Here is a 57,671-nt window from a genome sequence, read left to right as displayed (position 1 = left end):
TCAATCATTATAGACTGGCGTTTCAACTGGCGGGACAGTATCATCACCACAACCAATAATACCGCTACGCCAAAGACTAAACCGACCGACAGCTTAAACAGCCCGGCTATGACAAACATTACGAAAGACACCGCCAACAGAATTCGAAGTACGATAGTGGCCACCAACGGAGCGCGATTTCCCCGACTATCACGCCACAACGTAACAAACTCCACCGAATGATTCTTCTTAATCATAATGGCCCGGAGAAAAGGAGAAATAAACAGAATAATGACCAAAGCTGCCAACAAAGGCCCCCAAATGCCCGGTAGATTTTCTCTAAAAAACGGCACAAGAAAACGGAAAGCAACTGCTATCACCGCTATACTCACAATGGAATAAACCACAGTAATACGCAACAGAGCAAGTATCAATTTTTTCCATAAACTTTCGTGATTCACAGTTTGCGAACCGGAAGCATAATGCAACAAAAACGTCTGCCATCTCTCCGGCAAATGCGTATCAACAAAATTAGAGGCAGGCTCGGCAAAGCGAATCATATAAGGAGTAAGGAAAGTAGTAATCACAGACACAGCCACTACAATAGGATAAAGGAAATGACTTGTCACATGCAGAGAAACCCCCAAAGAAGCGATAATAAAGGCAAATTCACCAATCTGTGTCAAACTGAAACCACACTGCATGGCGGTCTTTAACGGCTGCCCGGCAAGCAACACTCCTAACGTACCGAACAAAGACTGTCCGATGATAACCGCTAAAGTGATTACAATGATAGGACCGCCATATTCCACTATCATCAAGGGATCTACCATCATACCGACAGAAACAAAAAAGATTGCACCAAACAAATCTTTTACCGGCTTGACCAGACGTTCAATGCTCTCCGCCTCTACCGTCTCAGCAAGAATGGATCCCATAATAAAAGCACCGAATGCCGCAGAGAATCCCGTATGAGCGGCAAGAACCACCATGCCGAAACAGAGGCCCAGCGAAACAATCAGCAAGGTTTCCTCACTCATTAGCTTACGGCATTTTTTCAGCAGGACAGGAATTATATAGATACCGACCACAAACCATAATATCAGAAAAAACAGCAACTTCGCTATGCTGCCCAACATTTCCGTTCCTTCAAAATTATGACTGACTGCCATAGTGGACAACATTACCATCAAAACAATGGCAAGAATATCCTCCAAGATCAGCACGCTAAGCACTAAACCGGTAAACTGCTTTTTGCGTATGCCTAAATCATCAAAAGCTTTATATATAATAGTGGTGGAGGACATGGCTATCATACCACCCAAAAAAATGCAGTCCATGCGTTTCCACCCGAAAGCCGTACCGACTGCAACACCCAACAATATCATACAGAATATAATAGTACAAGCGGCAATAATAGCAGCGCCACCTACCTTCACTATCTTCTTAAAACTGAACTCCAGCCCTAAGGCAAACAGTAAGAAAATAACACCAATATCCGCCCAAGTCTGTATATTTGCCGTATCCATTACCGAAGGAGTATAAGCCATGTGCGGGCTTGCCAAAAAACCTGCAACAACATAACCTAAAACCAATGGCTGTTTCAGTTTTTTAAATAAAAGCGTCATTATTCCGGCGCAAATCAGTATCAATGCCAAATCGGCAATCAGGGGAGCTAAATGTGACATAATATTTGTCTGATTGTATTTCGACTGACAAAGATATAACAAAAAATGCTTTTGAATCTCTTTTTTACAAAAAACCAACTCCTACAAACTCAGAATATAACAGAAGATTGTACTAATCATAAAATCATTTTTAAGAAAAAACCTCTTATAATTAATTGGCGAAAAATTTCTTTATTCAAGCAGAAATCCCTTTCTTTGTGCTGTTTTATATCCTAATTTAAGAATAGAATACCAACATTAATAAAAAGAGTTATGAAGATTTCACACATTGAACACTTGGGCATCGCTGTAAAAAGCATAGAAGAAGCCCTTCCGTACTACGAAAATGTATTAGGTTTGAAATGCTACAACATTGAAACCGTAGAGGATCAAAAAGTAAGAACTGCTTTCCTTAAAGTAGGCGACGTGAAAATTGAATTGTTGGAACCCACTTCGCCCGAAAGTACTATTGCAAAGTTCATTGAGAAGAACAATGGAAATGGCGGTATGCATCACTTAGCATTTGCCGTAGAGGACGGAGTAGCTAACGGACTTGCCGAAATCGAAGAAAAAGGTATTCGCCTTATCGACAAAGCACCCCGTAAAGGTGCTGAAGGATTGAACATCGCATTCTTACACCCGAAATCCACACTCGGTGTATTGACAGAGCTTTGTGAAAAAGGAGAGTAAGATTTATACTGCATAAATCAGAAACCCATGAAATAATAATTCCGAAATCATAAATCATAAATAAAGAACATGAGTAATCAACTTGAGAAAATTAAAGAGCTTATCGACCGCCGTACAGCTGCGCGCCTTGGTGGTGGTGAAAAAGCGATTGCAAAGCAACATGAGAAAGGCAAATATACAGCTCGCGAGCGTATAGCTATGTTACTCGATGAAGGAAGTTTCGAAGAAATGGATATGTTCGTTGAACACAGATGCACAAACTTCGGTATGGAGAAGAAGCACTATCCCGGTGACGGTGTAGTAACGGGCTGCGGTACTATCGAAGGGCGTTTGGTTTATATCTTTGCACAAGATTTCACAGTTTCTGCCGGTTCTTTGTCAGAAACCATGTCTCTGAAGATTTGCAAGATCATGGATCAGGCAATGAAAATGGGAGCTCCCTGTATCGGTATCAATGACTCAGGTGGTGCACGTATTCAAGAAGGTATCAACGCTTTGGCAGGTTATGCGGAAATTTTCCAACGTAATATTCTCGCTTCCGGCGTTATCCCTCAGATTTCCGGAATCTTTGGTCCTTGTGCCGGTGGCGCCGTATATTCTCCTGCCCTGACTGACTTTACGCTGATGATGGAAGGAACTTCTTATATGTTCCTTACCGGACCTAAAGTTGTGAAGACAGTGACTGGTGAAGATGTTAGTCAGGAAAATCTGGGCGGCGCAAGTGTGCACTCCACCAAATCCGGTGTAACTCATTTCACAGCCCAAACAGAAGAAGAAGGGTTAGCTTTAATCCGCAAGCTCTTGAGTTATATTCCTCAGAACAATTTGGAAGAAGCTCCTTACACAGATTGCACAGATCCTATTGACCGTTTGGAGGACTCCTTGAATGAGATAATTCCTGACAATCCGAATAAACCGTACGATATGTATGAAGTTATCGGTGCTATCGTTGATAACGGCGAATTCCTTGAAATCCAGAAAGATTATTCCAAAAATATCATCATCGGTTTTGCCCGTTTCAACGGACAATCAGTGGGTATCGTAGCCAACCAGCCTAAATATCTGGCAGGCGTACTCGACAGCAACGCTTCCCGCAAGGGTGCACGTTTTGTTCGCTTCTGCGATGCTTTCAATATTCCTATCGTATCTTTGGTAGACGTACCGGGCTTCCTTCCCGGAACAGGTCAGGAATATAACGGCGTTATCCTGCATGGCGCTAAATTGCTGTATGCTTACGGTGAAGCTACTGTGCCTAAGGTTACCATCACTCTGCGTAAGTCTTACGGAGGTTCACACATCGTAATGAGTTGTAAGCAACTTCGCGGCGACATGAACTACGCATGGCCTACTGCCGAAATCGCCGTAATGGGTGGCGCAGGAGCTGTCGAAGTTCTGTATGCTCGTGAAGCCAAAGAGCAAGAGAATCCCGCTCAATTCTTGGCTGAAAAAGAAGCTGAATATACCAAATTATTTGCTAATCCTTACAATGCAGCCAAGTATGGCTATATTGATGATGTTATCGAACCGCGTAATACACGCTTCCGCATTATCCGCGCCCTGCAACAACTGCAAACCAAGAAATTGTCCAATCCGGCGAAAAAGCATGGTAATATTCCTCTTTAAAAATTGAGAATTGAAAGTTGAGAATTAAAAAACTAAAACTCAAATTTATGAATAAAACAAAAATCGGAATATTCCTTTCATTGATGCTGGTGCTGGGGTTCTGTTCTTCCTGCGGAGAAAGGGAGACAAACTCTAAACTGTTGCTGAATGAAGTGCTTATCAACAACGAAAGCAACTTTCAAGATGACTACGGTGTACATAGCGCATGGATTGAAATATTCAATAAGTCATATGGCAGCGCCGACCTTGCAGGTTGCTATCTGAAATTCAGCAGCCAGCCGGGAGATACCGCTACCTATTTCATCCCCAAAGGCGATGTGCTGACTTTAGTAAAACCCCGTCAGCATGCACTGTTTTGGGCGGATGGCGAGCCTAATCGCGGTACTTTCCATACCAACTTCAAGTTAGACAATCTAAATGCCAATTGGATCGGTTTATACGACTCCGGTAAAAAACTGCTTGACCAGATTGTCGTGCCTGCCGGCATATTAAAGGCAAACCAATCTTATGCACGCATCAGTGATGCCGGCCAGGAATGGGAAGTAAAAGGCGGAAGTGAAGACCAATACGTTACTCCGAGCACCAACAACAAGACCATTAACAGCAATGCCAAAATGGAAAAGTTTGAAGAACATGACAGCGCAGGTATCGGTATGGCAATTTCTGCCATGAGCGTAGTGTTCAGCGGATTGATTCTTCTTTATATTTCTTTCAAAATTGTAGGTAAGATATCTGTCAACCTCAGCAAGCGCAATGCTATGCGGGTCAAAGGCATCACCGACAAAAAAGAAGCAAAAGAAAAGCAACTGGGGCAGGCTCCGGGAGAAGTGTTCGCCGCCATTTCCATGGCTATGCACGAATTCCAAAGTGATGTACACGATGTGGAAGACACCGTACTTACCATTACACGTGTGAAACGCAGTTATTCGCCATGGAGTTCAAAGATTTACACGCTGCGTGAAACTCCTCAGAGAAAGTAAAGTCACCTTTAATAAAAATAAAACGATGAAAGAATATAAATATAAGATCAACGGTAACGTATACAAAGTTACCATTGGAGATATTGAAGATAATATCGCCCACGTAGAAGTGAACGGTACTCCTTATAATGTTGAAATGGAGAAAGCCCCGAAAGTTGTTGTCAAGCCAGTGGCGCGTCCTGTTACCACAGCTCCGGCAGCTCCGACCGCTCCGGTTGTAAAACCTGCCGCCGCTTCAAGCGGTAAATCTGGAGTGAAATCTCCGCTCCCCGGTGTTATTCTTGACATCAAAGTCAATGTTGGCGATACAGTGAAGAAAGGACAGGTTGTCATTATCTTGGAAGCCATGAAAATGGAAAACAACATCAATGCCGACAAAGACGGTAAGATTACCGCTATTAATGTAAGTAAAGGAGAATCCGTACTCGAAGGTACTGACCTTGTAATTATTGAATAATATGGGAGAATTTATCACATTTTTAGGAAATAACCTTGCCGACTTCTGGACTTATACAGGTTTTGCCAATGCAACGGTAGGACATGTGGTAATGATTTTGGTAGGTTTATTCTTCATATACTTGGCTGTAGCCAAGGAATTTGAGCCGATGTTACTGATTCCTATCGGTTTCGGTATGCTGATCGGTAATATTCCTTTCAACATGGAGGCCGGATTGAAAGTCGGTATCTATGAAGAGGGGTCTGTACTTAACATCCTATATCAGGGAGTGACCTCCGGATGGTACCCACCGCTCATTTTTTTGGGCATCGGTGCCATGACAGACTTCTCCGCCTTGATTTCCAACCCCAAACTGATGTTGGTCGGTGCAGCTGCACAGTTCGGTATCTTTGGTGCCTATATGCTCGCACTTGCCATCGGCTTTGATCCTATGCAAGCAGGTGCCATCGGTATTATCGGTGGTGCTGACGGTCCGACGGCTATCTTCTTGTCATCTAAACTAGCTCCGAACTTAATGGGTGCTATTGCTGTATCAGCATATTCTTATATGGCATTAGTACCGGTGATCCAACCGCCCATTATGCGTCTGCTGACAACCAAACACGAACGTCTTATCCGTATGAAACCTCCACGTGTTGTTTCTCATACGGAAAAAGTAATGTTCCCGATAGTAGGTCTGCTACTTACTTGTTTCCTCGTTCCGTCCGGTTTGCCTCTGCTGGGTATGCTGTTCTTTGGTAACCTATTGAAAGAAAGTGGTGTAACACGCCGTTTGGCCAATACAGCCAGTGGGCCGCTAATCGATACCATTACAATCCTGCTCGGTTTGACAGTGGGTGCTTCTACTCAAGCCTCCGAGTTCCTGACACTCGATTCAATTCTAATCTTTGGTCTCGGAGCATTGTCATTTATTATTGCCACTGCATCTGGCGTAATCTTTGTGAAGATATTCAATATTTTCCTGAAGAAAGGCAACAAGATCAATCCACTGATTGGTAATGCAGGCGTATCTGCAGTGCCCGACTCCGCACGTATTTCTCAGGTAATAGGTCTGGAATACGATCCGACCAACTATCTGCTGATGCATGCTATGGGTCCGAACGTAGCAGGTGTTATCGGTTCTGCAGTAGCAGCCGGTATTCTGTTGGGATTCTTGATGTAGCCTGAAAACGTTTGCATAACATACATACTGAATAATAGCGGAGGAGCATAAGCTTTCTCCGCTATTTGTTTTAAATTAGCGCTGAAAACAATGAAAAGCTAATATCATGAAAAAAGTATTCTCCATTTTGGGGGCGCTCCTACTATCCCTCAGTATGTATGCAGCTATGAATGTAAACAAAATCGAACCACCGTTTTGGTATACCGGAATGCAAAATCCGGAGCTTCAGCTGATGGTGTATGGTGAAGACATTGGCAATGCAGCGGTATCCGTCGACTATCCCGGTGTGTCACTAAACAGTACTGTCAAGTTGGAAAGTAACAATTATCTGCTGGTCTATCTAAAACTGGATAAAGAAGTGAAGCCGGGCAAGATGACACTTACCTTTACACAAGGCAAGAAAAAGCTTGTTAAATCGTATGAGTTAAAAGCACGTACCAAGAAAGGATGCGAACATAAAGGCTTCGACGCGTCTGATGCCCTTTACCTGTTAATGCCCGACCGTTTTGCCAATGGCAATCCTGATAATGACCAGATAGCGGGTATGGCGGAATATAAAGTAGATCGCAACGATCCGAATGCCCGCCATGGCGGTGATCTCGCCGGTATTGAACAACACTTGGACTATTTCTCGGATTTGGGTGTGACAGCCTTATGGTTTACTCCGGTATTGGAAAACAACATGACGGGAGGTTCTTATCATGGCTATGCCACTACCGATTATTATAAAGTAGACCCCCGTTTCGGAACCAATGAAGAATATAAGCAACTCATAGAAAAGTCTCATGCGCGCGGCATCAAAATCGTAATGGATATGATTTTCAACCACTGTGGCGTAGAACATGTGTGGATAAAGGATATGCCTTGCAAAGACTGGTTCAACAACCCCGACCATGAGAAGAACTTCGTACAGACTTCCTTCAAGCTGACTCCTCATGTAGATCCGTACGCATCGAAGTATGATTTTAGCCAGATGAACGATGGCTGGTTCGTAACTGCCATGCCCGATCTCAATCAAAAAAATCCGCATGTTTACCGCTACCTCGTCCAGAACAGTTTCTGGTGGATCGAATATGCCAATATAGACGGGATCCGTATGGATACTTATCCGTACGCCGACTATGATGCCATGAGCAATTGGATGAAAGAACTGAATGAAGAATATCCCAACTACAACACCGTAGGTGAAACATGGGTTACCGAACCGGCATACACTGCCTGGTGGCAAAAAGACTCCAAATTGTCCGCTCCTAAAAACAGTAATCTGAAAACAGTAATGGATTTTAGTTTCTTCGACAAAATAAATATTGCTAAAACAGAAGAAACGGAAACTTGGTTTAAAGGGCTTGACCGAGTATATAATAGCTTCGTATATGATTTTCTATATCCGAATCCGGAATCAGTGCTTGCTTTTATTGAGAACCATGATACTGACCGCTTCTTAGGTGAAGGCGATAATCTCCCAATGTTGAAGCAGGCCTCTACTCTATTGCTCACAACCCGACGTATTCCACAATTATATTACGGAACGGAAATTATGATGAACGGGGTAAAGAATAAAAGCGACGGTTACGTCCGTAAGGATTTCCCCGGTGGCTGGGCCGACGACCAAGAGACAGCACTTACAGCCGAAGGCCGCAGTGCAATTCAAAACGACTGTTACAACTTTTATAAAACCATACTGAACTGGCGTAAAGGCAACGATGTGATTGCTAAAGGCAGCATGACCCAATTTATGGTACAGAATGGCGTATATGCCTACGCCCGCCAGCACGAAGGTAAAACCGTATTTGTGATGCTGAATGGCACGAATGCAGAGACCGTTGTTCCTTTAAAGTTCTATAAAGAAATACTGAAAGAAAAGCAGCAGGGTAAAGATATCCTGACCGGAAAAGCCATCATCTTCGGTAAAGAATTGAAAATGCAGCCGCGTGAATCATTGGTTATTGAGCTGTAAGATTGAGATTACACTCCTTCCCCTAAAAAAAGTAGCCCTTGCAATATTTTCCATTGCAAGGGCTATTTTTATAATCAGATAACGCTATTAGTCCAATTGAGCCAATTTGTTTTCCGAGCCAAGCACGTTGATGATTTTGTGCTTGTAAAGTTTTTCCATATTGTCACGAGCCGGGCCCAAGTATTTACGCGGGTCGAATTCAGCCGGTTTTTCAGCAAATACCTTACGAACAGCAGCAGTCATAGCCAAACGAGAGTCTGAGTCGATATTGATTTTACAAACAGCAGACTTAGCAGCTTTACGCAACTGATCTTCCGGAATACCGATAGCAGCTTCCAGCTTACCACCGAATTGGTTGATTGTGTCAACTTCTTCCTGAGGTACTGAAGAAGAACCATGAAGTACGATAGGGAATCCCGGGAGTTTCTCCATCACAGCATCCAATACAGCAAATTCCAAAGGAGGAGGAACCAGACGGCCTGTCGTAGGATCTATGTGGCATTGTTCAGGTTTAAATTTGTATGCACCATGAGAAGTACCGATAGAAATAGCCAAAGAATCGCAACCTGTACGGGTAGCAAAGTCAATAACTTCTTCGGGGTTAGTATATGTGTGGTGCTCTGCAGATACTTCATCCTCTACACCAGCCAATACGCCAAGTTCGCCTTCTACTGTAACATCGAATTGGTGAGCATACTCAACAACTTTCTTTGTCAAAGCAACATTTTCTTCATATGGAAGATGTGAACCGTCAATCATTACTGAGGAGAAACCTGAGTCAATACAGCTTTTGCAAGTTTCGAAAGTATCTCCATGGTCAAGGTGAAGAACAATTTCAGGATGTTTGCAGCCCAGTTCCTTAGCATATTCCACAGCACCCTGAGCCATATAACGCAACAAAGTAGCGTTAGCATACTGACGAGCGCCCTTAGAAACCTGAAGGATAACCGGAGACTTAGTCTCAACTGCAGCCTTGATGATAGCCTGCATCTGTTCCATGTTATTGAAGTTGAATGCAGGGATCGCATATCCACCCTTGATAGCGCGAGCAAACATTTCTCTTGTGTTTACAAGGCCTAAATCTTTGTAATTAACCATTTTGTTTAAAGTTTATTGTTAGTGAATTAAAATTCTACGCAAAAGTAAGCATTATCCTTTAAAAAGAAGAACGAGAGAAGAATAAAATATCTCTATTTATCTATCAAATCTATTCTATTTTAAAGCTATTGGCTTGAATTAACAGAATATTGTAATCTCCATATTACAATGCTTTTGCATCTGTCTGCCCGTTACTGCCTTTTGCATTCTCAACCTCATAAACAAAAAAGCCGGAAAGCAAGTTTGCTTTCCAGCCCCCTATTTACACATTATTATATATTATTTTTTCAAATAGATAATCGTAGGCAAGTGATCGCTATAACCGTTCAGCCACACACGTCCGCCATGAGTACGTAAAGGTGAGCCTTTGTATTTACCATCCTGCTGGATCAGATAATCGCGGATAAAGACTTCATTATGGTCATATCGCAGCCCTTTTTTTGTTTTCACCAATGGTCTTGACAGCACAATCTGATCGAACAAATTCCATTTGCCCCGATAAAGCAAGGTTCCCACTCCCTTATCCTCCAGCGTTTTCCACCAAGGATTATAGAACTGTTTTGCTTTCATTCCCGAGATGTACTTGCGCGCTCCCAAAGTCTGCATGCTTTCATCCATAGGGTCATCGTTCATATCCCCCATAACAAAAAGTTTCAACTTCTTATCTTCACGCAGCAAAGAGTCTGTAAGTACTTTCACCTGCTTGGCAGCATGCACGCGCACCGGTGATTTTGCACCACGAGAAGGCCAATGATTTACGATGACACACACACGTTCATCAGCCAACCGCCCGTCTACAATCAGAAATCCACGCGTCAGGTGCACCGTATCCCCTTCAAACGGGGTGGAGAGTACCAGCTTGGAATTTGTAACGGTGAACTGCTGCGGATCATACAGCAACGCACAGTCGATGCCTCGTTTGTCAGGTCCTTCATAATGAATAAACTTATAATTGGAAATGGCCGGCTGACTGACGAGATCCGTCAGCACCCTGCGGTTCTCCACTTCTGCCACACCAATAACAGCCGGACCTTCGGGAACCAGATTTCGCGACAACGAACCCAGCACCATCGACAAATTATGCAGTTTAGATTCGTATTTCTTCGCTGTCCACTGATAACTGCCATCAGGCAAAAAATCATGATCGTTCTTACCTGCATCATGAATGGTATCAAACAAATTCTCAAGATTATAAAAAGCTATACTGTACAGCTTACATTCTGTGTTCTGGGCTGCCGCCACTATAACGCAGAAACAAAAAGAAAATAAAAAAGTAACTTTCCTCATATTAGTTTATACAATTATTCCGCAAAGATATCCATCTATCAACACATTCGATAAAAAAAACGGCTTTTTGCTTGTGTTTAATGCAAAAATATATTAAATTTGTAAAATACCGTAAAAAAGATGCTCCCTAATTTATAAACTTACAAACAAAATCTACATTATGAAAAACAAGGTTTTCTACATGAGCATGCTATTAATGTGTATCATGACCTCCTGTGGCGATGACAACGCCCCTCCCACCCCGGATCCCACTCTCTCGATTGCTCCTGCTACTGCGCTGCACTTCACAGCCGCAGCTACTGAATCGCATGAAATTAATGTTACGACCAACCAAGACAGCTGGACTGCAATTTCCAATCAAAACTGGTGTAAAGTAACACAAGACAAAAACAAATTAATCGTAAAAGCAGATCCTAATACGACTGAAACATCCCCCGCACCGGCTACCATTACTATTTCTGCAGGAAGTGCAAAAAGCATAATGCTGGCAGTAACACAGGATGCAGCTACAAACGAACCTGACGCCACCTATCCGGCAACCGAAGCCGATTTGATAAAGGCCGTAGCCAAAACATGGACATTTCCTGAAACCTCCGACTACATTTCTTTGGAACTCAACGAAGAAAAATACTATTCCCTACTTACAAAAACAAAAATCGCAACGCGTTCCGAAGAAGCGAACGGCATTTATATAATAGAAGGAACCTATACGGTATCCGATGATTTGCGTATTCTGTCTTTAACCGATTTCGGAAAAATCGAAATCAAGGACATTAAGCAAACGGAAAGTGAGATTACCATTACTCCTACCGGCAAAGATCCGTTTACCGTAACTACCACCGAGCAAAAGATCGAAACTCCGCCGACCCGGACAGGGAAACGTCTTAAAACATATATCCCCGACTTTGGAGATGAAGGGGTTATGAACTACACCTTTACCTATGATGACAAGAACAGGTTGGTCAAGTTATCTGTGGATATTGACGGCAAGACACAAGAACTGTCCATTAAATACGAAAACCAGAAAATCAGTTTTGATCTCCCCGGAGAAGAGTTGGAAGCAACAGGCAATATTGCATGTACCTATACTCTCAATACGGCCGGACTTGCAACCGATCTTCAAGTCAAGATAGGCAAAGCCATCATTACGCAACGTTACACTTACAACAATGCCCGCCAGCTCATTTCCGTACGCCGATATGAAGGAGGAGAAATGACCGCTTATTGCAATGCAGTATGGGAGAACGGCAATGTCACATCTACCATTAGTGGTTCCAAGCATATCTGTACCGACAAGTCTTATCAAGACAACGAAGGCAATATTGTATATGTGCACGACCATAATCAGGACAACAAATTTGATGACAACGACAAGGCTTTGGCTCCGGGCGCCTATGACACTCATTCATCCGCTTATACTTATACCGCCGAAAAAAACAAAGGCGGATTTTTAATCCCCACCTATTCACCCGATATTTTTGATATGTTCGATTTCGGAGACTGGCTTGCCGCAATGACAGGCATCTTAGGTAAACTGCCGGAAAACCTGAACAAGGACAATAGCAATGGTTTCTTTACTTTTGCTTATACATTCGAAGGTGATTATCCGAAAACCCTGCAAGTTAATGCAAAAGAGCATGGGGAAGAGTTCAAAGCGACTATGACCTTTGAATAAAAAGACTCTCTCTTTAAATCAGGAAGTTCCGGGTAACTTCCTGATTTTTTTTTCAAAAACCTTTTTCATTTCATAGAAAAGCATTATCTTTGCGCTCTGAAAAAGACCATTACACTATTTATTACCAAAATAGTAACAGAATATAAATTAAAAAACAAATATCGAAATGAAAAAAGGTATTCATCCTGAAAATTACCGTCCGGTAGTATTTAAAGATATGTCAAACGGTGACGTGTTCTTGTCTCGTTCTACAGTAAATACCAAAGAGACTATCGAGTTCGAAGGCGAAACTTATCCGTTGGTAAAACTGGAAATCTCCAGCACTTCTCACCCGTTCTATACAGGTAAGTCTAAGTTGGTTGACACAGCCGGTCGTGTTGATAAGTTCATGAGCCGTTACGGTAATCGCAAGAAATAATCTGTTTTTTTTAAGCAGAAAAAAGGGAATCTATATCAGATTCCCTTTTTTTGTTACTTCTTTATCAGCCTTTACGGAACGGCGGCTTAACCACCACTGCTTTCAGCTTGCGTCCGCGCATGTCAATACAAATTTCCGTACCTATCTTACTATATTCAGGCTTTACATACCCCATTCCTATACCAACCTTACGCGTGGGTGACATCGTGCCCGAAGTAACCACGCCAATGGGGGCGCCCTCCATGCTCTGCAATTCATAACCATGACGGGGGATACCGCGGTCTATCATCTCAAAGCCTACCAGCTTACGTACCGTACCTTCCGTTTTCTGCTTCTCCAGCATCGGACGATTGATGAAGTTCTTACCCTCTACAAATTTGGTAATCCACCCCAATCCGGCTTCGATAGGCGAGGTCGTATCATCCAGATCATTTCCATACAAGCAGAATCCCATTTCAAGACGAAGCGTATCACGAGCTCCCAAGCCGATAGGCTTGATACCAAACTCAGCACCTGCTTCAAACACAGCATTCCATATCTTCATGGCTACTTCCGGATAAAAATAAAGTTCAAAACCACCCGCACCGGTATAGCCGGTATTGGAAATAATGACATCCGGTTCTCCTGCAAACTCACCATGCGTAAAAGTATAGTACGGAAGCTCGGAAAGATTGATAGGCGTCAACTTCTGCAACGCCTCAACAGCTTTCGGCCCTTGCACTGCGAGCTGCGCCATGCGGTCGGATGCATTTTCGAGTTCAGCTCCCTCCGTATTATGGGCCACACACCAGTTCCAGTCCTTCTCTATGTTGGAAGCATTGACAACCAACAAGTATTTCTCGGGTTCATACTGATAAACAAGCAGGTCGTCCACAATGCCTCCATCCTCGTTTGGAAAACAGGTGTATTGCACCTTACCGGGAGTAAGCGCCGCCACATTATTAGAAGTCACTTTCTGCAAAAAGTCCGATGCATGCGGACCTTTCACCCAAAACTCTCCCATATGGGAGACATCGAACACACCGACACCTTGACAAACAGTGAGATGTTCATCGATGATGCCGGAATATTCAATAGGCATATTGTATCCCGCAAATTCGTGCATCTTAGCCCCCAGCGAGATATGTGTTTCTGTAAACGGAGTGGTTTTCATGGTAGAAGTCAGTGATTTATGAGTTAAAAAATAAGATTTATTTATCGGCGGCAACAAGTTCAGCTATTTTGACAATAACCTTCATAGCCTTCTCCATGCTCTGAACAGGAACGAATTCGTAACGTCCATGGAAATTCAGGCCACCGGCAAATATATTGGGACAAGGCAGCCCCTTAAATGACAGCTGCGCACCGTCCGTACCGCCACGAATGGCTTTTACACGCGGTTTCACGCCGGCTGCTTCCATTGCTTTGAAGGCGGTGTCGATGATATGCATTACCGGTTCAATCTTCTCGCGCATGTTATAATACTGGTCGTGCAGTTCGAGTACGGCTGTACCTTCGCCATATTCCGCATTAATCTTACGGACAAGATGTTCAAATTCCTTTTTGCGGCTTTCAAAACGACTCCGGTCGTGGTCGCGAATGATGTAAGCAACAGTGGTTTTCTCCACTTCTCCCGTAATGCCGATGAGATGATAGAACCCCTCATATCCCTCGGTATGCTCTGGTGTTTCGTGACTGGGGAGCATAGACATAAACCGGTTGGCCACGCGGATAGAGTTTATCATCTTATGTTTGGCATATCCGGGATGCACATTGCACCCTTTGAAAACAATCTTGGCAGAAGCAGCATTGAAGTTCTCAAACTCCAACTCACCCACTTCACCGCCATCCATAGTATAAGCCCATTCACAGCCGAATTGTTCAACATTGAACTTATGCGCTCCCAAACCGATTTCCTCATCGGGATTAAAACCGATACGGATTTTGCCATGCTTGATTTCGGGATGCTCTTTCAGATATACCATCGCCGAAACAATCTCGGCAATGCCGGCTTTATCGTCAGCACCCAGCAAGGTCTTTCCGTTGGTGACAATCAGGTCTTCCCCTTTGTGGTCGAGCAGTTCGGGAAATTGGGCAGGCGAAAGGACCACTTTCCCCTCTTCGCAAAGAACAATATCCTTGCCATCGTAATTCTCCACAATACGCGGGGAGACATCCTTACCACTCATATCGGGGCTTGTATCCATGTGGGCAATGAACCCCACGACAGGTACAGACTTATCTGTATTGGCAGGAAGGGTGGCGAACAGATAACCGTTCTCATCCAGCGTGACCTCTTCCAAGCCCAAAGCCTCCAATTCTTCCTTCAGATATTTAGCAAACACCATTTGCCCTGAAGTACTCGGTGTTACCCCACTCTCCTCATTCGATTGCGTATCGAAACTTACATACTTTAAAAAACGTTCTACTAAAGTCATGATGATAGTGATTAGCTGTTAGTGATTAATGATTAGGGGTTAGCGATCAGTGATGAACGATTAACGGTCCGTAGACAACAACCGCGCCCTCCTTCTTTATCCGAACGGCATTAATCACTTATCACTAAACCCTAATCACTATTTTACTGCCGTAAAGTTAAAAAAAGGGGCGTGAACTGCCAAGCAATTCACGCCTCTTTTTTATTCTTCAGCAGCAATTTGTCAATCAGAAATGACTGCTACCGTCAAAACAATGGGTGCACAGTTTACACTTAGGAAGTCCGATGGCTTCCACCAATGTTTCCAAAGTATTGAATTTTAGGGAAGAAAGCCCGAAACGTTCGCGAATAACCTCTACCATTCTCTCATACTCCGGCGAACCGGTAGTGGCATACTTCTCAAGATTCTTATTTTCATCCCCTTCCAGTTCCTTGATGACACGACGGGTTATTAATTCCAAATCGCCTTTGGATGCAGTGAAACCTACAAACGGACAACTGTATATCAACGGTGGACAAGCGATGCGTATGTGGACTTCTTTGGCTCCATACTCGTAAAGCACCTTTACATTATCGCGCAACTGGGTTCCACGCACAATGGAATCGTCACAGAACAGCAAGCGCTTACCTTCCAGCATAGCCCTATTAGGGATGAGCTTCATCTTCGCCACCAGTGAGCGCAACTCCTGCCTGCTGGGAGTAAAGCTGCGAGGCCATGTAGGCGTGTATTTCGAAATGGCCCGATGATAGGGAACACCTTTTCCTTCGGCATATCCCAGCGCCATGCCCACACCGGAGTCAGGAATTCCACAAGTACAATCCACCTCCGAGGTATCGGTCTGTCCCATTTTCAGACCGGAGGAAAAGCGCACTTCCTCCACATTCTTGCCCTCATAGCACGAAGTAGGAAAACCGTAATAAACCCACAGGAAAGAACATATCTGCATTCCTTCATTGGGCTTGCGCATTTGCTCCACCCTATCGGCATGCAGACGGACAATCTCTCCCGGTCCCAAATAGCGGTCTATCTCGTAACCCAAGTTCGGAAAACTGCTCGACTCGCTTGTTGCGGCATAAGCTCCGTCTTTCTTACCAATAACGACCGGAGTACGCCCCCAATGGTCGCGGGCGGCAATAATGCCGTCTTCCGTAAGCAGCAGCATGGAGCACGAACCCTTGATATGCTTATATACATTTTCGATGCCCTCCACAAAGTTTCTGCCTTGTATCAGGAGCAGGGCTATAAGTTCTGTCTGATTGGTTTTGCCGGAGCTCAATTCGGCGAAGTGCATATTTTGTTCCAGAAGTTGGGCTTCCAGTTCTTGCAGATTCACAATCTTGGCAACCGTTACAATGGCAAAACGACCGAGGTGGGAATTTAAGATGAGAGGTTGAGGATCTGTGTCGCTGATGATTCCAATGCCGGAATTTCCTTTGAATTTGTCCAATTCATCTTCAAACTTCGTTCGGAAATAGGTACTTTCCAGATTGTGAATAGAGCGCTTAAACACCGCTTCTTCCTGATCGTAAGTAGCCAAGCCACCACGTTTTGTCCCTAAATGCGAATTATAATCCGTACCGTAAAACAGATCTGCCACGCAACTTGCTTTGGCGACTGTTCCGAAAAAACCTCCCATAAGTTCCTTGTGTTATTAGTTATTTTATTAACGTGTGCAAAGGTACAAAGAAGTTTCTTTGTTAGCGCCATATTCTGCCAATACAATTTCTAAAAAAACTTATTTTCGCAGGCAAGCCCGATGCAGGAAGAGCAAACAAGAAGAATAACTCAGTTTGCAATCAAAGGTGTAAGCACCTCGGACGGATAAGTGAAGTTTATAAAAAAGCTCCCTGCCGGACTTCAAATCCGGCAGGGAGCCAACTAATGCCTAATCGGAAACTCTTTTTACCTTAATCATTTCCATTTCTTCACAGTTTTCTTATCGGCAGGAGCAGCCTCAATCAAGCTCAAAGCAAAACCGCCGCTACGTGCCTCCTTGACAGACATCTTTGTCTTATTGGTCACAATGCCTTTCTTTATTTGATAGGAAGTGGGATTTTCTTTGTAGTCGGCATCTTTGCCATCGGCATACAAAGTAGCCACATATTGCTTGCCCGGCGTCAGGAAGTCGAGAGTAAAGTTGGCAGTACGGGCATTTTCATCCGTAATGCCGCCAACAAACCAGTTATCGGTACCTTTCGCCTTGCGCGCTACGGTGATATAGTCACCCGGTTCCGCTTCGATATACCTGCTGTCGTCCCAATCTACGGCAACATCTTTGATGAACTGGAAAGCATCCATATGCTTCTCGTAGTTCTCAACCAAATCGGCAGCCATCTGCAAAGGGCTGTAAAGGGTGACATAAAGAGCCAGCTGCTTGGCAAGCGTAGTCTGCACCTGCCCATGAGGCAAATCGCCCATAAAATCCAGTTTGGTATCGAAAATGCCCGGAGTGTAGTCCATCGGGCCACCGATAAGACGGTTAAAGGGAAGCAATGTGGTGTGGAACGGCTTGCTACCGCCAAAGGCTTCATATTCGGTTCCGCGGGCCGATTCGTTGCCAATCAGGTTAGGATAGGTGCGGCACAGACCTGTGGGGCGTACGGCTTCGTGGCCGTTGACGCAAATCTTATAATCGGCGGCTTTCTTCACGGCATAGAGATAGTGGTTGTTCATCCACTGTCCGTAGTGGTGTTCTCCGCGCGGAATGATATTGCCTACATAACCGCTTTTCACTGCATTATAACCATTATCCACCATGAACTGATAGGCTTTGTCCATGTGGCGTTCGTAATTGCGGACGGAAGAAGATGTTTCATGATGCATCATCAGCTTCACACCTTTGCTCTTGGCGTAAGCGTTCAGCATCTTTACATCGAAATCGGGGTATGGGGTTACAAAGTCGAAAACATAATCTTTGGAATGTCCGAACCAGTCTTCCCAGCCTTCGTTCCAACCTTCCACCAGCACTTGGTCGAAACCGTTGGCAGCCGCAAAGTCGATATATCTCTTCACATTTTCATTGTTGGCGCCATGGCGTCCGTTGGGCTTTGTCTTGGAATAGTCCGTTTCGCCCAGCTTGACGGAGGGCAGTTCGTCCGTATATGCCCAAGTGCTTTTGCCGGCAATCATTTCCCACCATACGCCTACATACTTCACCGGTTTAATCCAAGAAACATCTTCATAGGCACAAGGTTCGTTCAGGTTCAGAGTCAGCTTGGAAGCAAGGATGTCGCGTGCGTCATCGCTGACAATAACCGTACGCCATGGCGACTTGCAGGGAGCCTGCATATAGCCTTTGTCACCCACTGCATCGGGGGTCAGCCAAGACTCAAAAACCAGGTTCTTGTCGTCCAGGTTCAGGTGCATACAAGAATAGTCCACCAAAGCTGCTTCATGCAGGTTGATGTACAATCCGTCTGCCGTCTTCATCTGAAGGGAGGTCTGCACACCTGTCGGAGAGAATTGTGTCTGCGAGGCGTTGCCTGTGACAGCTTCCTCCATCAATCCGCGTATTTCGGAAAGTTTGGACTCCATGTAGTCATACTCCTGCGTATCGTAGTCGCCCGGTATCCAAAACGCCTTATGGTCGCCCGCCATAGCAAATTGGGTACGTTCTTCCTTGATAACAAAGTAGTTCAAGTTCTTCTGCAAAGGGAACTCGTAACGGAAGCCGAGACCGTCGTCAAAGAGGCGGAAACGAATGATGATATTGCGGTCCTGCGCCTTCTGATTCAGCGTTACGGCCATTTCATTATAGTGGTTACGGATTTGTTTTACTTCACCCCACACCGGTTCCCAGGTTTCATCAAACGTAGAGGTTTCGGTACCGGCCAAAGTAAATCCGTTCATCAATCCCGGATCATTTTTCAGTTCCAGACCGAGTTTCGAGGGCTTAATAACCGCTTTTCCTTTGTAGGAAAGTTCGTAAACAGGTTCACCCTGGGGATTTACCGAAAAGTTCAATCGGAGTTGGCCGTCAGGCGAAGTAATGCTCTCGGCCATTGCTGCGCCGCTCATGAAAAGGGCGAGCAGGAAGCAGGCCAGTTTAGTGAAAATAGTCTTCATGTTTCTCATGCTATGGTATTTTAATTAGTTATCGTGCCACAAATATAAGCAGGATAAGGAATTATATAGGAAGCAATCGCATAAAATCCGGATAATTTGTCAGAAAACGTTTGCATAAGAATGAAGGACACCACTGCCCTTCATTCTCATCTTCATCTTCTTACCGGTTCGGAGGATTCGGCTTTATCCCAAAGGATCCTCTTCTTCACCTCCACCGGATATATCCGGATTTTCAGGCTTGCCTTCATTGCCCTGGCTGCCGTCGGTATAATCCGTATCGGGCATTGCCATCCGGGTGACGCTCATCTTGTCCAGCATCGCGCTGAAGGCCTTTCCCGGAAAGAAGAGAATACGCTTACGCACAATATTGCTTGCCGTCACCCCCTCTTGCGTATCAGCGCATTTTCCCACAAAAGAAGGGCGGAAAAGCCCGAAATCTCCTAAACGGACAGTCTTTCCGTCCTCTATTTCTTCCGACATGATGTCTACAAGACCGGCAGCCACCAAATCCACCGTTTTCCTGTGGATACCGAGGATACGGCTCACTTTGGCACACAATTTATCAGTGCCTAACTCGCCTGACCCTACGGATTTGGCTACATACTTCACATTTTTATCCTTGTCGAAACCGAATACACGTTTAGCTACTACATACTGAAGTCCCATAATTTTTAATGTTTTAAAAGGTTATTATATAATAATGTAACAGGCCGGAGCCCTTTATCTTTTTCAAGAAGCGAAAGTTCACTGCGAGGCCTCAACAGTTCTGCATTTGTTTCTCAAATCCGATGTTGCAAAGTTAGGGGGAGAATGACGGAAACACAAGGAAAGGGCATCTACAACCATTTTGCGTAAACACCTAAACAGCAAACAGTTAATAAAAAGGCATCTCTACAACAGTAAAAATCAGGCGGGAAAGGAATTTGAAAGAAACAGGGGCAATCTCTACAATCCGGACTGATAAATCACAGATTATCAATGCCCGACTCTGATATGCTCTCTACAATTAAGCGCTTAAACCCTCAGGTTCGGTTTACAGCCGGAACCGGCTGTATTCACCCAACGAATACACCGCCTGCCCGGCCCTCTCTTTATCTGCTTACTCAAACCCCTCCGACGATTTACTAAATCTCCGGCAATGATTTACTAAATCTCCCCCAACGTTTTAGTAAATCTCCATCCACCCCATAAAACCCACCCGAAGATTGGTTGAAATTCCCCTGCCTTCATTACCTTTGCAACCTGAAACATACTCAAAAAAAACAAGCATCATGACTAAAATACTGATAGCCGTATTCCTGGGCGGCGGCACCGGCAGCCTATTACGCTATTGCGTACAAATGGCCCTTCACGAACGGATAGTGCCCTACTCCTTTCCCTGGGCCACGTTTGCCGTCAACATAACCGGAAGTTTTCTGATAGGGCTGTTCTATGCCTTGTCCGCACGTTTCAACCTATCTACGGAAGTACGCATGTTGCTGACCACCGGATTGTGCGGCGGCTTCACCACCTTTTCCACATTCTCCAATGACGGATTGATCCTGATGAAACAAGGATTCTACGGACTGTTCGCCACATATACTCTATTAAGTATCCTGCTGGGCATATTCGCAGCATTGGGCGGAAGCATCGTAGGGCGAACTTTTTAAAATCACAGTCATAAGGGAAAGTCCGAACCATTTTCCACCTTCGTTTGTTATTGTTCATAGAATTTACACTTAAAACAGAAGAAGATGAAAATAGAAAAGATTATCGGACGTGAAATCCTCGATTCAAGAGGAAACCCCACTGTGGAAGTTGATGTGATTTTGGAGTCGGGCTTCACCGGCCGGGCTTCCGTACCCTCCGGCGCATCCACCGGCGAACATGAGGCTTTGGAACTGCGCGACGGCGACAAAAAACGCTACGGCGGCAAAGGTGTGCTGAAAGCCGTCAACAACATCAACAACATCATCGCTCCCAAACTGGTCGGTATGTCGGCCCTTGAACAAATGAGCATCGACCATGCCATGCTGGCACTGGACGGCACAAAAACCAAGTCCAATCTGGGCGCCAATGCCATTCTGGGCGTTTCACTTGCCGTGGCCAAAGCAGCCGCAGCCTATCTTGACGTCCCCCTCTATCGCTATATAGGCGGAACAAACACCTACGTGATGCCTGTTCCGATGATGAACATCATCAACGGCGGTTCGCACAGTGACGCCCCTATTGCTTTTCAGGAATTTATGATACGCCCGGTAGGGGCAACTTCTTTTCGTGAAGGCCTGCGCATGGGCGCAGAAGTGTTCCACGCCTTGAAGAAGGTGCTGCACGACCGCGGCCTCAGCACCGCCGTCGGCGATGAAGGCGGCTTTGCTCCCGCCCTGGCAGGAACAGAAGATGCTTTGGACTCAATCATTGCCGCCATTAAAGCTGCCGGCTACGAACCGGGCAAAGACGTGATGATTGCCATGGACTGCGCTTCTTCCGAATTCTATCACGACGGAATTTACGACTATGGCAAATTTGAAGGTGAGAAAGGCAAAAAACGTACAGCCAGCGAACAGGTGGACTATCTGGAAGAACTGATCAACAAATATCCGATAGACTCTATCGAGGACGGAATGAGCGAAAACGACTGGGAAGGCTGGAAGAAACTGACCGACCGCATCGGAAACCGCTGCCAGTTGGTGGGTGACGACCTGTTTGTCACCAATGTGGATTTTCTCGCCATGGGCATCGAAAAAGGATGCGCAAACTCCATACTCATCAAGGTAAACCAAATCGGCTCCCTGACAGAGACTCTGAATGCCATCGAAATGGCACACCGCCATGGATACACCACCGTTACCTCACACCGTTCGGGCGAAACGGAAGACTCCACCATTGCCGACATTGCCGTAGCCACCAACAGCGGACAAATCAAGACCGGTTCCTTGAGCCGTTCGGACCGCATGGCCAAATATAACCAACTGCTACGCATCGAGGAGGAACTGGGGAATAACGCCATATATGGATACAGAAGAATCAAAAAAGGATAGTGAGCAATGAGATATAAAAAAGAAAAGAGATGTATCGGCTGATACATCTCTTTTCTTTTTGAGCCTCTTGTCGGATTCGAACCAACGACCCCGAGATTACAAATCACGTGCTCTGGCCAACTGAGCTAAAGAGGCGGGTGGGTAAGCTATCTACATCGCGCCGCTACAACCAACTACCTTTGCTGCGATCAAGCCCTGGAGGATTCGAAGGGAGCTGGCCGTATAGGACTTACCCGTTTTGCGAGTGCAAAGGTAGATAAAATTTTTAAATCCGCAATACCTTGCCCTAACTTTTTTCAACTTTAACAAGAATACAGGGTCTACAACCAATATTATTTATAACTTTGCGCCATATTTCTAAGAAAAATGGCAGAAAATAAAGGTTACATGCAATATGCAATGTTGTTCGGCACCTATCTGGGCGGATATTGGATTTTAAAATTCATCCTTTTCCCTTTGGGCCTGACAACTCCGTTTTTATCTTTCCTCTTTATGGGACTTACGATATGCGTTCCGTTTATGGGGTATTACTACGTACGAATGTACCGTAATACAGCATGCGGCGGCAGCATCAGTTTCCTGCACGCATGGATATTCACAGTGTTCATGTACATGTTCGCCGCATTATTGACGGCAATGGCACATTACATTTATTTCCGTTTCATAGACCACGGATTTGTCATCAATGCCTACGAATCACAAATTGATATCTTGAAACAAAGCGGCGTACCCGGCATAGAAGCCTATACCGATGTATTTCAAGAGACATTGGACAATGTGAAATCGCTCACCCCCATAGACATTACCATGCAATTGGTGTCATGGAACGTGTTTTGCGGTTCGCTGCTGGCCCTTCCCACCGCCTTATTCGTAATGAGACGCAAGAAAGAATGACAAGCGACGGCAGATTTCAGATAAACCAGGCATAGTGTAACATAGTTAAAATCATAAATAAGCAAATGGATATTTCAGTAGTCATTCCTTTATATAATGAAGAAGAGTCTCTTCCGGAATTGTTTGCATGGATTGAGAGGGTAATGAAAGCTCATAACTTTTCTTATGAAATTATTTTCGTTAACGACGGAAGTACCGACCACTCCTGGCAGATAATAGAGCAGCTGCAAGCCGGCTCGGACAAAGTACGGGGAATAAAATTCCGCCGTAATTATGGCAAGTCGCCGGCACTCTATTGCGGTTTTGACCAAGCGCAAGGAAATGTCGTGATTACAATGGACGCAGACTTACAGGACAGTCCCGACGAAATTCCGGAACTATACCGCATGATTACGGAAGAAGGCTACGACCTGGTATCCGGCTGGAAGCAGAAAAGATATGACCCCTTGTCAAAAACCATACCGACTAAGCTGTTCAACGCTACCGCACGTAAGGTTTCCGGCATAAAAAACCTGCATGATTTTAATTGCGGCCTGAAAGCCTACCGCAAAGAGGTGATAAAAAACATAGAAGTGTACGGTGAAATGCACCGTTACATACCCTACCTCGCCAAAAATGCCGGTTTCAAGAAGATCGGCGAGAAAGTGGTGCATCATCAGGCACGAAAATTCGGCAAAACCAAATTCGGCGGCTGGAACCGTTTCTTTAACGGTTATCTGGATTTAATTTCCCTTTGGTTCCTTTCCACCTTCGGCATCAAGCCTATGCACTTCTTCGGCATATTGGGATCGCTGATGTTTTTCATCGGATTCATTGCCGTAATTATTGTCGGCGCCAGTAAACTGTATTACATGAATCAAGGCATGCCATACCGACTTGTGACAGACTCCCCTTATTTCTATCTGTCATTAACATCCATGATTATCGGAACCCAACTGTTTGTGGCAGGTTTCCTCGGCGAACTGATATCCCGCAATGCGCCGGAACGTAACAAGTATCAAATCGAGAAAATGATTTAACCATGAAAGCATTAGTCAAATTCATCATAACCGGAGCCTTTCTCTTCCCTATCCTTAGCGTAGTAATATCTTGTTCGGAAGAAGCGGACTGCTCAATGGCCACACGAGCCATGATGCAGTGTTACTTCTACACATTAGACCCCGAAACAGAAGTTGTTTCCAATGATACGTTGGACTCGCTGACTGTCACCGCTTTCGGTACGGATTCCATTATCATCAACAACCAGAAGAAAGTGCATGACCTCTCACTTCCTTTAAGATATACCGCCGACTCCACCGTACTTGTATTCCGTTACAGCAAAACATTGACAGATACACTCGTTGTTTATCAAACCAATACGCCTTACTTCCTGTCAATGGACTGCGGTTATCAAATGAAACAGAGCATTAAAGATGTCAATTACAGCCGTCACAGTCTTGATTCTATTCGCATTGTAAATAAAGAAGCCGGAATTTATGGTACAGAAAATCTTAAACTATTCTATTAGTCTGGCACTCTGTTTACTGCTGTCTCTCCCATTGCAGGCACAAAACAGTAATATCTCCGCCCCACCGGCAACCACTCCGCCCAAAACGGAAAAAAAGGATGCCAAGGAGGAGGTGCACTATCCTCTCTACAACGGCATCTCCATCAGCGCAGATTTATGGGGTCCCGGAGGCAAACTGCTTGGAAGTGACTTTTTCAGTAGCGAGGTAGCGGTTGACGTAAGCCTCAAAAACCGTTTTTTCCCAACGGTAGAATTCGGCTATGGCAACACAGATACCTGGAGCGACAAAGGAATACATTATAAAACCGGCGCTCCCTATTTTCGCATCGGCATGGATTATAACGCACTCTATAACAAGAAACATGGACACATGATACTTGTGGGTCTGCGCTATGCAGCAACCAGCTTCAAATACGATGTGGAATCATTGGCTGTCAGCGACCCTGAATACGGTGGTAGCTTAGGCAATCCGAACCTGATAGACGGTATCTGGGGAGGCAGCCTGCCTTTTGACCATAAAGGAATGAAAGGTTCAATGCAATGGGCGGAATTTTGTGTCGGCATACGGGCACATGTGTGGAAAAGCCTGTATATGGGCTGGGCATTACGCTTCAAATTCCGTCTGAGTTCTTCCGTTGCCGAATATGGAGACCCATGGTACGTACCGGGTTATGGCAAATACAACGGAAACACCACAGGGGTCACTTATACAATAATCTATAAATTACCATTCTAAAACAATGACAGGATTAGAAATCTGGTTGCTTGCCATAGGACTTGCAATGGATTGTTTCGCAGTATCTATTGCCAGCGGTATTATATTGAAACGTGTCCGGATGCGTCCGATGCTGATAATGGCACTGGCTTTCGGTTTTTTTCAGGCACTCATGCCGCTACTTGGCTGGATAGGAGCCAGCTTTTTCAGCCATCTCATTGAAAACATAGACCATTGGATAGCTTTTGCTATTCTGGCTTTTCTTGGAGGGCGTATGGTCTTGGAATCTTTCAAAGATGAAGATTGCAGACATGAATTTGACCCTACCAGCCTAAAAGTGGTTTCGGCATTAGCGGTAGCCACCAGTATCGACGCGCTGGCAGTCGGTGTTTCATTTGCATTTCTGGGTGTCCGCAGTTTTTCATCCATACTGCCTTCTATCGGCATCATAGGATTTGTATCATTTGCCTTATCATTTGTCGGACTGATGTTCGGTATCCGTTTCGGATGTGGCATTGCCCGCAAATTACGCGCAGAACTCTGGGGTGGCGTCATCCTTATTATCATAGGCACAAAGATATTGATAGAGCACCTGTTTTGCAGTTGATATCAAGAATAGAAAGCCCCAAATCCCAATAGAGAACAGAGGAAAGCCGGAGGAGGATTATCCTTTTGAGGGTTATTAACTTAGCATTAAATATTATGGACAAGAAAGTACAACGGAATTTTTTGTGGGTTGCCTTGCTTGTATTAGGCACTATCGGAATACTCGCACGACACAATCGTGCCATCCCTTATCGAACCGCCAGCGGGCTGATTTTTGGAACAGTATATAACATAACTTACCAGTATGACAGCGATCTGAAGTCCGAAATTGAAGCAGAGCTCAAACGTTTTGACGGTTCGTTATCCCCTTTCAACGATACGGCCACCATTACGCGTATCAACCGAAACGAAGACATCATCCCCGACACTTTCTTTATTAACGTATTCCGCCGCAGCATGGAGATATCCCAAGAGACCGGACGGGCCTTTGACATTACAGTAGCTCCGTTGGCCAATGCTTGGGGGTTCGGATTCAAGAAAGGTGCATTCCCTGATTCAGCTATGATAGACAGCCTATTAGATATTACAGGTTATTCAAAAGTTTCATTATCTGCCGAAGGGAAGGTTATCAAACAAGACCCTCGCATCATGCTTTCATGCAGCGCCGTAGCCAAAGGTTACGCAGTGGATGTCATTGCACAATTATTAGAAAAAAAAGGCATCGGTAACTTCATGGTGGATATAGGCGGTGAAGTAGTGGTTCGCGGAGAAAACCCGAAGAAAAGTTTATGGCGCATCGGCATCAACAAGCCGGTAGATGACTCACTTGCCGTAAATCAAGAGTTACAAACCATATTGCAAGTGACCGACATGGGCATCGCCACTTCAGGCAATTACCGGAACTATTACTACAAAGACGGAAAGAAATACGCTCACACCATAGATCCACGCACAGGATACCCTGTACAACATAACATCTTGTCGGCAACAGTCATTGCCCGGGATTGCATGAGCGCCGACGCCTACGCTACTGCTTTCATGGTCATGGGACTGGAAGAGGCCGAACGTTTTGCCAATGCTCACCCCGATCTTGACGCATGTTTCATATATACGGATGACAAGGGAGAATTCCAAATGTTCTACACGAAAGGTATGAGCAAATATATCACAGGTAAATAATAGTATAGAGGATTGGATTAGCGGAAAGAGATCCGCTAATCCAATCCTCTATTTATAAAAGACAAAATACACCGCCAATACCAAGCAAACAAATGCCGCAAAATGATTCCAATGCAAAGACTCTCCTTTAAAGAGAACAGTGGTAAATATCGTAAAAATAATAAGTGTCACCACTTCCTGAATAACTTTTAACTGCATTAACGAAAAAGGACCGCCATTACCGATAAAACCAATACGATTTGCCGGAATCTGAAATGCATACTCTGCCAAAGCTATCATCCACGAAAACAAAATTACAGCATAAAGTGGCCAATTGGAAATTACTTTCATTTCCTGCAATTTCAAATGCCCGTACCAAGCAAATGTCATAAAGACATTGGATACAATCAATAGTAGAATAGTATAAAAAGCTTTCATATAATGATTACTTAAATGAGGTTACTTACTAACTTTTTTTAATCTTATTTTAATTTCCTCGGCAACAATTCTTCCTGCACATTACTCATACTCCCCCATAAGCTATATCGGGCTTCCGGATTCATTTCTTCCAGTTGGTGCAAAATTCTTTTCATCGCACTCCGGCTTGACTGCGATTCATAAGGGCAGTTCTTCACTTGTTTCCTATATGCCCTTATCTCTGCCAGTTCCATTAAATCCGCCTCATGCACAAGACACATGGGCCGGATGATTGTCATATCAAACTTCTTCATTACCAATCGCGGCGGCATTGAACTGAATGTACCCTGATAAGTAATGTTCATCAGCAAGGTCTCCAGAATGTCATCCATATGATGTCCCAAGGCTATCTTGTTGCACTTTTGCTCCTTTGCCACAGTAAACAAAGCTTTCCGCCGATTCCAAGAACATAAAAAACAAGGTGACTTACGAGTGTCCGTACTTGCATCAAACTCCGTTTCATACAGAACAAAAGGTATCCCACATGACTCCGTATAATTTCTGAGATAATCCACATCACTTTGATAAGGAATGTTCTTCATTACCACATGAACAGCAATAACAGAAAATCTCGGCTTCAAAATCCGGGAACGACGCGCCAACAATTCAACCAGCGCCAGAGAATCTTTTCCTCCGGAAAGTCCGATAAGAATCCGATCGCCCTCTTCTATAAGCCCATATTCCACCACTCCTTTACCGAACCGCTTTTCAATACGCCGCAAAGTCTTTTCTTCCTCTGTAAATTGTGCCATAAAAATCATTTAAAAATCGGCTGCAAAAGTAGTTGAAAAGAATCATTTAAAGAAGAATTAACATAATAGAATCACAGAAAACCGCTTTATTCCCGATAAATTTGTATTTTTGAACTCATTAAAAAGATTTTCATATATGAAGAAAAAATATATACTGCTTTTGTTATTAGGTTTCTTTGGAATGAATATTTCAGCGCAAACCCTTACACAAGCTAAAGCGCTCTATGAGAAAGGCCAATATGACCAAGCCAAACCAGCTTTTAAAAAATTCGTCAAATCACAGCCTAACAACGGAAGTTATAATCTGTGGTATGGCGTGTGCTGTTTAAACACAGGGGAAGCGGAGGAAGCTATCAAGTATTTAGAAACAGCCGTAAAACGTCGGGCTGCCGGTGGGCAGCTTTATTTGGCACAGGCCTATAATGCCACCTACCGATTTGAAGATGCAGTCAACACTTTCGAAGAATATATTGCCGAACTGACCAAAAGAAGACGCCCTACAGCCGAAGCGGAAAAACTGTTGGAAAAAAGTAAAGCAAACCTCCGTATGCTAAAAGGCGTAGAGGAAGTCTGCTTCATTGACAGTTTTGTGGTAGACAAAAAAGATTTTCTCAAAGCATACAAAATCAGCCCTGAATCCGGCAAACTTTTTATGTATGACACCTACTTTAAAAACTCCAATGGCAAGGGTGGCACTGTGTACGAAACAGAATTGGGAAATAAAATCTATTATAGCGAGTTGCAGAAAGACAGCACACTCAACATCCTATCACGCAACAAGATGATGGATGAATGGGGCAAAGGCAACATGCTTCCCGGCAGTATCAATGAATCAATGAATGCCAACTATCCTTATGTGTTGGCAGACGGCATCACTATTTATTATGCCGCAGACGGTCCTGCATCTATGGGAAACTATGATATTTTTGTAACGCGCTATAACATGAATACAGACACCTATCTGGCTCCGGAGAATGTAGGCATGCCTTTCAACTCCCCCTACAACGATTATATGTATGTTATAGACGAATTCAATAACTTAGGCTGGTTTGCATCAGACCGTTATCAGCCGGAGGATAAAGTCTGCATATATGTATTCATTCCGGCATCATCCAAACAGGTATACAACTATGAAAACATGGATAAAGGCAAATTGATAAAACTTGCCCAACTTCATTCCATTAAGGATACATGGACAGATGAGAACTTAGTGGCTGATGCCCAAAGCCGGTTACAAAAAGTGATGCAGGAAAAGCCGGAAATAAAGAAACACCATGAATTCGAATTTGTGATTGATGACCAGCATATCTATCACTATGCGACCGATTTCCGTTCTCCACAGGCAAAAGCACAATTCAAAAAATATCTTCAATTGAAAGAAAGCTATCATCAGCAACAGAGTAAACTGGAAAATATACGTACCCAATATTCTCGTGCCAATCAAAACGAAAAAGCCCAAATGGCTCCAGCTATACTTGACTTGGAAAAACGTGTACAACAATTGGCCACGGAAATAGATCAATCTGTTATCCAAGTGCGTAAATTAGAAAAACAAACCATTAAATAGAAAAACTATGGACATCTTCATTATCATAGTATTAGTCGTAGCAGCAGTTATACTGTTCTTAGTGGAATTATTCATAGTACCGGGTATCAGCATCGCCGGTTTTCTGGCAGGCGGTTGCATCATTTATGCCAATTATTATGCATTTACCAATATAGGAACAACAGCAGGCTTCATCACACTTGCCGTATCTGCCATAGCCTGTGTTGGCTCGCTGATATGGTTTATGCGTTCCAAAACTTTAGACAAGATAGCCTTGAAAAAGAATATTACTTCAAAGATAGACCGAAGCGCCGAAGAAAAAGTGAAAATAGGCGACACAGGTGTTACAACGACCCGCCTTGCCCTTATCGGATATGCTGAAATAAACGGCGATATCGTAGAAGTCAAATCCACAGATGGTTTTCTGAATGAGAAAACTCCTATTATAGTAAACCGCATTACAGACGGAGTAATACTTGTGGAGAAGAAAAAGTAAATCATAAATCACCAATAATCAATTAAGTAATAAGTAATAACTAATAACTAAAATCATGGATCCAAGCACAATGTATCTCACTGCCTTCATTATTGTAGGTGGTATTATTTTCCTGGTACTGTTTTTCCATTACGTACCGTTTTTCCTATGGTTATCCGCTAAAGTTTCGGGGGTAAACATATCACTGGTCCAACTATTTCTGATGCGTATCCGTAATGTACCGCCTTACATCATTGTGCCGGGCTTGATTGAAGCACATAAAGCCGGTCTAAGCAACATCACACGTGACGAATTAGAAGCACACTACCTTGCAGGAGGTCACGTTGAGAAAGTGGTGCATGCTTTGGTATCTGCTTCCAAAGCCAACATTGAATTACCTTTTCAAATGGCTACTGCCATTGACCTTGCCGGACGTGATGTGTTCGAAGCAGTTCAAATGTCTGTAAACCCTAAAGTTATTGACACCCCACCTGTTACGGCTGTGGCAAAAGATGGAATTCAGCTGATTGCCAAAGCTCGTGTAACTGTGCGTGCCAATATCCGGCAATTGGTGGGTGGTGCCGGAGAAGATACTATTTTAGCTCGTGTTGGCGAAGGTATCGTATCATCTATCGGTTCTTCCGAAAATCATAAATCTGTTCTGGAAAATCCGGATTCTATTTCCAAATTGGTACTTCGCAAAGGATTGGATGCCGGTACCGCTTTTGAAATTCTATCTATCGATATTGCCGACATTGACATAGGCAAAAACATTGGTGCCGCTTTGCAAATAGACCAAGCAAATGCAGACAAGAACATTGCTCAAGCCAAAGCTGAGGAACGTCGCGCCATGGCAGTTGCCAGTGAGCAGGAAATGAAAGCCAAAGCACAGGAAGCACGCGCCAAAGTTATTGAAGCAGAAGCAGAAGTTCCTAAGGCTATGGCAGAAGCATTCCGTAATGGTAATTTAGGTATAATGGATTATTATCGCATGAAAAACATCGAGGCCGATACTTCGATGCGCGAAAACATTGCCAAACCGACAACAGGCATATCCAACCAACCATTAAGCAAATAACCGGTAAAGCGATTGATATAAACGTCGGAACTGGTGAACAGAAACCGGTTACCGACGTTTTCTATTTATAAACAATCATAATATCCTGTAACATGAAAAAGTATTTTGCATCTTCCGAACTAATTATCAATGAAGACGGTTCCGTTTTCCATTTGCATGTAAAGCCCGAATGGCTGGCAGATAAAATAATCCTCGTAGGTGATCCCGACCGGGTAGCGCTGGTTGCTTCCCACTTCGAAAATAAAGAATGTGAAGTAGAGAGTCGCGAATTCAAAACAATTACAGGTACTTATAAAGGCAAACGTATCACCGTTGTCTCCACCGGTATTGGTTGCGACAATATTGATATTGTCATGAATGAATTGGATGCGCTAGCCAATATTGATTTCCAAACGCGGGAAGAAAAAAAACAACTGCGCCAATTAGAACTGGTACGCATCGGCACTTGTGGTGGCCTACAGCCTTATACCCCCGTAGGGACCTTCGTTTGTTCTGCCAAATCGATAGGTTTCGACGGCTTACTGAACTTCTATGCCGGACGTAACTCTGTTTGCGACCTTCCTTTTGAACGTGCTTTCCTCAATCATATGGGCTGGTCGGGCAATATGTGCGCTCCCGCTCCCTATGTTATTGATGCAAGTGCAGAGCTGATAGATCGCATAGCCGGAGATGACATGGTGCGTGGTGTTACCATTGCAGCCGGCGGTTTCTTTGGTCCACAAGGACGTGAGCTACGTGTGCCATTAGCAGATCCATATCAAAATGAGAAAATCGAAAAATTCGAATACAATGGCTACAAAATCACTAATTTTGAAATGGAGAGTTCCGCATTGGCAGGCCTCAGCCGCCTAATGGGACATAAAGCCATGACGGTCTGCATGGTAATTGCCAACCGATTAATAAAAGAAGCCAATACAGGATATAAAAACACTATTGATCACCTGATTCTTAAGGTACTCGAACGAATTTAAAAGATTATACACAAAGCCTTGAACGTTTCTTTCAGACCGCGATCTAAAGCTTTCCAATAATCTTATAACATCCAGCTTGCTATGTCCTATTGTTGTTCCGTATAATATAAATGTTCCATTACGGCAACAACAGGCATAGGCTGTGATGCCTAATCACACTTTTCTATTACTATGCACCATCCTGCTCAGGAAGTTTAAATTTCTTAAACAGACCATCTATCTACAAAAAATTAAAATCATCCTATTTTGCATCCCTATCATTACTTTTCTAATAGAAGTTATAGCCAGCCTATATAGATGCTTCATCTAAAGTTATTGATTTATATAAAGTTACAATAAAAGCCAAGAAGTTACATCATTTTTTTATGATAAACCGTTATCTTTGTCGAATAAAAACAAACTGAAAATCATGAATCAAGATACTATCTGTGCCATAGCCACTGCCCAGGGAGGGGCTATTGGATGTATTCGAGTTTCCGGACCGGAAGCTATCGAAATCACATCCCGTATTTTTACCCCTGCCATTAGCAATAAAAGGTTGGAGGAGAGCAAACCTTATACGCTTACTTTTGGACGGATTCATGAAGGTTCTGAAATTATAGATGAAGTGCTTGTCAGCTTGTTTCGTGCTCCTCACTCCTATACAGGTGAAAACAGTACAGAAATCACATGTCATGGTTCAGCCTACATTTTACAAAAAGTGCTACAGCTATTGATTAAGAATGGTTGCCGCATGGCCCAACCGGGCGAATACACTCAACGTGCATTTCTTAATGGAAAAATGGATTTAAGTCAAGCGGAAGCCGTTGCCGACCTTATCGCTTCATCTTCCGCAGCGACTCATCGTCTTGCCATGAGCCAAATGCGCGGTGGTTTCAGCAAAGAACTTACCACTCTACGCAACCAGTTACTACATTTCACCTCACTCATTGAGCTTGAACTGGATTTTAGTGATCACGAGGAATTGGAATTTGCCGATCGCTCCGAACTTTGTCTGTTAGCGGATAACATTGAAAAAGTCATTGTTCGCTTAGTGAACTCTTTTAATGTAGGCAACGCAATTAAGAATGGCGTTCCGGTAGCTATCATTGGCGAAACAAATGCAGGAAAATCCACCCTACTTAATGTCTTGTTAAATGAAGAAAAAGCCATAGTCAGCGATATTCATGGTACAACACGCGATGTGATAGAGGATACGGTTAATATAGGTGGAATTACTTTCCGATTCATTGATACGGCAGGTATTCGTGAAACCAACGACACAATTGAAAGTCTTGGTATTGAACGTACTTTCCAAAAGTTGGACCAAGCAGAAATCGTTCTTTGGATGATTGATGCTACAAATGCCCAAACTCAAATCACACAACTATCCAGCCAACTTCTTCCCCGCTGTAGAGCCAAACAACTCATCCTTGTTTATAATAAAGTCGATCTGGTGGCTAATATACAGAATGATATCCCTACCAATTTCCCTGACGACGTAAAATCAATCGTCATATCTGCTAAAAAACGAGAACATATCGAAGAACTGCAACAAATGCTAATAACATCTGCACATCTTCCTACCATTACTCAAAATGACGTTATTGTTACCAATGTCCGCCACTATGAAGCATTAAACAATGCATTAGAAGCTATCCACCGAGTACAAGAAGGCTTGGTAAATAATCTTTCCGGAGATTTCGTGTCACAAGATATTCGGGAATGTATTTTCCATTTGAGTGATATTGCGGGAGAGGTGACAAATGATATGGTATTACAGAATATATTCCAACATTTTTGCGTCGGGAAATGATTCTTAAGAACTAATCAATTGATTATTAACAGCATACATTATCACCGGAATGATTCAAGCGAAAGAAACATACAAGGAAGAATTGAGTAAACACGTTGAAGGTATCTTCAAAAAGTATGTAAAGCCAGGACTCCACATCTGCGACATAGCAACAGGTGGAGGCAAGTCTTATACGATTGGAAAACTGACATGTGAATACTATCCTAAGCATTTTGACCGTATTGTTATTCTTTGTGTTCAAAACAAGTTGGTAGAAGGCATGAACCGAGAGATTGACAGGTTCATTGATTTGCAAGATAGTTTGATTAAAGAAGACCAAAAATTGGTTATTGAAAATAATACAGAGGTAATAAAAAAGGCTATTGATACTGATTCTTTCCGCAGATTCATCGAACAGATAGAACACAGAATCGGTGAGATGAAAACAGAAGGAAGCAATAATGAATTGAGATATGCCTGCAGTAAAATCAAAAAGACCTACGAAGGTGTTAAAAATTTGATTCTTACTCAGGGCAACAACAATAACGATTTTGTTCAAGCCCAGATAACCGAAGGAGAAACGAAACTCAGAAGAGACGTTAGAAATTTCTTTGAGTTATATAAAAAGGTATATAACCGACAGAAAAAAGGTCGTCGTTTAGACATTGGGAAAGTCCTGCGTGATTTTCCCTCTTTGGCAAAAGTTTACCCTCAGGTTGATTATAAAAAGAAAAAAGTTCTCCTAATGACCGTACATAAAGCAATGTACGGCATAGACCCTATTCTTGGTGAAAAAATCAGCCTTCATGACATTACAGAAAAAGAAAAGAAAACCCTGATTCTACTAGATGAATCAGACCAAGCCGCAATTGCAATGCGCAATGCTATCATTGATCAAGCTATAGAAAGTTCTAGAGGAAAAAATAGATTTTCAAAGGGCTACAATGGTTATCTTCAGTATAAGCAACTGATAGATATGGCAGAACATGTGTCAGACGAATATTATGGCAGCTTACTCGATGATTCTCTGAATAAAGCTAATAACATCATCTCAACAAATTGGGAGAAGACTCTAGGAAAGACAGAGCCATACAAGAACATTTTCTTGGGTGACATAGAAGAACTTGAGGACTATCGTCGAGGTGTATTTTTCTCTGGACCTGCTCTAAAACTCAATGTCTCTAAATCCAACGACAAATCACATTCCTTCATATGCTACAACAAAGGCGAGAAGCAGTTTAAGTTGCATCACGCAGAGGATGATATTGAATTAAAACAAAGATTTGACTACGTCGTGCCAATGAACAAATTCCTTTCGTTGATTGTAGGCAATACCACAGCCATTAAAGCTCAATTAAGCAAGGTAGTCAATGAGGCATTTCAAAAGAGTGTGGAAAAGTTCGAAAAAACAGAAGATGAACTTTCTGCGAACAAATTACCAAAGAACCACTATTTAGGTTATCCAACCCGAGAAAGAGAAATCCATACACTCTTCTCTCGTTTTGAGACAAACTCGGAATACCAATTTGAGCAACAGCTCTTTGAATTTATGACAAACAGAAAGAATCTGATTATCAATAAAAGAGAAGAGAAGTTAAAGCTGCCCGATTACTCCGTTTATTCACAAGGAGTTCAATTGTATCAGGAAGAAGTTGACGAACGAGACAACCAGCATCGAGTTCGTCTTTCCTGTAGAGAAATTTCCACTACACCTGAGAAGATCATTTTCGATCTATTGAGGACTGAGGGAACTTCCGTCGTGCTGTGCTCTGCAACAGCATCAAGCTCGTCCGTGATTAGTAACTGCGACATAGAATATCTTAAAGAGAGTATTGGGAATAATGTTCATGTCTTGTCTGAACATGATAAAGAGACATTTGATAATCTCGTTTCTCACACTTATCCAATTGGTCATCAAATAGAAATAAAACCACTGGAGCACTATACTTTCGAAGATAACAGGGATGAGAAAACATTCCTGCCAGAAAAGTATAAAATGATGTTTTCTAAAGAGGCTCGCGAGGAAGGTCTTGACGAGCTCTGGTTCAAATGTACTCGGAGAGAACTCATGAAATCCAAAAAGGAAGGAGAAAGTATTTCCTTCCCTCTTTATCGCCTGTTCCAGTTTATTGAAGCCTATCATTGGTTTATTAACCATGAAGACATAAGAAGCATGATATTCTTTCAAAATCGAAATGGTGACCCTATCCAAACAAATGTATTAAGCTGTCTGATAGATGGAACATATAAGTACCAAAATACTCCATTTGAAGATGAACTCCCGAGCGACTGGTCTAATGACCATATTAGAATTTCAAAAGATTGGGAAGAGGTTGAAGGGTCAATTCTCAAAGAACTCAGCGAAAGCAAGGATTCTAAAATCATGTTGGTATCTGCATATGCAAGTTTCAAAGCTGGCGCCAACATGCAGTATGAAATTCCCGATAGTCTTGATTTTGTCAAAGGTGACAATTGGGAAACAAACGGTGTAAGACTAAAGAAAGACTGGGATGCCGTTTATGTTCAATGTCCAAGTGCATATCTGATGATGAGTGAGGACGGCAATGAGTTTACTTTTGAGAAAAGCCTTTATAATGCCATGCTCTCCCTGATGATGCTGTACGAACGAGGTTGTCTCTCAAAGAACGAGGTAGCTTCATGGCTATGCAGAGCTCTTTCTAACAATTTCTGGTTTGGCGACAAGAACAATCCTGGCATAGGTAAAGACAAGGCTGCATGGGCCCAGACTGTTGTTGAACAAGCTGTTGGTCGTTTGTGTCGTACAAGAAACAAACCACATACGACATACATTCTGTTTGATATGGATATGGCTAAGTATTTTAACAAAGACAACCTTGAAAAGTCTCTTACCAAGGAGTTCCGTACACTTGCAGAGTACATCCTTACAATGCCGAAAGAACCTTCAACCGCAGCAAATCCTGAAGAAATTGTTAGATGCAACAATGCCAACTACGTTAAAAGGCAACTCGACAGAATGCGCAGTATTGCCCTTAGGTATACTCCACATCCAGTTCGAGAGGATGATTTTGAAGACGATGTTGAAGAAGGCACATCTGTACCTCATAATGTGCAGATAAACCAGTTGATGAATCAGAGTTATAAGCAAACAATCATCAAGAAACCTGTCATTGATGATTATAACGAATTAGTTGAAGAAGATAAACAATTGACCTTCATCTGCAAATGCTATGGTGACTGGCAAAGGAATGAGAACAACGAATACTTCTTCTCCTTTGATCCTAATCGCAGGAACGACATTTGTCCACAAGGAAAAGGAAAGTTATATCCTCAACCAATCTCCCCTTCCACAGTAAGGTTGGATGTATTGATAAAGAATGATGTTATTCGTAAACACTTTATAACAAATGGTTATGCTACTGATTGGAAGTCAGGTAACTTAATTCTTCATCCAGAGATATTAAAGACAGATTATGCAGGTGAAATAGGTGAAGAAGCTTTCAAGGCAATAGTCTTAGAGTACACTAATTGTAAAGAGGAAGACTTCAAGCACCTTGAAGGTCGCGACTATGAGTTGGCAGACTTTGTCATCTGTAATCCAGACGGAACATATAAGATTGCATTTGATGTTAAGAACATGAATCCTCTCGTGGAGCATAATGATAAACAGGGTGAACTGGCGACTAAAGACAAACGCAAGATTAAGCGCGAAAGATTAGGATGTCAACTTATTACTGTTAGTATGTTGCAACTTACTGGAGAGTCCATGGATGCTGTAACAGAGATTCATGGAATCATTGACAATGATGGCAATATCATCCCAAGTGCAATCGACAGACTCAAAAGAATCATTGGATAATGGGAAAGATAATATTAGATGACAATTATATAAAGAGCCTTCCTATCACGACAAATAGAATAGAAGTCTCTTGGGATAAAGACAAGTTCTTTGCAAAATACTCGATAGTATCTTATTATAGTACGGATCCAGAACGGAAGAATTTGGCTTATGAACAACTCGGAAATGTTCCTTTCATATCTGTTACTGGAATAAAAAACAGATGGGGTGCTCAGCATTTCCCTTCTGTTCAATTCTTCATATTAACCACCAAAGGGAAAGAGCAAGAAGTTCTTAATAGTCTTAGAGCATACAACGATGTTAAAGCTTGGAATAATACTCTCGAAAAGTATAAAGATAAATTACAGCAAAGAATCATTGCATCATTAGCTATAAATTCTCTTGGAAAGAAAAAGAATAGCAACATGATGTATAACGATGGCTCGTTACTTGTTTGTGACGACAAGAATTTTGGGGCTCGCAAGAGTCGCAAAGAACTTGTATGTCTTAAAATAGAGGTTAATGAATACATGAATCTTACAGCTCGAACAACATCGTTTTCTAATCCTTTTAATGAAAAAGATCTATTAAGGCACAGAACATGCGTATTCCAGATTTCCAAAGATTTAGATGGAGAGTTTTGGTCTGGGCAATCTGTAAAACCAATAATCATTAAAAGCGTGAAAAGTGGTGAGTACGACTTGAAAAAACTTTTCATTCAGAAGAAGAACTTCAAAGATAATAAAAACCTTGTCCCTTATTGGCCATATAATGTCGAAGATTATGCTCACGGAAAATTGTATGTTATCTGGCAGGTCGTAGAATCTGTTAATGATGCGTTTAAAGGAATATTAGATATAAAATTCACAGATTCCCAGATTATACATTACGATGAATGCAAAACCAAAGATGGAATCTTGGCACTTGCACAAGAGTATCTTGCAGGAAGAAGCATTTCATTTGAAGACCCGTTTCAAACAAATGGATCCAAGTCGGTTATTTCGAATTTCAAGAATGAAGCCCAAGAAATTATGAGTGGGTTTCTTGTTTTTCCCAAAAAACCAACGCCGGACGATATTATAATCAAACTATGCGAGCCTAAAGAAGAAGGATGTGAGGTAACTCAGTATTCACAATCCATGGTAAGATTGTCAAACAACGGAAATGCCCTCCAGCATATCACTTATTATGGCGACGAGAAACTTGACTTGCTTGACACCCCAAGTGTGAGAAGAATACTCATTGAACTAATTGTAAAGGATAGTTTAGCTAAAAGAATAATGCCAAAGCCTTTGGCAAATATGCTTGAGGGGTGGAATGCTATCAGATACAAAATCAATCAAGGTAATGTTCATGGAGCGTCTTTGAAAATTGACAATCAAGGAAGTATAGATGTTGAACAATATGGACTATCACAAGATAATCAAGGTGAAGATTTCGAGGATTTTATATCTCAAAAGCTAAAATATTTTGACTACGACAAAATTCGAGGAGCAAGAGATTATATGGCATTAGTTAAAGACGGCAATGTCTATTTTATCGTCGATACAGATGAAATACCAATTTTAGATGTGAATCTGATTGATGAAGCTTATAGTAAGGTTGCTAATAATGGTGAAACTGTAGCTATGTTCAAACGAAAAAAAGTTGCTCATAAATATCTTCGTGGTTATATAGGTTTCCATCTATGGAAAACAGATGGTATTGACGGAAATCCAGAAGGTTCGTATTCTTATATATCAGGAACTAATAGCGAATCTATGAAGATTACTCCGAAAACCAAGATGGACAAAATGCCTCGTGCTCGACGTATATTTATACTTCATAAAGAAAATCCAGAACTCATTGACCAGCAAATTTTGGAAATATGCAAGATGTTAAAGTTTGGCTTTGGACGTTGGAATGAGCTTATGACATATCCTTTCCCATTCAAGTTTTTGCAAGAATATCTTGACGATGCAGCAGAAACAGCGTACTCATTACACTGGAAGGATATTACTCTTAGAAAAGACTTGTAGTATCGTTTATATAATCAAATATTTAGTATATGACAAAAAATATAATTAATTAGGGATATTCAGTAAATGCCCCTAAAAACTAAGATAGCATATGAAGATGATGGACCATAATCACTTCATATGCTCTTTTTATTGTATTTTTTCTATGTTTTCTCGCCTGAACTTATCCGGCAAGACATGATGTTGCGGAAGAAGTCTGATGACCTCTTCTGATTCAGTCTGTAAAACCATGTCATGCAACTTTATCCAGTCTGTTTTTGATCTTGTCTATCATCTGTACGGCATTTGCCGTATGTATTCCGAAGAAGATCCACAGGATTTCCGTCTTCCTGTTCCGCGCCTTTATTCTTGAGAGTGAGTAATGTTGTTTCTGAGTGCCGAAGCTACCTTCAAGCCGGGTGGCTCTCTCATTTGAGAGTTCACTTCTGAGAACCTTTCTCAACTGCTCGTCCTTTGCCGCCCTTCCCTTGCGCACGAAGGAAATGGATATCCCATATTTCGTGCAGAACTTTCTGTTGGCATTATTAGCATATATGGAGTCGGCAGCCACGCATCTTACCCTAACGCTCATAAGCTTCTGCTGCACACGGATACAGTCCTTAAGGCGTATACCCTCATTGAACGCCTTGAACGAGATGTGCTCGATGAAAGATATTCAGTCTATCTGTATGTTGTTGACTTTTGCACCGAACTCAACGGTCTTTGTTTCCTTACCTCTTACGATGGGACGTATATAATGACGGTCAATGCTCACAATACGGTCATTGACCTTCCTGCCTTCAAACATTTCCTTTTCCTGTACAAGACCTTTCCAACTATGGAAAGCCGTTTCTGATAATCCTGTGTATATCGGAGTGAAGCACCGTACTCCCTATGAATCGCATCTTTCTGCATGATAAGCTTTTCAAGGAGCCTTATCATACGGCGCTTGAGCATCCTTGTCCTTGAAGCTTTCCTTTTTCTTTTCTTACAGTAAGACAGATAGGATTTTGCAACATCCGTATATTTGTTGCGCGGACGTCTTATGCCAAGATCCCTACAATGCTGGCAGGTATGCCTGTAAAACCATCCGATACTTTCCCAAAGGAGTTTCATGTCTGTAGGAAAACGCATGTGGCTTTCATAACATGTAGCATCAGTCATACACACGTGAAGGTTTTCAAGGTAAGGCTTCCAATGTAAGGCAAGGACCTTCTGAAGAGCGTCAATGTCAAAACGGGAGGCTATCTCGTTACGGATATCGCTGACTATCTTTTAGTTGGTTATAGGGTTGGATGGATCTATCATAACTCCACAGAACATCTGATAGTGTATGTTACCGTTAAGATGTTCTACCAGCCGTCTGTCGGAAAAGCCAGTGTAGGCCTTCAGTACCATAAGACTGATCTTTGCACAAGGACTGAAAATGTTCTTGCGTCCTAGACGCTGCTCCGACAGACCTGCTTCTTTTGCCATACGCTCAAACGGAAAAACGGAATGAAGCCTGCCAAGCTCACTCTCATTAAAACTCTTACGATATTTTTCCAGAATATCAAATTCTGTAAAGCCCTAAGTAGGGTGAATCTCTGAAATATTTTGTATCTTAGCCATATCTTAGTCCGGGGATTTCCCCCGTTTTGGCTGCCAAACCTTATTTTCGGGGGAATACCTAAAGATACAAAAAAGCCAACTAATTTGCAATACTTTAAGTATGAATTAGTTGGCTAATCTTATGCTATTTACTGAATGTCCCTAAATATAAGGAGGTATGTCGTAATGCACGATGGACCTCCATTTTTCCATTTACACAAAATATTTTATAGTGCGGCCCAATCCAAGCCCGGAAGGCAGAACATAGATTATCTCTATACCTTTCCGCAGAAAACCTTTCGAACGGCGGAAAGGTATAGCCACTGTAAAGCGAAGGCGTTTTTAAGATAATCTATAAGCTATACCTAAATTTCAATCTATTTACCTACTATTTTGCTTCAGGATTTACAAATGACGCTTTCAATGAAGGAAGGAATTCATTTCTGTTATCACACCTAAAACTACCACTGAATTCATTCTTATCATTTTCTCCGATTGCAATACTTATTTTATTCCAACCCTGCAATAGAGGTAGCTCCTTATAAGTAACTTCATATCTATTTTTCTCGGCAGCTGCATATACTTCATCATTAATAGAAAGCTGGCATTTTTTAGTTTTCACAACTAATGTCAGTTTAGGCATATTGGGCTCTATCAGCAAATCATTCAGAGGACGAGGACTAAACACATAAATGTCCAAAGTCCGCCCCATAGTTGTTTTTATCAGTTTATCTCTCACAGCAGCAGGAAAAACCAGTTGATTATCACGTAAGAAAAAAAGCTCGTTCGATTTTACTTCAATCTCTTGGCAGTCAATGCCTGCATTTTTCAAGATTGCCCTTAATGTATTGTACCCCTTTTCTGAGTTCGTAAATTCTTTCAGTGTACTGATGTAAAAACAGGAAGCCCCATTTTGATATCTCACGAATACAGGAGTGGCAGCTGTACATTCATATTCGCTTCGTATGGTACCAGCTGTCTTTATCTCTTCCGGACGTTTGTTCCAGGCTCTCCAATCCGTTTTACAAGCATTCAACAAGACCTCTCCTTCCTCTACCAAGGCCCCTTTCAAAGAATATTCCGAAGCATCCGCCCGCTGAAGTTCACAGAAATAGAAATCTGAATTATTCAACCCACGTATCCATGATTTCTGAACCGGCAGGAAAGATGAACGCTTCAAATTATCCAACGTTACAGAAAGGGGCAGTATCTCATTATACACATCTACCGTTTCAGGGGTCAGTCCCCATATCCAAACATCGGCTCCTTTAGCAAGATTGACCAACATGCTCTTCTTTTCTGCGGCAGGCAGATCATAAGTACCATCTACAATATAAATCATTTGTGCAGGAGCAGTTATTTTAGTAGAAAACTTCACCCCTTGTGCATCCATTATACCTTTCAATTTACTATCCTTTCTTCCTATAAAAATAATTTCCTTATACTTCTCAGAAGGAAACGCTTCCGGAGCCTCATACTGCTTTTTATCAATCTCAGCATATGACGACCAAGCAGGATGCTTTGGTGCATTGGCAGCACGCATAGCATCATACATAGGCCATGGGTCATACAAGGGCAGATTAGGATCATATCCCGGATTGAATGTAGTACAATAAGGTCCTACACGTTCCGGTTGTACGCCTGGTACTCCCTCCTTATATTCTGTAAAGAAAACACCATCCCGGCTGATATCCGGTTTTGAAGTCAAATCTTTTTTACCCAGCGGCAAAGGTTTCAAAGAATACCATGCCATGTTGAACACTGTACTGTAAGAAGCATCCATAGAACGTTGATTGGCCAACAAATGATAACACTCATTTGCCAATCCCTCCATACGTCCAAGCTGAGATTCATAAGCTCTTTCACCGTTATATTTTGCGACCTGCTCCGGTGTACCATAGTAAGCCATACTATGTTCACCAATTCCCCAAGGCTTACCTATTTCAATCCAACGTTTCATTGAGTTCATATCACCATAATGCCCTACAGTGACAGGCAATATACCATCGCCATCATCCTCTCCATCCGACGAAACCCATGGGCGGGTAGGATCATTCAACCGCACAATATTTCTCCACTCCTCCCAAGCTTTTTTCTGAGGAGTCATCAGCTCCGGTCTGTTGAATACATGCAAAATTACCGGTTTATTTTCATTACTGATACTCCATCCAAAAACAGAAGCATGATTACGATCTCTAAGAACAAAACGCGTCAAATGTTCTTTCGAAGCTTTCCAGAAAAGTTCAGAATCCAACTTCGGACCGCCATCACTAGCCCAGTTAGCTGTTTCATTCAACACACAAATACCCATTTCATCCGCAATGTCCAAGTAAAAACGGGGATAAACTTGTGCATGAGGACGAACCGCATTTCCATTCATACCTTTAATAGCTGTAAACCAAGCCCAAGCATATCTACGAGTCATCTGCGGAATCCCCATAAAATGCCAAGAGTCACCTCTCAGTTGATACGGTTTACCATTCAAACATTGAACAGTACCGTTCAATGTCCACTCACGCCAACCAAAACGCTCATATTTTACATCTAAATTTTGTTTTTTCACTTTTAGAGCCAGCAACAGTGCATAAAGATTAGGACATTCCGGAGTCCAAAATCTCAATTCATCTGATACAGGCACTTGTAGTACTACTTTTGTAGAAGCATTAGCCGGAACAGACACTTTCACAGCTTTCACTTCCAATACTTTTTTCCCTAACTTCCAAACCGGAATCGGAGCGGAGTTAACATCTGTTCCAGCTAAATTAACCCATTCGTTAATATCACCCTGAACCTGCAAATCAGCCTTTTTTGCCATATTATTTTGCACAGTCACTTCCAATTCCAGTATTCCTTTAGATACTAGAGGTTTCACAAATATGTCTTCCACATGCACCTTAGGTAAGGCCAGCAGATACACATCCTGCCAAATACCGGCAATGTGATATCCCCACATAGAGCCAGCCGGTACAATACGGCGCCCAATTGTAGAATTATCCTCAAATAGGGACTGGCTACGCACTCCTACCAATACTTCAACTGTTTCACCTGCATTTACTTTATCTGTAATATCGATACTAAAAGGCAGAAAGAGGTCAAAGTTCTCACCAACTTTCTCCTTATTAATATAAACTTCCGTTGCGCCGGCCACTGCTTCAAAATAAAGTTTTATCTGTTGTCCAGTCCATTCGGTAGGTATAGTAACTTTTTTCCTCATCCAAGCCATCTTCACTTGTTCCCATTCCTTTGGATAAGACGGGTAGTTACGATGGTCTGGCCCTTCAAGATTTCTATTCGCAAAAGCGTTTATGTTCCAAGGTGAAGGTATTTTTATCCTAATAGCACTCCATTGTTTTTCTTCCGGTAAAGATAATTCAGGAGCCACTCCTTTTCCTTGCACATAGGTTGACGGCAATGAAACCGGTTGAAAGTCCCAGAAACCATTCAAGCACACTTCCGACCTATATTCCTTTTCCATTCGGTTCACAATACCCTCACTTGGTGCAAATGGATAATTATACACCAACTTGCCATTACTCAATGTGCTTTGTCCAAAAACATTTCCGGACAACGCACACACAACCAACAGCAAACTTTTTAAAGTCATATTCCTTTTCATTCTATCAATATTGGTTTGAATTAAATACTTTGATTTTTGAACACAAAGGAAACGGAAAACCCTTAAAAAAGCAGTCCAAATAAAATTAATCTCAGATTAATATTAAATTAATATAGCTCAAAAGATATAATTTACGAGTAACAACAAATGAGAAACTGAAAAATAGAAGTGATTTACTTCTATTGAAAACTAAATAACTGAAGCTATATGAAACTTTCTAAATACAATAAAAGTAAACAAATAAAATTATATAGAACTATTTGCCATATAACAAAATAACATCGGGGGAGCATATAAAAAGAGACGACTCATTCAAACACTAACATCATTAAAAGAAACCCGGCCTTACATTTATGATGTAAAGCCGGGTAAACTCCTCTTAAAACACTGATTATCAATGCTAACCGCGGAGAGACAGGGATTCGAACCCCGGGTGCCTCGCAGCACAACGGTTTTCAAGACCGCCGCAATCGACCACTCTGCCACCTCTCCAAAACTTCCTTTTCAAGAAGTACTTCTCTTTTAAGCGGTGCAAAGGTACAAATCATTTTTAATTCTGCAAACATACTTCCTGTTTTTTCACGAATTAATTGTATTTTTGCATCCATGATATACCCACAGAACTTTGAACAGAAGATAGGTTTCGACCAAATACGTCAACTGCTGAAAGAAAAATGTCTCAGCACGCTTGGCGAAGAACGAGTGACAGACATGGCGTTCTCCGACCGCTTTAGTGAAGTGGAAGAGCATCTGGACCAGGTTTTTGAATTTGTACGCATACTCCGGGAGGAAGATAATTTTCCGGCACAATATTTTTTTGATGTACGCCCGTCCCTGAAGCGGATACGCGTGGAGGGAATGTACTTGGATGAACAGGAACTTTTCGACCTTCGCCGGTCATTGGAGACAATACGCGATATTGTACGTTTTCTGCAGAAGAGCGAAGGGGAGGAAGAAGAAACAGCATCCCCCTACCCTTGTCTGAAACGGCTGGCAGGAGACATAACTGTGTTCCCACAACTCATCGGAAAAATAAACGGTATCCTCTCTCCGTATGGAAAAATAAAAGACAACGCATCCGCAGAGCTGGCGCGTATCCGCCGCGAACTGGTAAGTACAATGGGGAGCATCTCTCGCTCACTAAACAACATTTTGCGCAACGCACAATCGGAAGGAATTGTAGACAAGGATGTTGCGCCCACAATGCGCGACGGACGACTGGTTATTCCGGTAGTGCCTGCCCTGAAACGGAAAATAAAAGGAATTGTACATGATGAATCCGCCAGCGGTAAAACCGTATTTATCGAACCCGCGGAAGTGGTGGAAGCCAATAATCGCATCCGGGAACTGGAAGGAGACGAACGACGGGAAATTATCCGCATCTTAGTGGAGTTCTCCAACCTGCTGCGCCCCTCTATCCCCGACATCCTACTGTCATACGAATTTCTTGCCGAGATAGACTTCATACGTGCCAAAGCATTATTTTCCGAACAAATCACCGGATTGAAACCTGCTTTTGAAAACAAACAGGTTTTAGACTGGACAATGGCGGTTCATCCGTTGCTGCAACTCTCTCTTGCCAAACATGGAAAGAAAGTAGTGCCGCTGGATATAGAGTTGAGCGAAAAGCAACGTATCCTCATCATCTCCGGACCGAATGCCGGCGGCAAATCCGTCTGTCTGAAAACCGTCGGACTGCTGCAATACATGTTACAGTGCGGCTTGCTAATCCCGATGCACGAACGCAGCCATGCCGGTATATTCAGCAATATATTCATTGACATCGGCGACGAACAATCCATTGAAGACGACCTGAGCACCTACTCCTCGCACCTGACCAATATGAAGATAATGATGAAGAACTGCAATGAACGCAGCCTTATCCTCATTGACGAGTTCGGCGGTGGTACCGAACCTCAAATTGGCGGGGCAATAGCCGAAGCAGTATTGAAACGCTTCAACCAAAAGCAGACGTTCGGCGTTATTACTACACACTATCAGAATCTGAAACATTTTGCCGAAGACCACGAAGGGGTAGTGAATGGCGCCATGCTATACGACCGCCACCTGATGCAGGCTTTGTTCCAACTTCAGATAGGTAATCCGGGCAGCTCATTTGCCGTAGAGATTGCCCGCAAAATCGGGTTACCCGAAGATGTAATCGCCGACGCTTCGGAGATTGTCGGCAGCGAATACATCAATGCCGACAAATATCTGCAAGACATTGTGCGCGACAAGCGATATTGGGAAGGCAAACGCCAGACCATCCGCCAACGCGAAAAGCATATGGAAGAAACCATTACCCGCTACCAGACGGAGATAGAAGATCTGCAGAAATCCCGCAAAGAAATTTTGCGGAAAGCCAAAGAAGAAGCAGAGCAACTGATACAGGAAGCCAATGCCCGTATCGAAAATACCATTCGCACCATTAAAGAGGCGCAAGCCGAAAAGGAAAAGACCCGTCAGGCACGTCAGGAACTGGCCGATTTCCGCCAATCAATGGAGGCTCTTGCCGCAAAAGAGCAGGAAGAGAAGATTGCCCGCAAAATAGAAAAGCTGAAAGAAAAGCAAAACCGGAAAAAGGAAAAGAAAGCCAACAAAGGTCAGGAAAACATGCTCTCTGCCCAAGCATCGGCAGAACAGCAGGCACGAAAAGAGGCCGAACGATTGGCTGCAATCGTACCCGGCAGCAATGTCAGGATAAAAGGACAGACCTCGGTGGGTGAAGTAATGGAGGTAAACGGCAAGAATGCCACTGTCGCTTTCGGCAGTATCAAGACCACCGTCAAGCTGGACAGGCTGGAGCGTACAAACGCACAGCCCAAGCAAGCGGATGTTTCTGCCAAAAGCACTTACATCAGTTCGCAAACCCAAGACAGTATGTACGAAAAGAAGCTGAACTTCAAGCAAGACATAGACGTACGCGGCATGCGTGGTGATGAAGCCTTACAGGCGGTCACCTATTTCATAGATGATGCCATTTTGGTGGGAATGTCCCGCGTGCGCATCCTTCATGGGACAGGTACGGGTATCTTGCGTACACTTATCCGCCAATATCTGCAGACAGTACCGGGCATAAGCCATTTCGCCGACGAACATATACAGTTCGGCGGAGCAGGAATTACGGTTGTAGACCTAAGTTGAACGAGAACCAAGAACGAAAAATAAAAATCTAAAAATAAAGATACTAATAATCCAATAACCCAATAATCATTCACCAAAATGAAGTCAATCAAAGAACTCTATCGCATTGGTACAGGTCCTTCAAGCAGCCATACAATGGGACCTCGCAAAGCTGCCGAAATATTTTTGGAAAGGCATCCGGAAGCTGCGACATTCAAAGTGACATTATACGGAAGTCTGGCTGCAACCGGCAAAGGGCACATGACCAACATTGCCATCACCGAAGTGCTGCAGCCTGTAGCCCCGGTAGAGATTATTTGGGAACCTAAGATTTTCCTCCCTTTCCACCCCAACGGAATGAAATTCATCGCAGTGGATAAAGAAGGGAAGGAAACAGATCAATGGACTGTATTCAGCATCGGCGGAGGAGCTTTGGCAGAGGAAAACGACGGAGCATCCTCGGTCAACACTCCCGATGTGTACTCCATGAGCAGCATGACAGAGATTCTGCAATGGTGCGAGCGTACAGGAAAGAGTTATTGGGAATACGTTAAGGAATGTGAGGACAGCGATATATGGGATTACCTGCAAGAAGTGTGGAAAACCATGCAGGACGCCGTAAAACGGGGATTGGAACAGGAGGGCGTATTGCCCGGCCCGCTGAACCTGCGCCGCAAAGCCTCAACCTATTATATACGTGCCAGCGGCTACAAACAGTCCCTGCAATCCCGCGGACTGGTATTTGCCTATGCTTTGGCAGTGAGTGAAGAAAATGCTTCGGGTGGTGTCATTGTTACCGCTCCCACTTGTGGTTCATGCGGTGTGATGCCCGCAGTACTTTATCATCTGGCAAAAAGTCGTGAATTCAGCGATACGCGTATTCTGCGTGCTCTCGCCACAGCCGGATTGGTAGGAAACATAGTAAAGACCAACGCTTCCATTTCGGGCGCGGAAGTAGGATGTCAGGGAGAGGTGGGCGTAGCTTGCGCTATGGCCTCAGCAGCAGCCAACCAGTTATTCGGCGGCAGTCCCGCACAAATAGAATATGCAGCGGAAATGGGTTTGGAGCATCATCTGGGAATGACCTGCGATCCTGTATGCGGACTGGTACAGATTCCATGCATAGAACGAAACGCCTATGCCGCCGCGCGTGCCCTTGACGCCAACCTCTACTCCTCTTTCACCGACGGCATGCACCGCGTGTCCTTCGACAAAGTGGTGGAGGTCATGAAAGAAACCGGAAATGATCTTCCGTCACTCTACAAAGAGACAAGCGAAGGAGGACTGGCAAAGGATTATAAGCCTATGTGATTATTGAATTGACCAATCCTAAATAACCGCACAGTTTTCAGACAAAAAGGAAGTGTCCCCGCAAATGAGCTGCACCCCGAAAGTTAGACACAAAACTTTTGGGGTGCAGTTCACTTTTTTTAACTTACAGCCTGTAAGTATTCAATGAAATATCATTCAATAAACTTGAGATTATTACTTTTCAAAGCTTACTTACTGGCCAGTGTGTGTCATCCTTATCGCCACTGACATCGCGTTTATCCAATACATTACCGTCCTGATCGTAGAACAGCTGATATTCCTGATTCCCATTCTCCACTTCGATAACATACTGTACAGGTTGCTCCGGATACTCAAGCATATCAATATCCTCCAGTTTCCATGCAGCATATTCCCCGCCCTTGAAAGCGGTTTGCACCGCAGCAGGTAATCCCTCCCAGGAAGTATCCACTTCTGTTAGTTTCCATGTGGCCTGAGTGTCGTACCACACATCCATTTCGCTACCATTCATCCAACAGTCGGCTACAAAATAACTGCCTTTCCGTTCCCACTCAATGCCCGTAGCAGCTGGATATTTATCCTTGAGAGCCTTCGACACTGCATCGGGAACGGTTATATTGTCATTTTTATCATCATCATCACACGCGCTGAAAGCCATTGCAGCAATGAACATCATCGCCAACATTTGAAATTTTATCTTCATACTATATCATTAATTTTAAGTTATACATCCGATATTGCAATCAATCGTCCATACTGACAAACTGTCCTTTTTTGTTGAATTTCAAAGAGTAGTCATTGGCCAGCTCCACTTCCACTCCGCTACGTCCGCGTTCAATCTTCGTAATAATCTCCTGTGGGAAATTCATTTTCACATATTCTTTTACAGATGCCGGAATCAGCGCTGCAGGTACGGCTGCTTTCTTGCAGTCTACGTCAGTCCAGTTGCCGTTGCTGTCAAAGTCAATCTCCGTACGGTCGGTCAACAGCACCTCATAGCTTTTTGATCCCAATATTCCGGTCTCGATCTTGATATGCGATATTTGCGGTTTGGTGAAATACTGGTTGATGAAATTACGGGCAGTCAAAGGCAGCTGCTTGGCATCGCGTGTAATCACATCACCGGCAAATGCCATTTGAACGGTTGCAAGAACCAACACAAGAATAGACAATACTTTCTTCATAATCGTTATTTTTTAATGTTACTAAGTTTGTTTGTATCATTCACACTACAAATAACGACAGGGAAACTGGAAAGATTTGGGAATAATCAGCGTTAACGGTTATTTTTATTTTCTTTAACAAGCAAGAAGCAATGCATACCTTCCTGCCACTCGTAAGTAAGCCTCAATGAAGAAATCCGGGCAATGGAACGGACTATGGCAAGCCCCAGTCCAGTGGAATCCTTCTTTCCGTCAATGCTATGATAAAAACGGCGGAACAGTTTTTCACCGTCCAACGGTGCACCGCCCGTATTCTTGATCATTAACGACACCGGAGTGGTGAGTATCCGCAGCTCTCCCCCATCCTCGTTGTGAAGCAAAGCGTTCTTCACCAGATTGGAGACAAGAATCTGTGCCAGCGAATGGTTGCAACGAATCACCAAGGGCTGCTCTCCTTTCTCGCGCACCAAGCGCACTTGCTTATGCTCGTATATATCCATTAAATCAGGCAGAAGATTGTCCAGAATTTCATCCACCGACACATCTTCCAGTTCCGTATATTGCCCATTCTCTATACGGGAAAGCAGCAACAAGGACTTGTTCAGCTTCACAGCGCGTCCCAGCGTGGAATAAATCTCGTCCAGTTCCTTCATCTGCTGTTCGGACAGGTTATCGCTTTCTGCCAACAGTTCCACTTTGCCACGTACAATGGCCAGCGGTGTCTGCAACTCATGCGAAGCATTTTCAATGAATTCTTTCTGCTCCTCATAAGCCTTGTAGCTACGGTTACCCATATCCACCGCTGCTTCACTCAACTGGCGGAACTCGCGTATCTTCGTAGGATTCTCCAATGCCGGAACCTCCTTGCCGGGCTGGATACAATGCAGCCAGTCCAGCAGTTTATGCAATGGGCGGAACACTCCTTTCAGTATTAACTGAATACCGACGGATGTACATACCAGAAGAAGCAGGAACAAAGCCCCCAAGTACCAAAGCATCGCCTCTACCATATCGTCCCGTTCCAAGATAGAAATCATCAGCGTGAGTTCGTAGAACTGTCCGTCGGGCATGCGGAAAGCCGTACGCATCACACGTACCGGTTCGTCCTCATCCTCCAGTTCGATATAGACGGTGGAATCATAGAAAACCTCCTGATAATGCCGCCCTTCCTTCTCGGAGATAGGAAGAAATTTATAAAAAGACATCAACGAACCTTCCGTTTCAAGAATAGAAGGATCATGGAGCGCATGTTCTATCAGTATTCCGGCATAATTCTCCAGCGTGTCGTCCGTCTCGTCCACCACCTCGTCGATGATGGCATAATAAAACAGTACGCCCCACACTGCCATCAAGACGAACAGCAATAAAGAGATTTTGCGATATGTATAATATACCAGTTTCATAATTCGGACAGTTTATATCCAAAGCCATAGACAGCTTTCAGTTCAACGGAAGCATCCGCCTGCTTCAACTTCTTACGCAGGTTCTTCACTTGCGAGTAAATAAAATCCAGCGAATCGGCCTGATCGATATTATCTCCCCACACCGACTCTGCAAGACTCATTTTATTGATAACCCGGTTCACATTCACCACAAAATAATACAGTAAGTCGAACTCCTTGCGGTTGAGTTGCAGAGGAACACCGCCTACTTCCGCCTGCCGTTTGTCAGGATAGAGCAGCAGATTACCTACGGTGACCGTCACATCGCCTTGCGCCTGACGGCGGCGGATCAAAGACTTTATACGGGCATTCAGTTCTGCCAAATGGAAAGGTTTCGTCAGGTAGTCGTCGGCGCCGAGCTCCAGACCGTCCACCTTATCATCCAGCGAATCTTTGGCAGAAATAATGAGCACGCTGTCCGTACGGTGCAGGCGCTTCAACTCGCGCAACAAATCCAGTCCACTTCCACCGGGCAGCATAATGTCCAGCAGAACACAGTCGTAGTCGTAATCGTTTATCTTATCCAATGCCGAAAAATAATCGGCGGCCGTTTCTACGACAAACTTCTCTTTCAGGAGCGAAGTGCGAATCGTTTCCCGCAATTCCTGCTCATCTTCTACAATCAGGATTTTCATGTCCGCAAATAAAGTTCACAATTCTGGAATCATTCTGGAATCGGTCGGACCGTCAATTGGAGCCGTTCTCTTCTTCGTACACATCTTCCAGCAACTCCTCCTTCGCCATGGAGATTTTGCCATCGGCGGAAACGGTCAGTCTGAGAGGCACGTAGAGGTCGGTCTGCGGATAGCAGATACTGGCAGCGTAGATGATGCCCTGCGGAGTAGTCTTGTCATAGACCAACCCTTCCAGAATGGCATATTTCATAAATTTGGCATCAACCAGCGAAGCAAAACTTTCTTTCGTAAACACCTTGTCCACAACCTGCCTGCCACCACAAGTGATACGCAGGGTAATGCTGTTGTCAACAAACCTCTCTCCTTGTTCGTTTTTCACAACAGGCAGGCTTTCGTCCGGACGGCGGACAACTGAAGAACGGTATTCCTTGCCTCTATATGTAATAGTCGTTTTTGTATCGGAAACCTGCATGCGCTGGGGCGCTGTTACCACCGTACTGTCACGCATCAAGATCTGCACATCTTCTCCGTTTCTATTCCGAGACGTACAGGAGATGACCGACAACACCACTACGCAAGCCACTATATAAACCACTGTTCTCATTGCTTCTTTTTTCTTTAATTGACAAGGGCAAAGGAACAAAAAGAGTGGGAGAAATACAAATGAAAGCTGCTAAAAACAATAAGACCTTGCTCATACATGCAGATGAGCAAGGTCTTTTTCAGAGACTAATACCAATACATATGTACACCAAGAAACATTATAAAAAAAATAAGAAGAATTTTCTCATGACTATAAGCTTGATGTAATTAAGGCATTTTAAACATTTCAGAAGCTGCAAGCAAAAATGCTCCCACCCCATATACATCTGTAGAATCAAAACCGGCCCGGGTAGGTGCATTACCAACAGGCTGAATATAGCCAACCTTACCGTCCTTATGTACGTAAGAACAGAGAGCCTTCCATGCCCGTATTATCGGTTCCTTATAAGTTTTGGCATCTAAAATACCATTACGCACTCCCCAAGCCAAGCCATAACAAACAAAAGCAGAGGCGCTATTTTCCGGTTGAGGATAAGTGCCAGCATCAAGCAAACTGGCATGCCAAGATCCCTGCGCATCTTGCGTTTGTAGTATGCGGGCAGCCATTTCCTTGTATAAACGAATATAATAGTCACGCTTTAAATATTCTTCAGGAAGATTCTCCAATATTAAAGGGAAAGCGGCTAGCACCCATCCATTACCACGTGCCCAAAATTGTTTAGCACCATTAGGCTCACGCAAGACCCTCTTTGAACAGTCACGATAATATAAATGTTCGTTTCTATCATACAGAGAATCTGTACACTCCTCAAACTCTTTTTGCATAAATGTAACATATTTAGGATCCTTCGTCATTTTAGAAAGCGCTGCATATACAGGAGGAGCCATAAAAAGTGCATCAGCCCATGACCAACGCTCTAACTTACCACGCTCATCAGTTTTCATTAATGGAGCTTGTGACGGATATTTTATAACAGAATCTGCCCGAGCAATGGTTGGTTTTAATATTTCATTATTTCCATATCTACGTGCCAATTCTATATAGGTCTGTGATACACATATATCGTCTGGATGATGCAGTCTGTAATATGGCCGCCAGTCATGCTTTTCACCCTGCTGTTTCAGAAAGTCAAAATAAGTCTCATTATCAGTAACAGAGGCCCACGCCGCTAATCCTCTATACCAAGCAGCATTTGTCCAATCTAAATCAGGATGAACAACCTCCGGCTGATGTACAATCTGCCAGTTGGCAACCTTATCGGCAATAGTTTTTATAAATGATTTATCAGTGACTTGTTCCGGTTTAAGCCTAACCACCAATGACTGATTCACATTAGGCATCAGATTTACCTTATAACCAATAATGGTAATATTAGGATTAGGTTCATCATAATCAGTATCCGGAGTTGCAGGAACAGCAAAAGGTAAAACATCCTTTGGCAATTCAACAAATAAAGTTTTATCTTCCTTACGGAGTATAAATCCACCTGCAACTTGTTCTACATTAGCAGGAGTTAGCATTCGCCATGTTAATTGAGATGATTGAGAACCGTTTTTAATTCTGTCCTCAATCACAACTTCCAACTCTCCATTCAACACAACATGCCTTTCCGCCTTATCAACCTTATTATACAAAGCTGTCAAATCAAATATTGCTTCCTTACGTTCCGGAGTATCGCTACAACTAATCAACTCTTCCCGACCTTCAGTATTAAACATTTCATCATTAATACTAAAAACATTATGGGCGAAATTATTGTATCGAAACACTTTCCAGCGCTGTCCATTGGCTCTGTTATCCCAAAGAGCAATGCCTTTTGACTCCAACGAATTATACTCTTGCGGCCCTAAATCAACAGCCCATCTCACCCCTTGAGCATCCATCACAAATGAACCTGCATCCAAATGCGTATGAGTGTTAGCAGAAGCTTTACCGCCTTTAATACCGACATAAATAGCATCTTCTTTCCATGAGCTTCTCATCAGGCAAACAGGAGCTTCATTTTTAGCTGCGAACATGTCCACTTTTGGTTTAGGCAAATTAGCCAAGTTTATGTCTTTTCCCAACACAAAAATAGAAGGTAGCATCCTACGATATTGCTCATAATCATAATTAGGGATCTCCAGCAACAATTTGCACTCATTCCTTAACAATGCAGGATTCTTGGTTTTCCGCGCAAACCAAAATAAAGAAGTATTCAACCGCATCCTACTACCAGAATCACCAAAATTAAACGGTAAGCAAGAAGGACCTACCATATGTAATATATACTCTCCTCCTTTGATAAATCCAGGAATCGCAGAAAGTCCAAAGTCATTACCATATAAAGTTTCCAATGCAGCAAGCAACATTACATTATAAGTTGTCCCGTAATGCCAATAACCATATCCTTCAGGATAAGCCCCATCAGGTCCATAACTGCTCATAGGTTTACGTATCTCTTCTATGGAACGTTCCATTATTTTCCGACACAATTTTTCATCTGTCTCCATTAATGCTATTGCACCATAGGCCATTGCCGTATTACATACTTGACTCCAATTATTTGTCTTATCCAAAAAGCCATTGTAACGTTTATCCATGGAAGGTTTCAAACCCTTATCTAGAATTGCTTTTCGTATCTTTGCCCTGTTCTTGGGGCTCAGAACTTCATATAGCCAGTCATAACCAATAGACAAAGCCATAGTCATTTCCGCTACATCCAAAAAATGTTCAGGGTTCCAATTATCATATCCGGCCATGTACAACATTTCTTTTTCAGCCCGTTCAGCATACTTCAATTCACCGGTAGTACGATAGGCATAAGACAACATAAATATCCGGTAAAGAGCTTCACGCGAGGTATTTAACATTCTACGTCCTATTTTTATTTTCTCTAAAGGAGCAATAGGAAGCAACCGTTCACAAGCCTGTAAAGTACGCTCTTGAAACAAACTCCATATAGAATCACCTTGAATAAATTGCACTAATGACCTTTCATTCTCCTGCAATAACAAAAGCCGGGGATGCTGTGGCATTTTTTTATCCGGTAACACAAAGTTACCAGCGAACAATGTACCAGCACATACGGCAAATAACACATATATTATTATTCTTTTCATATATAGCATTAAAAAAATAAAGTCATGGACTATACATATAAAGCATAATCCATGACTGATTTATTAATTAGAATTTATAGGTAAAGCCACAACGTCCGTTAGCACCGCTATACTGCAGATTATAAACTCTACTCTTGTTTCCAAAATAAGAGAATTGTTCACTATTAAGAACATTTACTGCTTCCACCCAGAAAGTCAGCCCTTTTACAATATTTACAGAGCCGTTCACATCCATCTGCCAACGTCCATCTCGCCATATATCACGCTCTGCATCCGAACCGAGAGCTTGAATATAAGAACCACAATAATTCATAGCAGCCTGGACAGTAAAACGCTTTGTAGAATAAGCTAACGCAAAGTTTGCTGTATGCTTAGCCTGTCCCGGTAAACGTAAAGAACCACGTTCCTGATCTGTTACCGCTTTAGAATGAATAAAGGTATAGTTACTTGTAAACATCAGGTTTTTCAGAAATCCCGGCAGGAATGTCAAACTGGTGTTCAATGTTATTTCAGCACCATAGACCTTGGCTGCATCACCATTCTTACTTTGGATAACTTTCCATCCATTATACTGGCTATTGGCATCATGTAATGTTCCCTCACTCAAATATTGGAATTTGTCAATATGCTTGTAAAACACACCACCGGAAATAATACCTACATTAGACAAATATTGCTCAAATAGCAAATCCAGATTATGTGCATACGCAGGTTTCAAATCAGGGTTACCAATAGTAACACGCTCAAGATCCTGTGATACGTCTTGTTTCGGAACCAATTCAGAGATATTAGGCCGAGAATATCCGGTAGTCCATGCCAATCGAAAAATTGTTTTATCCGTCAGATCATATTTAAACTGCACATTTGGAAGGAACTTTGTGTAATCCAAAGAAGAAGCTATCGGAGTTTTTGTATATGTATTAAATCCTTCATCTGCCGGATCAGCTCCCCCATAAATCGGAGAA

Annotated in this window: 43 protein-coding genes, 2 tRNA genes and 1 pseudogene (2 of these 46 running past the window's edge); 25 read left to right on the top strand and 21 right to left on the bottom strand. The window is 43.0% G+C overall.

Going from position 1 to position 57,671, the window contains the following annotated elements; genetic code table 11:
* Window positions 1-1,667, bottom strand: the 5' portion of a protein-coding gene (locus tag NQ546_RS08925) for a cation:proton antiporter (protein WP_004289791.1). The gene continues 601 nt to the left of window position 1, outside the view; only the first 1,667 of its 2,268 coding nucleotides appear in the window; it begins with the start codon at window positions 1,665-1,667; the stop codon falls past the left edge of the window.
* A gap of 252 nt (window positions 1,668-1,919) precedes the next feature.
* On the opposite strand from NQ546_RS08925, the gene mce reads away from it, so the two are divergent.
* The 6 genes from mce to NQ546_RS08895 all read left to right on the top strand — a co-directional run bounded on the left by mce (window position 1,920) and on the right by NQ546_RS08895 (window position 8,515).
* On the top strand, window positions 1,920-2,336 hold the full coding sequence (gene mce / locus NQ546_RS08920; RefSeq protein ID WP_004289790.1) for a methylmalonyl-CoA epimerase: 417 nt from the start codon (window positions 1,920-1,922) through the stop codon (window positions 2,334-2,336).
* Window positions 2,337-2,405: 69 nt separating this feature from the next.
* Window positions 2,406-3,959, top strand: coding sequence for an acyl-CoA carboxylase subunit beta (locus NQ546_RS08915; RefSeq protein WP_004289789.1), 1,554 nt, complete (start codon window positions 2,406-2,408; stop codon window positions 3,957-3,959).
* A 47-nt stretch (window positions 3,960-4,006) separates the two neighbouring features.
* The gene (locus NQ546_RS08910) at window positions 4,007-4,939 is read left to right on the top strand and encodes an OadG family transporter subunit (RefSeq protein ID WP_004294917.1); all 933 of its coding nucleotides are present in this window, start codon (window positions 4,007-4,009) and stop codon (window positions 4,937-4,939) included.
* A 25-nt stretch (window positions 4,940-4,964) separates the two neighbouring features.
* Window positions 4,965-5,396, top strand: a complete 432-nt coding sequence (locus NQ546_RS08905) for an acetyl-CoA carboxylase biotin carboxyl carrier protein (protein ID WP_004294918.1) — start codon at window positions 4,965-4,967, stop codon at window positions 5,394-5,396.
* Window position 5,397: 1 nt separating this feature from the next.
* The gene (locus NQ546_RS08900) at window positions 5,398-6,558 is read left to right on the top strand and encodes a sodium ion-translocating decarboxylase subunit beta (protein ID WP_004289786.1); all 1,161 of its coding nucleotides are present in this window, start codon (window positions 5,398-5,400) and stop codon (window positions 6,556-6,558) included.
* A 106-nt stretch (window positions 6,559-6,664) separates the two neighbouring features.
* The gene (locus NQ546_RS08895; protein WP_004289785.1) at window positions 6,665-8,515 is read left to right on the top strand and encodes a glycoside hydrolase family 13 protein; all 1,851 of its coding nucleotides are present in this window, start codon (window positions 6,665-6,667) and stop codon (window positions 8,513-8,515) included.
* A gap of 87 nt (window positions 8,516-8,602) precedes the next feature.
* On the opposite strand, the gene NQ546_RS08890 is transcribed toward NQ546_RS08895, so the two are convergent.
* Both NQ546_RS08890 and NQ546_RS08885 read right to left on the bottom strand, forming a co-directional pair.
* Window positions 8,603-9,613: a class II fructose-bisphosphate aldolase gene (locus NQ546_RS08890; RefSeq protein ID WP_004289784.1), complete on the bottom strand. Its 1,011-nt coding sequence runs from the start codon at window positions 9,611-9,613 to the stop codon at window positions 8,603-8,605.
* A 279-nt stretch (window positions 9,614-9,892) separates the two neighbouring features.
* Window positions 9,893-10,900 carry an endonuclease/exonuclease/phosphatase family protein gene (locus NQ546_RS08885; RefSeq protein ID WP_004289783.1) on the bottom strand — a complete coding sequence of 336 codons (1,008 nt, stop codon included), beginning with the start codon at window positions 10,898-10,900 and terminating at the stop codon, window positions 9,893-9,895.
* A gap of 160 nt (window positions 10,901-11,060) precedes the next feature.
* Between NQ546_RS08885 and NQ546_RS08880 the strand changes: the two genes are divergently transcribed.
* Both NQ546_RS08880 and NQ546_RS08875 read left to right on the top strand, forming a co-directional pair.
* A complete protein-coding gene (locus NQ546_RS08880; RefSeq protein ID WP_004289782.1) occupies window positions 11,061-12,575 on the top strand; it encodes a DUF4595 domain-containing protein in 1,515 nt (504 codons plus the stop codon).
* 166 nt (window positions 12,576-12,741) lie between these two features.
* Complete coding sequence (locus NQ546_RS08875) at window positions 12,742-12,993, top strand: type B 50S ribosomal protein L31 (RefSeq protein ID WP_004289781.1); 252 nt, start codon at window positions 12,742-12,744, stop codon at window positions 12,991-12,993.
* 64 nt (window positions 12,994-13,057) lie between these two features.
* On the opposite strand, the gene gcvT is transcribed toward NQ546_RS08875, so the two are convergent.
* From gcvT to NQ546_RS08850, 5 genes are all read right to left on the bottom strand, one after another.
* Window positions 13,058-14,146 (bottom strand): glycine cleavage system aminomethyltransferase GcvT, encoded by a 1,089-nt coding sequence (gene gcvT / locus NQ546_RS08870; RefSeq protein ID WP_004289780.1) that lies wholly within the window; start codon window positions 14,144-14,146, stop codon window positions 13,058-13,060.
* Window positions 14,147-14,183: 37 nt separating this feature from the next.
* The gene (pepT, locus tag NQ546_RS08865; RefSeq protein WP_004289779.1) at window positions 14,184-15,410 is read right to left on the bottom strand and encodes a peptidase T; all 1,227 of its coding nucleotides are present in this window, start codon (window positions 15,408-15,410) and stop codon (window positions 14,184-14,186) included.
* Window positions 15,411-15,636: 226 nt separating this feature from the next.
* On the bottom strand, window positions 15,637-17,046 hold the full coding sequence (locus NQ546_RS08860) for an amidophosphoribosyltransferase (protein WP_004289778.1): 1,410 nt from the start codon (window positions 17,044-17,046) through the stop codon (window positions 15,637-15,639).
* 275 nt (window positions 17,047-17,321) lie between these two features.
* The gene (locus NQ546_RS08855; RefSeq protein ID WP_004289777.1) at window positions 17,322-19,484 is read right to left on the bottom strand and encodes a glycoside hydrolase family 97 protein; all 2,163 of its coding nucleotides are present in this window, start codon (window positions 19,482-19,484) and stop codon (window positions 17,322-17,324) included.
* 174 nt (window positions 19,485-19,658) lie between these two features.
* Entirely contained in the window at window positions 19,659-20,141 is a 483-nt protein-coding gene (locus NQ546_RS08850) for an HU family DNA-binding protein (RefSeq protein ID WP_004289776.1), read from the bottom strand.
* A 605-nt stretch (window positions 20,142-20,746) separates the two neighbouring features.
* On the opposite strand from NQ546_RS08850, the gene crcB reads away from it, so the two are divergent.
* Window positions 20,747-21,124: a fluoride efflux transporter CrcB gene (gene crcB, locus NQ546_RS08845; RefSeq protein ID WP_004289775.1), complete on the top strand. Its 378-nt coding sequence runs from the start codon at window positions 20,747-20,749 to the stop codon at window positions 21,122-21,124.
* Window positions 21,125-21,208: 84 nt separating this feature from the next.
* Window positions 21,209-22,495 (top strand): phosphopyruvate hydratase, encoded by a 1,287-nt coding sequence (eno, locus tag NQ546_RS08840; RefSeq protein WP_004289774.1) that lies wholly within the window; start codon window positions 21,209-21,211, stop codon window positions 22,493-22,495.
* 61 nt (window positions 22,496-22,556) lie between these two features.
* Here the strand turns inward: eno and NQ546_RS08835 are convergent.
* Window positions 22,557-22,630 (bottom strand) — tRNA-Thr (locus NQ546_RS08835).
* Window positions 22,631-22,861: 231 nt separating this feature from the next.
* Between NQ546_RS08835 and NQ546_RS08830 the strand changes: the two genes are divergently transcribed.
* The 6 genes from NQ546_RS08830 (at window position 22,862) to NQ546_RS08805 (ending at window position 27,336) form a co-directional block, all read left to right on the top strand.
* Window positions 22,862-23,389, top strand: a complete 528-nt coding sequence (locus NQ546_RS08830; RefSeq protein WP_004289773.1) for a DUF4199 domain-containing protein — start codon at window positions 22,862-22,864, stop codon at window positions 23,387-23,389.
* A 65-nt stretch (window positions 23,390-23,454) separates the two neighbouring features.
* Window positions 23,455-24,408, top strand: a complete 954-nt coding sequence (locus NQ546_RS08825) for a glycosyltransferase family 2 protein (RefSeq protein WP_004289772.1) — start codon at window positions 23,455-23,457, stop codon at window positions 24,406-24,408.
* A gap of 2 nt (window positions 24,409-24,410) precedes the next feature.
* Window positions 24,411-24,896 carry a DUF6452 family protein gene (locus NQ546_RS08820; RefSeq protein ID WP_004289771.1) on the top strand — a complete coding sequence of 162 codons (486 nt, stop codon included), beginning with the start codon at window positions 24,411-24,413 and terminating at the stop codon, window positions 24,894-24,896.
* Window positions 24,865-25,632, top strand: coding sequence for a DUF6048 family protein (locus NQ546_RS08815; protein WP_004289770.1), 768 nt, complete (start codon window positions 24,865-24,867; stop codon window positions 25,630-25,632). The genes NQ546_RS08820 and NQ546_RS08815 overlap by 32 nt, the downstream gene beginning before the upstream one ends.
* A 4-nt stretch (window positions 25,633-25,636) precedes the next feature.
* Entirely contained in the window at window positions 25,637-26,218 is a 582-nt protein-coding gene (locus NQ546_RS08810) for a manganese efflux pump MntP (RefSeq protein ID WP_004289769.1), read from the top strand.
* A 95-nt stretch (window positions 26,219-26,313) separates the two neighbouring features.
* Complete coding sequence (locus tag NQ546_RS08805) at window positions 26,314-27,336, top strand: FAD:protein FMN transferase (protein WP_004289768.1); 1,023 nt, start codon at window positions 26,314-26,316, stop codon at window positions 27,334-27,336.
* A gap of 48 nt (window positions 27,337-27,384) precedes the next feature.
* Here NQ546_RS08805 and NQ546_RS08800 read toward each other — a convergent pair whose 3' ends face one another.
* Together NQ546_RS08800 and NQ546_RS08795 are read right to left on the bottom strand one after the other, a co-directional pair.
* Entirely contained in the window at window positions 27,385-27,753 is a 369-nt protein-coding gene (locus NQ546_RS08800; protein WP_004289767.1) for a DMT family protein, read from the bottom strand.
* Between the two features lie 44 nt (window positions 27,754-27,797).
* The gene (locus NQ546_RS08795; protein ID WP_021939998.1) at window positions 27,798-28,544 is read right to left on the bottom strand and encodes an ATP-binding protein; all 747 of its coding nucleotides are present in this window, start codon (window positions 28,542-28,544) and stop codon (window positions 27,798-27,800) included.
* Between the two features lie 136 nt (window positions 28,545-28,680).
* On the opposite strand from NQ546_RS08795, the gene NQ546_RS08790 reads away from it, so the two are divergent.
* The 7 genes from NQ546_RS08790 to NQ546_RS08760 all read left to right on the top strand — a co-directional run bounded on the left by NQ546_RS08790 (window position 28,681) and on the right by NQ546_RS08760 (window position 40,223).
* Window positions 28,681-30,111 carry a tetratricopeptide repeat protein gene (locus NQ546_RS08790; protein ID WP_004289765.1) on the top strand — a complete coding sequence of 477 codons (1,431 nt, stop codon included), beginning with the start codon at window positions 28,681-28,683 and terminating at the stop codon, window positions 30,109-30,111.
* A 7-nt stretch (window positions 30,112-30,118) separates the two neighbouring features.
* Entirely contained in the window at window positions 30,119-30,586 is a 468-nt protein-coding gene (locus NQ546_RS08785) for an NfeD family protein (RefSeq protein ID WP_004289764.1), read from the top strand.
* A 55-nt stretch (window positions 30,587-30,641) separates the two neighbouring features.
* Window positions 30,642-31,643: a flotillin-like protein FloA gene (floA, locus tag NQ546_RS08780; RefSeq protein WP_004289763.1), complete on the top strand. Its 1,002-nt coding sequence runs from the start codon at window positions 30,642-30,644 to the stop codon at window positions 31,641-31,643.
* Between the two features lie 92 nt (window positions 31,644-31,735).
* Window positions 31,736-32,614: a nucleoside phosphorylase gene (locus tag NQ546_RS08775; protein WP_004289762.1), complete on the top strand. Its 879-nt coding sequence runs from the start codon at window positions 31,736-31,738 to the stop codon at window positions 32,612-32,614.
* A gap of 409 nt (window positions 32,615-33,023) precedes the next feature.
* Window positions 33,024-34,409, top strand: a complete 1,386-nt coding sequence (gene mnmE, locus NQ546_RS08770; RefSeq protein WP_004289761.1) for a tRNA uridine-5-carboxymethylaminomethyl(34) synthesis GTPase MnmE — start codon at window positions 33,024-33,026, stop codon at window positions 34,407-34,409.
* 49 nt (window positions 34,410-34,458) lie between these two features.
* Entirely contained in the window at window positions 34,459-38,226 is a 3,768-nt protein-coding gene (locus NQ546_RS08765) for a hypothetical protein (protein WP_004289760.1), read from the top strand.
* Window positions 38,226-40,223: a hypothetical protein gene (locus NQ546_RS08760; RefSeq protein WP_004289759.1), complete on the top strand. Its 1,998-nt coding sequence runs from the start codon at window positions 38,226-38,228 to the stop codon at window positions 40,221-40,223. The genes NQ546_RS08765 and NQ546_RS08760 overlap by 1 nt, the downstream gene beginning before the upstream one ends.
* A 232-nt stretch (window positions 40,224-40,455) precedes the next feature.
* On the opposite strand, the pseudogene NQ546_RS08755 reads toward NQ546_RS08760, so the two are convergent.
* The 3 genes and pseudogenes from NQ546_RS08755 to NQ546_RS08745 form a co-directional block, all read right to left on the bottom strand.
* Window positions 40,456-41,753 (bottom strand): annotated as a pseudogene (locus NQ546_RS08755) (transposase).
* Between the two features lie 427 nt (window positions 41,754-42,180).
* Complete coding sequence (locus tag NQ546_RS08750) at window positions 42,181-45,408, bottom strand: glycoside hydrolase family 2 protein (protein WP_004289754.1); 3,228 nt, start codon at window positions 45,406-45,408, stop codon at window positions 42,181-42,183.
* A gap of 407 nt (window positions 45,409-45,815) precedes the next feature.
* A tRNA-Ser gene (locus NQ546_RS08745) sits at window positions 45,816-45,900 on the bottom strand.
* Between the two features lie 114 nt (window positions 45,901-46,014).
* Between NQ546_RS08745 and NQ546_RS08740 the strand changes: the two genes are divergently transcribed.
* Entirely contained in the window at window positions 46,015-48,552 is a 2,538-nt protein-coding gene (locus NQ546_RS08740; RefSeq protein ID WP_004289753.1) for an endonuclease MutS2, read from the top strand.
* Window positions 48,553-48,630: 78 nt separating this feature from the next.
* The gene (locus NQ546_RS08735; RefSeq protein ID WP_004294157.1) at window positions 48,631-49,842 is read left to right on the top strand and encodes an L-serine ammonia-lyase; all 1,212 of its coding nucleotides are present in this window, start codon (window positions 48,631-48,633) and stop codon (window positions 49,840-49,842) included.
* 181 nt (window positions 49,843-50,023) lie between these two features.
* Here the strand turns inward: NQ546_RS08735 and NQ546_RS08730 are convergent, their stop codons facing one another.
* The 7 genes from NQ546_RS08730 to NQ546_RS08700 form a co-directional block, all read right to left on the bottom strand.
* Window positions 50,024-50,524 (bottom strand): PepSY-like domain-containing protein, encoded by a 501-nt coding sequence (locus NQ546_RS08730; RefSeq protein ID WP_004289751.1) that lies wholly within the window; start codon window positions 50,522-50,524, stop codon window positions 50,024-50,026.
* A gap of 40 nt (window positions 50,525-50,564) precedes the next feature.
* Window positions 50,565-51,005 carry a PepSY-like domain-containing protein gene (locus NQ546_RS08725; RefSeq protein WP_004289750.1) on the bottom strand — a complete coding sequence of 147 codons (441 nt, stop codon included), beginning with the start codon at window positions 51,003-51,005 and terminating at the stop codon, window positions 50,565-50,567.
* Between the two features lie 92 nt (window positions 51,006-51,097).
* Window positions 51,098-52,387, bottom strand: a complete 1,290-nt coding sequence (locus NQ546_RS08720; protein WP_004289749.1) for a sensor histidine kinase — start codon at window positions 52,385-52,387, stop codon at window positions 51,098-51,100.
* Complete coding sequence (locus NQ546_RS08715) at window positions 52,384-53,061, bottom strand: response regulator transcription factor (protein WP_004289748.1); 678 nt, start codon at window positions 53,059-53,061, stop codon at window positions 52,384-52,386. The genes NQ546_RS08720 and NQ546_RS08715 overlap by 4 nt, the downstream gene beginning before the upstream one ends.
* Window positions 53,062-53,113: 52 nt before the next feature.
* Window positions 53,114-53,665: a DUF4738 domain-containing protein gene (locus tag NQ546_RS08710; protein ID WP_004289747.1), complete on the bottom strand. Its 552-nt coding sequence runs from the start codon at window positions 53,663-53,665 to the stop codon at window positions 53,114-53,116.
* Window positions 53,666-53,871: 206 nt separating this feature from the next.
* The gene (locus NQ546_RS08705; protein WP_239463450.1) at window positions 53,872-56,706 is read right to left on the bottom strand and encodes a glycoside hydrolase family 88 protein; all 2,835 of its coding nucleotides are present in this window, start codon (window positions 56,704-56,706) and stop codon (window positions 53,872-53,874) included.
* A 67-nt stretch (window positions 56,707-56,773) separates the two neighbouring features.
* Window positions 56,774-57,671: the end of a TonB-dependent receptor gene (locus tag NQ546_RS08700; protein ID WP_004289744.1), read on the bottom strand. It continues 2,039 nt past the right edge of the window; 898 of the gene's 2,937 nt are visible here — the last part of the coding sequence; the start codon falls outside the window, past its right edge; its stop codon occupies window positions 56,774-56,776.

Origin of the sequence: Bacteroides eggerthii, from assembly GCF_025146565.1 — a bacterium.
GTDB classification, from domain to species: domain Bacteria; phylum Bacteroidota; class Bacteroidia; order Bacteroidales; family Bacteroidaceae; genus Bacteroides; species Bacteroides eggerthii.
This window is presented reverse-complemented; position numbering and strand designations above follow the sequence as displayed.

Bases quoted from the DNA above. Each gene is read 5' to 3' on its own strand.
- mce (WP_004289790.1), top strand. From the start codon at position 1,920: ATGAAGATTTCACACATTGAACACTTGGGCATCGCTGTAAAAAGCATA.
- NQ546_RS08915 (WP_004289789.1), top strand. From the start codon at position 2,406: ATGAGTAATCAACTTGAGAAAATTAAAGAGCTTATCGACCGCCGTACA.
- NQ546_RS08910 (WP_004294917.1), top strand. From the start codon at position 4,007: ATGAATAAAACAAAAATCGGAATATTCCTTTCATTGATGCTGGTGCTG.
- NQ546_RS08905 (WP_004294918.1), top strand. From the start codon at position 4,965: ATGAAAGAATATAAATATAAGATCAACGGTAACGTATACAAAGTTACC.
- NQ546_RS08900 (WP_004289786.1), top strand. From the start codon at position 5,398: ATGGGAGAATTTATCACATTTTTAGGAAATAACCTTGCCGACTTCTGG.
- NQ546_RS08895 (WP_004289785.1), top strand. From the start codon at position 6,665: ATGAAAAAAGTATTCTCCATTTTGGGGGCGCTCCTACTATCCCTCAGT.
- NQ546_RS08890 (WP_004289784.1), bottom strand. From the start codon at position 9,613: ATGGTTAATTACAAAGATTTAGGCCTTGTAAACACAAGAGAAATGTTT.
- NQ546_RS08885 (WP_004289783.1), bottom strand. From the start codon at position 10,900: ATGAGGAAAGTTACTTTTTTATTTTCTTTTTGTTTCTGCGTTATAGTG.
- NQ546_RS08880 (WP_004289782.1), top strand. From the start codon at position 11,061: ATGAAAAACAAGGTTTTCTACATGAGCATGCTATTAATGTGTATCATG.
- NQ546_RS08875 (WP_004289781.1), top strand. From the start codon at position 12,742: ATGAAAAAAGGTATTCATCCTGAAAATTACCGTCCGGTAGTATTTAAA.
- gcvT (WP_004289780.1), bottom strand. From the start codon at position 14,146: ATGAAAACCACTCCGTTTACAGAAACACATATCTCGCTGGGGGCTAAG.
- pepT (WP_004289779.1), bottom strand. From the start codon at position 15,410: ATGACTTTAGTAGAACGTTTTTTAAAGTATGTAAGTTTCGATACGCAA.
- NQ546_RS08860 (WP_004289778.1), bottom strand. From the start codon at position 17,046: ATGGGAGGTTTTTTCGGAACAGTCGCCAAAGCAAGTTGCGTGGCAGAT.
- NQ546_RS08855 (WP_004289777.1), bottom strand. From the start codon at position 19,484: ATGAGAAACATGAAGACTATTTTCACTAAACTGGCCTGCTTCCTGCTC.
- NQ546_RS08850 (WP_004289776.1), bottom strand. From the start codon at position 20,141: ATGGGACTTCAGTATGTAGTAGCTAAACGTGTATTCGGTTTCGACAAG.
- crcB (WP_004289775.1), top strand. From the start codon at position 20,747: ATGACTAAAATACTGATAGCCGTATTCCTGGGCGGCGGCACCGGCAGC.
- eno (WP_004289774.1), top strand. From the start codon at position 21,209: ATGAAAATAGAAAAGATTATCGGACGTGAAATCCTCGATTCAAGAGGA.
- NQ546_RS08830 (WP_004289773.1), top strand. From the start codon at position 22,862: ATGGCAGAAAATAAAGGTTACATGCAATATGCAATGTTGTTCGGCACC.
- NQ546_RS08825 (WP_004289772.1), top strand. From the start codon at position 23,455: ATGGATATTTCAGTAGTCATTCCTTTATATAATGAAGAAGAGTCTCTT.
- NQ546_RS08820 (WP_004289771.1), top strand. From the start codon at position 24,411: ATGAAAGCATTAGTCAAATTCATCATAACCGGAGCCTTTCTCTTCCCT.
- NQ546_RS08815 (WP_004289770.1), top strand. From the start codon at position 24,865: ATGGTACAGAAAATCTTAAACTATTCTATTAGTCTGGCACTCTGTTTA.
- NQ546_RS08810 (WP_004289769.1), top strand. From the start codon at position 25,637: ATGACAGGATTAGAAATCTGGTTGCTTGCCATAGGACTTGCAATGGAT.
- NQ546_RS08805 (WP_004289768.1), top strand. From the start codon at position 26,314: ATGGACAAGAAAGTACAACGGAATTTTTTGTGGGTTGCCTTGCTTGTA.
- NQ546_RS08800 (WP_004289767.1), bottom strand. From the start codon at position 27,753: ATGAAAGCTTTTTATACTATTCTACTATTGATTGTATCCAATGTCTTT.
- NQ546_RS08795 (WP_021939998.1), bottom strand. From the start codon at position 28,544: ATGGCACAATTTACAGAGGAAGAAAAGACTTTGCGGCGTATTGAAAAG.
- NQ546_RS08790 (WP_004289765.1), top strand. From the start codon at position 28,681: ATGAAGAAAAAATATATACTGCTTTTGTTATTAGGTTTCTTTGGAATG.
- NQ546_RS08785 (WP_004289764.1), top strand. From the start codon at position 30,119: ATGGACATCTTCATTATCATAGTATTAGTCGTAGCAGCAGTTATACTG.
- floA (WP_004289763.1), top strand. From the start codon at position 30,642: ATGGATCCAAGCACAATGTATCTCACTGCCTTCATTATTGTAGGTGGT.
- NQ546_RS08775 (WP_004289762.1), top strand. From the start codon at position 31,736: ATGAAAAAGTATTTTGCATCTTCCGAACTAATTATCAATGAAGACGGT.
- mnmE (WP_004289761.1), top strand. From the start codon at position 33,024: ATGAATCAAGATACTATCTGTGCCATAGCCACTGCCCAGGGAGGGGCT.
- NQ546_RS08765 (WP_004289760.1), top strand. From the start codon at position 34,459: ATGATTCAAGCGAAAGAAACATACAAGGAAGAATTGAGTAAACACGTT.
- NQ546_RS08760 (WP_004289759.1), top strand. From the start codon at position 38,226: ATGGGAAAGATAATATTAGATGACAATTATATAAAGAGCCTTCCTATC.
- NQ546_RS08750 (WP_004289754.1), bottom strand. From the start codon at position 45,408: ATGAAAAGGAATATGACTTTAAAAAGTTTGCTGTTGGTTGTGTGTGCG.
- NQ546_RS08740 (WP_004289753.1), top strand. From the start codon at position 46,015: ATGATATACCCACAGAACTTTGAACAGAAGATAGGTTTCGACCAAATA.
- NQ546_RS08735 (WP_004294157.1), top strand. From the start codon at position 48,631: ATGAAGTCAATCAAAGAACTCTATCGCATTGGTACAGGTCCTTCAAGC.
- NQ546_RS08730 (WP_004289751.1), bottom strand. From the start codon at position 50,524: ATGAAGATAAAATTTCAAATGTTGGCGATGATGTTCATTGCTGCAATG.
- NQ546_RS08725 (WP_004289750.1), bottom strand. From the start codon at position 51,005: ATGAAGAAAGTATTGTCTATTCTTGTGTTGGTTCTTGCAACCGTTCAA.
- NQ546_RS08720 (WP_004289749.1), bottom strand. From the start codon at position 52,387: ATGAAACTGGTATATTATACATATCGCAAAATCTCTTTATTGCTGTTC.
- NQ546_RS08715 (WP_004289748.1), bottom strand. From the start codon at position 53,061: ATGAAAATCCTGATTGTAGAAGATGAGCAGGAATTGCGGGAAACGATT.
- NQ546_RS08710 (WP_004289747.1), bottom strand. From the start codon at position 53,665: ATGAGAACAGTGGTTTATATAGTGGCTTGCGTAGTGGTGTTGTCGGTC.
- NQ546_RS08705 (WP_239463450.1), bottom strand. From the start codon at position 56,706: ATGAAAAGAATAATAATATATGTGTTATTTGCCGTATGTGCTGGTACA.